This is a genomic window from Acinetobacter colistiniresistens (assembly GCF_000413935.1).
Lineage (GTDB): Bacteria > Pseudomonadota > Gammaproteobacteria > Pseudomonadales > Moraxellaceae > Acinetobacter > Acinetobacter colistiniresistens.
Genome location: NZ_KE340379.1, coordinates 141,919 through 199,589, shown reverse-complemented (window position 1 = coordinate 199,589; position 57,671 = coordinate 141,919). Strand labels below are relative to the sequence as shown.

Here is a 57,671-nt window from a genome sequence, read left to right as displayed (position 1 = left end):
TATGGCACATGAATTTGAATCCGGTTTTCCTGACCAATACGATCCAGACGACCGATACGTTGCTCCAATACATCTGGGTTTGCAGGTAGGTCAAATAAGATCAGGTCACTGGCAAACTGGAAGTTGCGACCTTCCGAACCAATTTCTGAACAGAGAAGAATCTGAGCACCATAGCTATCTTCAGCAAAGTAGGCTGCCGCTTGGTCACGTTCCAATAAGCTCATGCCTTCATGGAACATCGCGGTACGAATACCCGCATGTAAACGCAATACATTTTCAAGTGCTTCAACCACTGGCCCGCTACGCGCAATCAACAACACTTTTTTGTGTTTTAATTCTTTGCGTAACACTTCCATCAACCACGGCACACGCGGATCATTTTCCATCCATGCACCATCGAGCTGGCCTTCTTCTGGCCACATTTGCTCGCGCATTTTGCCATCAAATGACCAGTCTTCTGGTGCTGGCAAAGGCGCTGGCTGGCAATCACGACCAGGGAAGCCTTGAATCGCTTCACGGGTGTTACGGAACAGGATACGGCCTGTGCCATGACGGTCTAATAATTCATGAATTGCACGCATACGCTGTTCAGGCTGATCATCAATACGATGACCCAATAAGCCGTCCAGTGCAGCAAGATGCTCTTCTGTCAACGCTTGATCTGACATCAACACTTCCGCAATTTTAGCGGTATGTTGATATTGCTCTTCCTCATCAAGGAAACGATCTAGGCTACTGAAACGTTGCGGATCAAGTAAACGAAGACGGGCAAAATGGCTTTCAACCCCTAACTGTTCCGGCGTTGCCGTGAGCAGTAATACACCTGCTGTTTGTTCAGCCAATTCTTCGACGAGGTCATAACGATCATTACCGCCCTCTTCCTCACTCCACATCAAGTGGTGCGCTTCATCGACCACCAGCAAATCAAAACCAGCTTCCATGGCTTGCTCACGCAAGTCGTCATGGTCAACCATCAGGTCGACACTGGCAATAATGCATTGTTCAGTCAGGAATGGGTTCAGATCAGGATCATGTTCTTTGATCGAAGCAGTACGGGTTAAATCGAATAGCGAGAATTGCAAATTGAAACGGCGGCGCATTTCAATCATCCACTGATACTGCAATGAATCAGGCACTAAAATCAGGATACGCTCTGAACGTCCTGTTTTCAGTTGTTGGTGGATAATCAAACCTGCTTCAATGGTTTTGCCTAGGCCCACTTCATCTGCTAACAAAACACGTGGCGCAAAACGCTTCCCGACTTCATGCGCGATATAAAGCTGATGTGGAATCAAGCCCACACGTGCACCGAGAAAACCACGTAAAGGACTGGTGTGCATTTGCGCTTGCAACAACATCGCTTCAATACGCAGGTCATACCATTCTTTATAATCGACTTGGCTGGCCAACAGACGTTCTAAAGGTTTTGACAGCTGGATCTGTGCACCGATACGGGTTTCGTTGAGTGACTTACGCTCTTGCTCGCCATTTTCAAGCTGGCGAACCACGTCATAACGAAGCACACCATGACGGTCTTCGATCGCTTCAACAATCCACTTGCTGCCTTCTTGGTCTTGGACTTCATCGTTAACATTGAAGATAATGCGAGATAAAGGCGCATTGTTGCGTGCATAAACACGCGTTTCATCGCTTTTTGGGAATAAAATGCTGATAGAACGTTCATCTACATCAATAAGAACCCCTAAACCGAGTTCAGTTTCAGTATCTGATAACCAACGTTGACCAATAGCAAACTGCTGCAATTTTTCCACCTTTATCTCAAGTTAGCCTACATATTTTATGCCCTGACACCAATAAAAGTTAAGGCATTTTATGTAGTTTTCAACGATGTATTTTGACACAAAGCGCAATCAAATAGCGTGCATCACATCGTGTTTCATAAAAAAGTTTTCGTACTAAAACGGTACGGCACAATCAAAGTTGAGTTGTGTACCTGTCTTAGGATGAGCGAAGCTTAATTGCGTTGCATGTAAGCACAAACGCGCATAAAGCTGCTGCTGTTCGGGTGTGGCATATAAGGTATCGCCCAGAATCGGATGACCTAAATATTGCATATGCACACGAAGCTGATGTGAACGCCCTGTAATCGGAATGAGTTTCACTCGGGTTACAGCTTGTCCTTGAATTTCTAAATGTTCAATCGCTTGCCATTCGGTCAATGCAGGCTTGTGATAAGAGGCATCCACAATATGTAATGGTGGACGGCTTGGATCATAAATCACAGGAATATCGACCGTGCCCTGACCTTCTAAATGCCCTGCAACCAAAGCCTGATAAATTTTTGAGGTTTGACGATCTTGAAATTGACGCGAAATATTGCTCTGTCCAAATTTGGACAAGCCAAAGACCAGAATACCTGAGGTATCACGATCTAAACGATGAATCAGTAAAGTTTTAGGTTCTAGTTCTAATAAACGATTAATTAAACAATCTTGTAAATCCGGCGTTTTCCCCGGCACAGTGAGTAAACCTGCTGGTTTATGGATGACCATAAAATCTTCATCACGATGAATCAAATGTTCACTTAGAAAATCACTCAAGGTAGCCTTCCAACGACTGGATGAAAACAAGCGGGCAATCATAAAAAGCTTAGCGCTGAATTACAATGCATGACACGTATTTTTACTGATTTTTTTCGTGTTTCTCTCGATATTTCATCCAGAATCGAATTTAAATGATGATTTAGGCTTGTTGCTCTAGAAATTGTTGAATCGCATACTGGGCAATTTCTGCATCTTGAAAAGATTGTACCCCCGAAATCCCCACAGCACCGACGACCTGTGCTTGATACACAATGGGCTCACCACCTTCTAGCATCCCCTTTGCCGCATTCACGGTTAAAAAGCCGATTTTACCATCACGGATCATATCTTCTGATGCCTTGGTTGTTCTTCGGCTGACCGCAGCAGATTTGGCTTTTTCTTGACAAATCTCTGTCGATAGTACCGATGCGCCATCCATACGCTTCATCATCAACAATGTTCCACAATCATCGACAACCGCCACGCTGACATTAAAGCTGTGCGCTGTTGCATATTGCAATGCCGCATCAACCAGAATTTCCACATCTGCGGAAGTTAGATAATGTTTAGTTTTCATCTTTTTACTCCATTCCTATGAGTTTCTTATCAACGCTTGTCTAACATATGATATCTAGCAACGTCATCCACAGCCTGCATCAGCCAAAACGTTCACGCTTTGGTACAGCCGAAGACAAATGCAAAGATAGTGGATTATTCAACCATATTTTACCTTGTAATACAGTAAAGATTATTTATCTTTATTGCTATTCGGAGCTTAGATAGAGCCTACAAGTAAATGAGAACGCAGTGAGCGTTCATGACGATCCACCCTTATTGTTTAATCAGTTAAGGGCAACCTGTTTTGAGAACTACCGAAACCATGACCATAAAAAAAGCCCGAATAAATCGGGCTTATGTGTATATCACAGCGTTATTTCATTTCAGCAAAGGTTTCTTTTGCTGCCTGAATGGTCTCTGCAATATCTTGATCAGAATGCATTGATGAAATAAATCCAGCTTCAAATGCCGATGGTGCCAGATAGACACCACGCTTTAACATACCATGGAAGAATTTCTTGAATGCTTCAACATCACAGGCTAACATTGAATCAAAGCTGGTAATGTCCTCTTGATCGGTAAAATACAAACCAAACATACCGCCAACTTGCTGGGTTTTAAATGGAATCCCCGCTTCGTCTGCCGCAGCCTGTAAACCTGCCAGTAATTTGGCTAACTGTGCTGCAAGCTTGTCATAAAACTCAGGTTCACGAAGATGCTTGAACATCGCAATGCCTGCACGCATGGCCAATGGATTACCCGACAAAGTTCCTGCTTGGTAAACACCACCTAATGGTGCAATGCATTCCATGATTTCACGTTTACCGCCGAAAGCACCCACAGGTAAACCCGCACCAATAATTTTACCTAAAGTGGTTAAATCTGGTTTTACTTTATAGACCGATTGCGCACCGCCCAAAGCAACACGGAAACCCGTCATCACTTCATCAATAATGAAGACTGATTGATATTCATCACACACATCACGAATCGCTTGTAAGAAACCATCAATTGGCGTCACCAGATTCATATTGCCAGCAACAGGCTCAATGATTACACCAGCAATCTCATGACCAAACTTGCTAAAACATTCTTTCAAGGCTTCAATATTGTTATACGGTAGCGTTAGGGTATGTTTTGCGAAATCAGCAGGTACACCTTTTGACGTTGGCTCACCTTCGCCTAAAGTTAGCAGGCCTGAACCCGCTTTCACCAATAACGAGTCTGAATGACCATGGTAACAGCCTTCAAACTTCACAATTTTGTCACGGCCAGTATAACCACGTGCCAGACGAATCGCGGTCATGGTTGCTTCTGTACCTGAACTGGTCATACGCACCAACTCAATGGATGGCATGATTTCGCAAATCGTGTCTGCCAAAGTGGTTTCATGTACAGTTGGCGCACCAAAACTTAAACCATCTTCCGCCGCAGTTTGTACTGCTTGAATAATATCTGGATGTGCGTGACCCAAAATCATTGGGCCCCATGAACCGACATAGTCTACATAACGCTTGCCATCAACATCCCATAAGTACGCCCCTTTTGCCTTTTCAATAAAGACAGGCGTACCACCAACACCGTTAAATGCACGTACAGGTGAGTTAACACCACCTGGAATATGTTTATTTGCTTGTTTAAATAACTGTTCTTGCTTTGGAGATAAACTCATAAAAGACTCAACCTAGAATCGAGGAATAGAATGTCGAAACGATGCAAAAAATTATGCAAATAACTTTGCCCATGCATCTACACGAGCAGGAATTTCGGCTGTTGATCGGCCTAATATATCACTAATTACTGCACAAAGGCTTGCACCAGCCTCAATCACTACTTGAGAATTTTCAACGGTCAACCCGCCAATCGCACAAATTGGCACAGCAAATTTTTGTTTCGCCTGCTGAATGACTTCGATTCCTACATTGCCCGCTTCAGGTTTAGTTGAGGTGGCATAGACCGCACCAAATGCCACATAAGTCGCCCCATCCGCAATTGCCTTTTCAGCCAGTTCTAATGAGTTTAGACAAGTCCGCCCAATAATCACACTTGATGGCAAACGTGTAGCCGCATCGCTAATTTCACCATCGGACTGTCCAAGATGCACACCTAGACCAAATTGCTCCGCCAAGACCAAGTCATCATTAATCACAAAAGGAGTTTGGTGTCTTTCACACAGTGCTTTAATTTTTTCCACTTCAAGTGGCTGATCAGCCTTTGCTACTTTCTTACGACGATATTGCAGAATGGCAATCTGCCCTGTCGCTAATGCAACGTCTAATTTTTCTAATAATAGTTGGATTGGATCGTCATTGGTAATGAGATAAAGACCGCGCATGAACGTTTCACTATTCACTATAATTACATTAGCTTCAGAGTATATTTTCTTTCTTAAAATTTAAAGATAGGGAGTGTATTTACATCATTAATCGCTGTAAATCAGAACAAATAAAAAAGCTGCCAAAGCAGCTTTTGAAATATCAAATGAATGTTACGACTCAATTTTATCAAACTTACGATCAATCAGACTCAAACGACCACGTGCAACGTCTGACAACATGCGCCAATCCGAAATAAAGCTATACAGCGGTTGTTTAAAGCTGGCAGGCTTATTATGTTCAAAGAAAAAATGCCCAACCCAAGCACAGGCATAGCCTGATACCAAACCATATACCGCATATTTTGCCTGACGTTTACGGATGGCTTGACTAAAAAAATATAAACCAATCGAGCTACCTGCTGCATGCAAACGGCGACTGGCGATATTGCGATGTTCAGTTAAATAAAAATGATAAAATTCGTCATAGTTTTTAATGGGTAATGAAAATTCCACTGGCTGGGTAATATTCGCTGGTGCATTCATTTTAAGATCATCCTAATCGTGCAAGACTCTCCACACGTTAATGCATTTTCTGTACAAAATAAAGTCATTGCGTGCCATCCTTTCCCTGCTTAAAACAACTTTACAATGATTTTTGAGATCAACAAGTTATACTATTTTTATATTTATCATTCTCGGTGGTCAGGAGTCATAACTTCATGGAAATAGAGCTAAAATTTCAACTCCCTGAATCTAAGAAAAAAAGTGTATTACAGCTTTTAAACAAACAAAAAGCACAGAAAATTCACCTGCAAGCAAAATACTATGACACTGCCGACCGCTTACTGGCAAAGAATTACGTCGCCATTCGTCTGCGTCAGGAAGGTGAGCATTGGGTGCAAACCTTTAAGGCCGCCAGTAAAAACCATTTACAACGTATCGAAGAAGATATTTATTTGGGCAAATGTACGAAAGAACCCGAACTGGATTTATCTTTATATAAACATAATCAAACCGTTCAAACTGTACTGCGTGATGTTTTAGGCGATTCCCCTGCTGAGTTATTGCTACAGTTTCAAACTGATGTACAACGTACTTTTCATGTCTTCGAGTTTGCAGGTTCGCATATTGAAGTCTGCTTGGATGATGGAGAAATTCGCACCCCGACTGATCAAGCCAAAATCTGTGAAGTCGAATTTGAGCTCAAACAAGGCTCGGCACAGTCTCTGATTGATTTTGCCAAAACTTGGGTAGACAAATATCAGCTCTGGCTTGATGTACGCAGTAAAGCTGAACGGGGCAATTTACTGGCCATTGGTAAACGGGTTTCCCCTGCCACCAAAGCGAAATCACTGATTTTAGATACCGATATCCGTGCTGAACAAGCCCTTAAACTGATTATCGAAAATACGCTCAATCATATCTTGCCAAATGCAGCTGCAATCGCTGATGGTGTAGCAGAAGCAGACCATATTCACCAAGCACGTGTCGGCTTACGACGTTTGCGTTCAGCTTTAAAACATTTCTCAAACTGGTCTGCACACATTGATCCTGCTTGGGAAAGTCAGTTGGCGGATATTTTTAGAGCCTTGGGGCAATCACGTGATTACGATGCAATTCAAGATTCGGTCATTCCCTTAGTCAAAGAAGTTTGTGATTTTGATTTTCCATTCCCTGCGAAGGTTGATAGCAATATTGCGCAGCTTTTAAGTCATATTCAAACCACACAGTTATTTTTATCCTTATTCAGTTTTACATATAGTGAGCATCAGTCCAAATCTAAACTTTCTAAACAAGCAGCTAAAAGCTTAAGCAAGCTATATCAAAAAATTCTCAAAGATGCGTCTCAATTTTCGAAGCTAGAAGTCGAGCAACAACACCGTACCCGTAAACGCGTTAAACAATTACGCTATTGCATCGACTTTATTTCAGCGCTGTATCCAGAAAAGCAGGTTCAACAATTCTTAAATAAGTTACAACCGATTCAGGAATATTTAGGCTTTTATAATGATCTCTTTGTTGCTGAACAGATCTTTGAACAACAGGCTGTGAAGCATCCACAATTTTTATTTGCTTTAGGTTGGGTCAAGGCACAACAACCACATGTGGTCAAGAAAGCGAATAAAAAGCTACAGGGCTTATCTGCTAAAGATATTTTTTGGGATGAAGAGTGATAACGCCGCAAGGAGAAACCACCTTACTCTGTTATCGTGATGGCGGCATGGATGCCGCCGTTAAGCTGTGGCATCAAGGATGTGCCATCAGCTTAACAGAGGGGTTTTGTTACTTTTGCCCAGTCAAAAGTAAGGCACCACCTATACAAAAGGTATTAGGTTATTCATAATTTTTGAGGTCTTGCTCACCTTAACGGAAAATGAAAATTAGTTCTTTAGCAGGCAGATAATATCTCCATATTGAGCTTAAATCATTTAGCGATATTTCCCAAAAATCTTCCACGTACCATTATCTGCAATCGGATCACTATAACTATCATTACGCTGCTTACGTGGCTTGTCCCGTGCATCCACCAATTTAAAATGCGGTTCCACACTCAAAATCACGCCATTCATATAAAACCGGGTACGGGTATAGTCACTTTGCCCATGCTGAAATACATAGGTGCGTAAATCAATAAATTCACGATGTGCAACTAAGGCAGCGGTATCGTCACTGCCTAACCATTCTTGCATCGCAAAAATTTGATCGGTCTCAAACTGGCCACATTTTTCTAACAAAGCCGCCACGCCGCGAAAAGTTTTAGACTCTTTGGCACGGGTTTTATTGATCCGAATCCGATCCACATGAAAGAAAAAAAGCGGCAGATTTAAGTGACTGGGTAAGTGAATCGCATCCACAATTTCGTCTTCCATAAAAGGCTGACATAACTGTTGTGCTCTTTCAATCAGCGGTTGCCACTGCCGATAATACTCATCTACATCCTCTTTCAGCCCATAATAAATGGGCAAGCCTTCGACATGCTCTAAATATTGGGGTGGATAAATATGCTGACGTAATAAAGCAATATCCGTTTTTAAGCTTTGAATCGCGATTGCATCTTGCATAGTGGTTATTCTAATTGCTTAGGCTATTTTAGGTTAAGGCAAAGGTTTAGTTTCGACAAGGCTTTGTCTATAATAATGTGTCTTAACTTGTCGCTGGGAAAAACCATGTCTCAAAAAATTAATGCCACAGATGTGACGGAAGAAGAAGCTTTAAATGCCGTCTTTTTTGAGCGTGCAGATGAGTTTATTAAACTTGCCAATGATTTCTGCCGACCGCCTAAAGGTCAACAAGCCAAACCAGAAGAATTACGTGGTCAAGTTAGTGCAGCCATGTTATTCGCCACTGCCCGTTTTAATACTTGGGTCGCAGCCAATAACTTTAAAGATGGCGAAGAAATGCGTGCTGCCAAAGAGCAAGTGATGTCTTATCTGCTGCAACAATTTCAAATGATGCTGGAAGATAACTTTGACGAATACTGTGAACAGTTTGAAAACTACTTACGTTTCCGTAAGAACGAAGATTTTCATGCGCATAAACATGATCACTGATTATCTCCAATAAAAAAAGCCACCTCATCGGTGGCTTTCTTTTTATGATTTATTTCAAGTCTTGTGCTTGACCATATTGGTCAGCCATGACTTCGACAAACTGATCAAGTTTGATGTATTTCTTGATCGCCGCATTCACATCTTCTTTGGTCAGTTTCGCAAGTTCTTGATCTCGCTCAGCACGATCCAACAAAGTCTTGTTACGCTCTAACTGCCCCGTGAGCATGCCATGAATATTGCGCTCGTCCTCTAAAGCGGTCACACGTTTTTTCATGATATCGGCTTTCGCAGCTTCCACTTCCTGCTCAGTCACGCCTTTGCTCAGTAACTCATTCAATACCTTATGTACTGATTGCGAGACTTGCTCAGAGCGACCAGAAGTGTAATTGGCAGTGATACTCAAAGTACCATCATCAATATCTGGATCAAGATCTAAGCCACTACCAAAGCCATATACCAAGGCGTTCTTCTCACGTAACTCTTGTGCCAAACGCGATGAGAGTTGCGAGTTCCCCAAGATATGACTCAGGATAATCAAAGCCGGTGCATCTTTGTTATACGATCCTACAGGTAGAGCCAAGACACTTTGATAGCTACCAAATTCACGCTGTTCCGATAAAGCATGTACTTTCTGCGTCTTATACACCGTATATTGACCTGTCACTTTTGTGAACGGTTGCTTTGCTTTCCAAGAACCAAAAGCCTTTTGTAAGGTCTTCTGCATTTTCTTGGCATCAAAATCACCTGTCACAGCGATTTGGGCATGATTCGTCACAAAGAATTGGTCATAGAACTGTTTAACTTGTGGCTGAGTGACTTCACTAATCTGCTTTTTCGCCAGTTCAGGTTCAAAGTGATAACGGATATCCCCTGGTTTATAGATTTCCAGAATTTTAGATAAAGTCATCGATGACACAACCGCAGGTTCTGTATACGGACGATCCAATACCGATAAGCTCTGATTTTTTGCCAGATCAAATTCAGTTTTCGAAAATTTTGGTTGTTTAACCACATCCACAATAAAATTGAAGAAATCTTCAAACTTGTCTTTCTTCGCCTGAATCACAATGGTAAAACCATTGCCATTCGAACTGACAGACGCCCCACCACTTGCAGCAATAGCTTTATCCGTAATTTCTTGCAAAGTATGCTTTTCAGATCCACGTAACATCAAATAACTGGTTAAATCTAAGGTCACACCTTTGCCAAATAATGCTTTTTCATCACCAAAATCTAAACTAATGGTGGCATAGGTTTTATCATCACGTGTAGGCGTTGGGAATAGCGCGTAGCGAATACCATTCTTCAACTCGCCACGCTGAATTTTCTGCTCATTCTTTTGCAATTGCTGAGCAGACTGCGTCATAAACTGGCTGACTTCCTGCTGATAAACACTGGCATCCTTTAACGGTTCAGGCTTTTCCACACTTTGATCTAGCGTTTTTGGCTGATTATCAGCTTTTAGCGTCATCGCTTTCTTCTGATCTTCAGGTGTTGGCAAAATATCACCTGAAATACGATGTGATGCCACTAAAAATTCTTTTAAGTTTTGATTGGCATCTTTTAATTTTAAATCTTTAACTGATTGTAAATCTTTAAAGTACTGATCCCATTGACCATGAGATGAAACAGCATAATCACTCAGACGTGATCCTAACGCCACCGCATCATTCATAATGGTATCCGCATCATTTTGCGTGATATTTTTAATCCGTTGTAACTCAGCCTCACTAAATTCGTGACTATTCTCTACACCCGCCGTGAGTGCATCATTGACCTTTTTGGCATCATGATTCGGTGCATAAATTGCCCCCATAAACACCAAATTAAAATCTTGATCTAACCATGTGGTTGACTGCACTGCGGTACTAATCCCCGTCTCCACCATACTCTTATACAAGATGCCGCTGGGTTGCATGGTATATAATGCAGGTGCCAATGCTAAAGCAGGCTGCAGCTTGGTATTTTTACCATTCATATAGATGTGGAATTTGGCTAAATCACTGCCCTTTTGCACGGTAAATTGGCGCTGTTCAATTTTGCTTGAATCCAGAACAGGCACTTGCACTTGAGCAGGTACGGCACGTGCTGGAATTGGACTAAAATATTGATCAATCTTATTCAGCACTTCGGTCTTATCAAATTTACCCGAAATCACCATCACCGCATTATTCGGCGCATACCAAGTTTTATAAAACTGATTCAATTCATTCAGCTGAATGGACTTTAGCTCGGGTAGATCACCAATCGGCAAACGACCCAAATATTGGTTGCCATAAGCGGCTTTCCACATTTGATCCATCAATACCGCAAAAGGTTGATCCATACGGATTTCACGTTCACGTTTTACGATCTCAATTTCAGAAGGCACAAATTTTTCTTGTAGCACCAATTTGTCCATACGCTCAGATTCGAGGTACAGAATTTCATTCAGTGCATTCTTTTCAGGACGAACAATATTTAAATATTTAGTCGAGTAGTAATCGGTGCTGGCATTGGTCATCAGGGTAAATTGATCTAGGCGACGCTGGAACTCATCGCCCTTCACATTCTGCGTGCCTTTAAAAGCCAAATGTTCCAATAGATGTGCCAGACCGCCTTTACCCTTCGGGTCATTCAGTGAACCCGTAAAATAAACCGTATTTACATAGACTTTGTTTTCTTTATCATTTGGCGCAAGAATTACACGAAAACCATTATCTAATTTATATTCTTCGATATTTTTTTCACTTTTTACGAGTACTGTCTGAGACCAAGACGTCGCACTCAACCCGATCAAACAAAGAGAGAGAGTAAGCTGCTTAAACCGCATTAACATAATTTATCCAAGTAATTTTGGTGATTTAAATAAAAACGTCAAGCTATAGTAGAGAACGATTCGCATTTTTAATAGTTATGTTTTGAAAAAAGCTGTTTATTTAAACAGCTTTTATCTTTGTTTTTGCACAATTTAAGCTAAAAATCAGATTAGCAATTCAGCTTGCATATATAATTTTGCATAGCCTGAAATTTCAATACGCTGTTCAGATTCAATCACGCAGTCCAGAATCCCGCCACGTGCAGAAGCTTGAAAAGCCACCAATTGTTTCTTGTTTAATTTATCTGCCCAAAGCGGAACAATTGCTGTATGAATCGACCCCGTCACTGGATCCTCATCAATGCCAATTGCTGGTGCAAAATAACGAGAAACGCAATCAAACGTTCCTTCGCCGCGTGCGGTAATTGCAACATCAGGCTGTGAAGCAGTAATTGCTGTACGAATCTTGCCGAGTTGTTTTAATTTTTCCAGATCAGGTTGTTCATCCAATACATCCTGCACGGTTTCATATTCAACAATATAAGCTTGAGCATTACGATAGACAGCTTTAAATGGTTTCGTCAGCCCTTCACGTAGTTCCTGAGGAAAATCAGAGACTAATTCAGCTTTTCGAATTGGAAAGTTCATTTTGATTTTGCCATCAGCAGCTTGGCTGACAATAAAAATTCCGAGCTCGCGCACATGGAACTGAATGGTTGTTGCTTGAGTGAAATCTTTAAACAGTACAAAAGCACTGGCTAAAGTCGCATGCCCACAAAAAGCCACCTCATCCAGTGGAGAAAACCAGCGAATCTCATAATTACTGTCATCAAGTGTTCTGACAAATGCAGTCTCTGATAAATTATTTTCCATCGCAATATTCTGCATCAAATGGTCATCTAACCATTCATCCACAACGATAACTGCGGCTGGATTTCCTTTAAATAATTCTTGGGTAAAAGCATCAATTTGATACATCTTCATGACACAACACTCTCTCTATTTTCCAGTTATTTTGAACATCTGGTCTAGAAATGATAGATACAGATTTTTCTAAATTTACGATACACCACTGTTTTTCTAATTCAATCAGCTTAAATGTTTAAAATTTAAGCTAAAAACATGTTCCGCTTGCTAACAGATCAGGCCAAAAGTCCACTGATTTAGCATAATTCAAAATAAGCCATACAGAATATTCACAATAAAAAATTTGCAGCTCTCTATGGTATTACGCAGATTAAACAAGTGAGAAAAGCAATGCGTATCCCCGTTAATGCCATCGTCTTTGAAGATTTTGAAACCCTCGACATCATGGGCCCGGTCGAGTTGTTTGGCTTATTGCAAGCGCACTACCAAGTGCAGTTTTATAGCCTAAATGGTGGCTTGGTTTCCAATAAACATGGTGTCTGCATCCAAACCCAAGCTTTTAGTGAAATTGAAACCAATGCACAAAGTATTCTATTGATTCCGGGGGGGATCGTGACATTTGAACTGATTAATAACCAGCAGTTTCTTGATGAGCTTAAAACTTTAGCAACCCAAAGTGCACACGTACTCACGATTTGTACAGGCAGTTCATTAGTTGCAGCGACAGGTCTTTTAAATGGCCTTAAAGCAACATCAAATAAAATGGCATTCGAGTTTGTACAAAAACTCAATGACCAAGTGTTATGGCAAGCCCAAGCCCGTTGGGTAATTGATGGAAAATTCTATACTTCATCAGGTGTGAGTGCAGGTATGGATATGACCCTTGCCTTTATTCACAACACTCAAGGTGAAAAGGTTGCACAACTTTGCGCGGAAGAAGCTGAATACATCTGGAACAGTAATCCTAAAATTGACCCTTTCTGCAAAGCAAAAGTGGACTAAGACCTGCCAAATATGAAGATTTATTTATTGTCGCTGGCTGTCGGTGTATTGGTTGGCGTGCTGTATTACCTCCTTGATGTGAAAGCTCCCGCACCACCAATTGTTGCATTACTGGGTTTATTGGGTATCGTGATTGGCGAACAATTGGTACCTTTTATCCGACTCTATCTGTACTAGCCTAAAGAAAACTGATTTTATCTCCCATAAAAATGAGTGGTACACCCCACTCATTTTTATCAGCACCATTACACAGCAACTCAATCGAGCCTGACATCAAAGCCCAAATTTTCTGCAATCACCAAGGTTTGATCAAGTTGAATAATTGCATCCTTAATTTGTGACTCTTTCGGATCCAAGGCACTCAGGTCACTTCCCCTTAAATCACATGCTGTAAAATCTGCGCGGTGTAACCACGCCCCAGATAAATCACTATCTCGGATTGAACTGCCTTGGCAACGAGCTCCGGTCAAATCTGCTTCTCTTAAACGGGTTCTTAAAAATGCAGCCTTTTCTAAATCTTCACCAGGCAATCCCACAAAAGCCCAATCACTATCTTCAACTCGCATATAATGAAACTGACAATCACTGAACATACTTCCAACAAATTTACAGTCGGTAAATTTACTGTCAAAGAAATTACACGAGATAAAAGTACAGTTTAAAAATGCACTGCTTTGATGAACAGATGCATTAAACCGTGCTTGTCGAAATGTGCATTCATTAAAAATAGCCCCTGTGCTTTGTGCTTCTGACAGATCCAAATCAACAAAGAGTACCTTTTCATATTTTTGATTATTCAGCTCTTGTCCATACCAGTCCAAGCTAGAGAATGTTTCTGTCGTTTTAGGTGCAGCCTCACCATATTTTCGTTCTGCCATGCTACCCAGATTTTATTTTATAAAACCCTAACATATGCGATAGCTGCATTTTTGTATATTGTTTTAATACGACTTCGTTCACTCATTTAAAAATAAAAAGAGCGGTATAACCGCCCTTTCTCTGCAAGTGAAAATTAATCTTTCATATGTTCAATAATGGCTTGAGCAAATTGCGAACAACGCAGCAAAGTTGCATTTGACATGAGACGCTCAAAATCATAGGTTACTGTCTTGGCTGAAATCGCTCCAGAAATACCCGTAATGATGAAATCTGCTGCTTCCGTCCACCCCATGTCACGCAGCATCATTTCAGCAGACAAGATAATCGAACCCGGATTGACTTTATCTTGCCCCGCATACTTTGGTGCTGTGCCGTGAGTGGCTTCATACATGGCAATCGCGCCACCAATATTGGCACCTGGTGCGATTCCAATTCCACCCACTTCTGCCGCCAGTGCATCAGAAATATAGTCCCCGTTTAAGTTCAGGGTCGCAATCACCGAGTAGTCTGCAGGGCGCATTAAAATTTGCTGCAAGAACGCATCAGCAATGACATCTTTAATAATGATGTCTTTACCATTTTTGGGATTTTTAATTTTTACCCACGGGCCACCATCCAATAACTGACCACCAAAACGTTCTATGGCCAGTTCATAACCCCATTCTTTAAATGCACCTTCGGTGTATTTCATAATGTTGCCTTTATGCACCAAGGTCACCGAAGGCTTGTCATTATCAATTGCAAACTGAATCGCTTTACGCACTAAGCGCTGAGACCCCTCTTTAGACACTGGTTTAATCCCGATACCACAATCTTTAGGAAAACGGATTTTGGTGACGCCCATTTCTTCTTGCAGAAATTTAATTACTTTTTTCGCTTCGGGAGAATCTGCTGGCCATTCAATCCCGGCATAGATATCTTCCGAATTTTCACGGAAGATCACCATATCGGTCAGTTCAGGATGCTTCACGGGTGAAGGTACTCCTTTAAACCAACGAACAGGTCGCACACAGACATATAAATCAAGTTCTTGGCGCAATGCCACATTTAAAGAACGAATCCCACCACCAACAGGTGTGGTTAATGGCCCTTTTATTGATATAATAAACTCGCGTAAAGCATCAAAAGTTTCTTCTGGCATATAGTTGCCATAAATTTTGTCTGCTTTCTCACCGCAGTAGACTTCCATCCATTCGATAGAACGTTTGCCACCGTAAGCTTTTAGCACAGCGGCATCTACTACTGCTTTCATTGCTGGTGTAATATCCACACCAATACCATCACCTTCAATAAAAGGAATGATCGGACGATTTGGAACATTTAGCGACAGATCTGCATTTACTGTGATTTTGTCTCCATCCGTAGGAACCACGATCTTCTGATAACCCATTTTGTAGGTTCTCCCTCATGTATTTTAGCGATTATGTCTATGCCTTCTCTGGCATACTTTCGTTTTTTATTGCATGAACCAGTTTAGTTCAAAACAGGTTTTTTTGAGATTTATACGGGAAATAACAACATTTTCCCATTAAATAAAAGCCTTTATTGTTATGATGCCGCCCATAGCCAAAGTAGTATATCCATATGAAAGTTGTCGTATTTAATAAACCTTTTGACGTTTTGTCACAGTTTCGCGAAGATGAAAAACATTTAACAGTTTCAAGTTTTATCAAAGATCCTGAACTTCGTATTGCAGGACGTTTAGATTTAGACTCTGAAGGTTTAATGTTTCTTACGGATCATGGTGGTTTAAATCAATTCATCACCCATCCAGACAATAAGAAATATAAGACTTATCTTGCTCAAGTTGATGGTGATGTCACAGAAGAAGCCATTGAAAAACTGCAAAAGGGTATTGAACTTGCAGATGGTATGACCTTACCTGCCAAAGCCCGTAAAGTCGATCAACCTGAATGGCTATGGGAACGTAATCCACCTGTGCGTTACCGTGCCAATATTCCAACGACTTGGATCGAATTACAAATCTGCGAAGGTCGTAACCGTCAAGTGCGTCGTATGACCGCTGCTGTGGGTTTCCCAACTTTACGTCTGATTCGTACTCAAATTGGTACAATTGATCTGGTTAAACTAGGTTTACAGCCTGGTGAACAACTGGAAATCGAACCTTTGCTTTATCCAGATTTTAAAGATGTTCCAGCCGATAAGCCTTATGAAGGTCGTTCTTTCGCGAAAAAATCGAATAATAAACCGCACTTCTCTCGCGCCAAAGATAAAGCACGTGAAGAAAAAGGTGAAAAACCATTTAAAGGCAAGAAAAAAGCAGGTGGTGGTACAACCCGTATCTGGCAAACTGACGAAGCAGATAAACCACGTCGTAAGACCAATGGCACAACCCGTCCAAATACCAAAGCACCGCGCGGTCGTAACCGTAATGGTCGTTAATCTTTGATTATATAAAGCCCACGAAAGTGGGCTTTAATATAAACTCTCATATACAAAAAAGCCGATGCTTTCGCATCGGCTTTTTTCACGACCAACAAAATGTCAGTAATATTTTAAAACTTAAGCTGTTTCAAGTGCCGCATTCAATGTAGAACTTGGACGCATTACAGCACTGACTTTCGCAGTGTCAATGGCGTAGTAACCACCGATATCAGCAGCTTGACCTTGTACTTGCGCAAGCTCAGCCACAATCTTCTGCTCATTTTCAGCCAATGCTTTTGCAAGTGGCGCAAATTTCGCTTTTAACTCAGCATCTTCGTCTTGAGCTGCTAATGCTTCAGCCCAGTACAATGCTAAGTAGAAGTGGCTGCCACGGTTATCAAGTTCACCTGTACGGCGTGATGGAGACTTGTCGTTATCAAGAAGTTTGCCTGTTGCTTGATCAAGCGTCTTGGCAAGCAATTTCGCACGGTTATTGTCTTCTTTAATGCCAAGCTCTTCTAAAGACACTGCCAATGCAAGGAACTCACCGAGAGAATCCCAGCGTAAGTGGTTTTCTTCAACCAACTGCTGAACATGCTTCGGCGCTGAACCACCCGCACCTGTTTCGTACATGCCACCACCGGCCATTAACGGCACGATCGACAACATTTTCGCTGAAGTACCCAATTCCATGATCGGGAACAAGTCAGTTAAGTAATCACGTAAGATATTACCCGTTACTGAAATGGTATCTAAACCACGCGCAACACGTTCAAGCGTATAACGCATTGCACGTACTTGTGACATGATTTGGATATCAAGACCTGTGGTGTCATGATCTTTCAAGTATTTTTCAACTTTCTTGATCAATTCATTTTCATGTGGACGGTACGGGTCTAACCAGAAGATTGCAGGCATGCCAGAGTTACGTGCACGTGTAACTGCAAGTTTCACCCAGTCACGGATCGGTGCATCTTTCACCTGACACATACGCCAGATATCGCCTTCTTCTACATTCTGACTCATCAACACTTCGCCAGTATCTAGGTCAGTGATGTTGGCAATACCCGCCTCAGAAATTTCGAAAGTCTTGTCGTGTGAACCGTATTCTTCAGCTTTTTGCGCCATCAAACCAACGTTTGGCACAGTACCCATGGTACGTGGGTCGAAGTTACCATTCCACTTACAGAAATTGATCATTTCTTGGTAAATACGTGCGAAAGTTGACTCAGGCATAACCGCTTTACAATCATAAGGTTTGCCGTCAGCGCCCCACATTTTACCACCACCACGGATCATTGCAGGCATAGAAGCATCGACAATCACGTCATTCGGTGAATGGAAGTTGGTAATGCCTTTTGCAGAATCAACCATTGCAAGTGCAGGACGGTGTTCTTGGCAAGCATGTAAATCTTCGATAATTTCTTCACGGAGTGAAGTCGGTAAAGTTTCGATCTTTTCATAAAGACCAGCCATACCGTTGTTCACGTTAATACCGAGTTCGTCAAATAATTTACCGTGTTTTTCGAAAGCATCTTTATAGTAAATTTTCACACAGTGACCGAAAACGATCGGGTGTGATACTTTCATCATGGTTGCTTTAACGTGTAATGAGAACAGGATGCCTGCTTCACGACAGTCTTCGAGTTCTTTCTCGTAGAAATCGCATAGGGCTTTTTTGCTCATAAACATCGAGTCAATGATTTCACCGTCTTGAAGCGCAACTTTAGGCTTAAGCACAATGGTTTCACCTGACTTGGTGATGAGTTCCATTTTCACATTACGCGCACGGTCTAAAGTCATAGATTTTTCACCGTGGTAGAAGTCGCCTTCGTCCATGTGAGAAACGTGAGTTTGAGACCATTGTTTCCACTCGCTCATTGAATGCGGGTGTTTTTTTGCATAATTTTTCACAGCAGCTGGCGCACGGCGATCAGAGTTACCCTCACGCAATACTGGGTTTACTGCTGAACCAAGGCATTTACCATAACGTGCCTTGATTTCTTTTTCTTCTTCAGTTGTTGGGTTTTCTGGATAATCAGGAATTGCATAGCCCTTCGACTGGAGCTCTTTGATACAAGACACTAACTGCGCAACAGAAGCACTGATGTTTGGAAGTTTAATAATGTTTGTATCTGGATCTTGGGTAAGACGACCTAACTCAGCAAGGTTATTGTTTACCTTTTGCTCATCTTTAAGGTAATCTGAAAATTCTGCGAGTACACGTGCTGCAACAGAGATATCACTTTTTACAATCTCGATGCCAGCAGGTTTGGTAAAGGTCTCAATGATCGGTAGCAATGAATAAGTCGCTAATAACGGCGCCTCATCAGTCAGTGTGTAAATGATTTTTGACTTTCCACCAGCCATATATAGCCCCTTGTGTTGGATTGAGTTACGGAAAACTGCGCTTGTGGCCCAGTTCCTAGAACCGATTTGCTGAAACAAACTTGAGAGTATCAGCGTTCATCACATGCGAGTCAACGCAATATCCTGTGATAACGACATTTCGATAAAAAATACTACAAAATGATATAATAGTAGCATTCGTCGATGTATATATGCGGCCAAGTTTTGTCTTTTCAAATACAAACCGCTGCTCGCTTCAAATCTACATATCGAATTGATCATTTAGCAAACAAATACATAAGTTACGAAATAGCCTGTCTTATTTTGACAGACTTAGATGAAGAATTCGTTAATTCTTTAGTGGTAACGTCCGCATTGCATAAAACTTGCAATTTGATTTTCAGACTATAGGGAACACCTCGCTATTGCCCTAGCAACCTTACAATAGCAAGACAAATCTCACAGTTGCTCTTTGTAAAGGACCCAATAGATCTCTTCACATTCGAGATAATAAAATGCGTTGAGAAAATGTTGAACTCACTTGCAGACATTTTATAAAAACAGCTTTTATGATTCAATAAATTTATTTTATATTAAAAATCGTATCAAATATAAACAAGAAAGATATTCAGATGAATCTTTTATTTCAACAAGATGCTGTAATGCAGATGTTAGGTGCCACACTCATCAGCTCAGGCCATCGTTCTGCTCAAGTTCAGTTAACCGTAACAGAAAACCACACTCAAGGCCACGGTACTTGTCACGGTGCCATTATTTTTGCGATTGCTGACAGCGCCTTCGCAATCGCCTGTAACAGTGAACAACCTGCAGTCGGACAGCATTGCAATATCAGCTATATTCGGCCGGGAAAAGTCGGTGATACTCTAACAGCCACGGCCAGCTTCAAAGCACCGAGCGGACGATCTGAAATTTATGATATTAGTGTTAGTAATCAGCTCAATGAAATTATTGCTGAATTTAGAGGGATCTCGCGCTTTGTGAGCAAACCTCAATAAGGCTTTTTATTCGAGCAGCTTTTGGTTTAGATCAATTGAAAGAGGGTTTGCTCTTTCAATTGATCTACATATCAAGATGTTTTTAACCAACGATCAACTTTGTGTTGATCCTCAACATTTAACTCCACCGTGGTTAAGGTGTTTTCACCCGCTTGTAGTTCAAATTGCAATAACTCATCGCGACGGAAAGCAAATACCGTAAATACGCCGTGTTGTTTTGCATATTTAGCCAAAAGTTTTTCTGAGGCTTTGATACCATCAATTGCAATAATCACATCATTAGCAGACAAACCCGCTTGTGCCGCAGCACTATCACGACGAAGCTGTTGCACCACAACCCCTTCAGCTTTATCTACAACTTTTAGGCCAAACGGTAAAGTCTTGTCACTTTTAACGGTGTAGCTCAAACCAAATTCAGGGAACAGCTGATCGAGTGGCAATTCATCAGTCGTGTTAATTAAATGATTGATCTGCTCAATCCAGTTATCGCCCGTGAGGTCATGACACAATTCAAAAATGGTGCGATCATTCACTTGAATCCCATTCTGGGTGTTTTCATATAAACGACGCATTAAGGCATCAAGGTTTGAGCCACGTAAACGTAGTCCTAAGTCTAAACAAAGTGCCACTAAACTGCCTTTGTTATAATAACTGGTTCCAGCATTATTCGAGTTTTCATCTTGACGGTAGAATTTGATCCACGCATCAAAGCTAGACTCTGAAACCGATTGAATCATACGCCCAGGATTTTGCAGATAACGATCAATTTGTGCTTTTAACAAATCTAGATAGGATTTCTGTGAAATCACGCCACTACGCAATAAAATCAGATCATCGTAATAAGACGTAAACCCTTCAAAAACCCACAGTAAGCTGGTGTAAGCTTCTTTATGCAAATCATAATTGGCAAAATTTTCAGGACGAATAAATTTCACCAACCATGAGTGAAAATACTCATGGCTACAAAGACCTAAAAAGCGTTGATAATCTTTAGACGGTTCTTCTGCCTCATTGGCTTGGGGTAAATCATCACGCGGTGTAATTAAACTGGTGCTATTACAGTGCTCCAGACCACCATAGCTATTCCCTGTCGCCATGGTCATAAAGGTATAGTTCTGGAAGGGTGCTGAACCAAACATCTGAATTTCAGTTTGACAGATCTTTTCAATATCTGCTTGTAAACGGGTCAAATTGGTTGCGTGCTGGCCTGAAATTACAAATTCATGCGGAATGCCATGGGCTTCAAAACTAAAGCGACTCTGATCAGCCAATTCAAATGGACTATCAATCAATTGATCATAATGGTCTGCTTTTAAAGTAAAACGTCCCTTCACCAAACTTTTCGCAGCCAAGCCTGTTGCAATCTGAAAATGCTTGAGTTCATCGGGTAAAAATACTTCAACTTCACATGCTGCATGTTCCTGATCTTGCAGCCCTAAACAGACACATGCAGGATTCACATACAAACGCGTTTGATCGACATAGGCACCGCGTACTGACAGATCGTAGGCATAGACATCATATTCAACCGTAATCAGTTCATGATCGGTATTGAATAAGCGCCAACGGTTTTTCTCAGTTTTTTTAATACTCAGTAATCGCCCTGCTTCATCAGAGGCCTTTACCGATTCAATATGCTTGGAAAACTCTCGAATCAAATAACTACCAGGAATCCAAGTCGGCAACCACAACTCTTGGTTTGGATTGGCAAGAAAACGTAAGGTGACATGAATCAGGTGTTGGCGATAATCGTCGAACTCAATTTGATAGTGCAACATAATTTCTAATCATGAAAAATAGGAACAATTTCACACAGCTTAGCATTTTTTTACAAAGTCATGCGTAGATGTCGTAATTGTCAGCAAAAGTTGCTGGATTCTTCAACAAAAAAGTCATAGCATTCTCCTCTCACATTTAAGGCCACTGGATCGGCTATACAAGGTATTCACGTGAAATTTCTTCTCCCCCTCTTTACGTTGTTGAGTCTCATCTGTGCAAATCTGGCACATGCAAATTTACTTAACATTGCTCCTGAAACAGTTGAAGCACAAGCTTGGTCAGTGATTGATGCCCAGTCAGGGCAAATCATTGCAGAGCATAATAGTCATGTTCAACGTGCCCCTGCATCTCTCACCAAAATGATGGTGGCCTATATTGCCTTAAAGGAGATTGAAGCAGGTAAATTACGTAAAGAAGAAGTCCTAACCGCAACGCCTGTTGTGAGTACCGTGATGTGGGATGAATCACAAATGTACCTGAAAGCTGGTGAACAAATTTCGGTTGATCAACTTTTGGCAGGGCTGATTGTCATGTCCGCGAATGATGCAGCTGTCACGTTAGCTGAAAAAATCTCGGGCAGCGTGCCACAATTTGTTGCGCGAATGAATCAGGAAGCACAAGCGTTAGGCATGAAGGATACCCATTTCAGCAATCCTGCTGGGATTACCATGACCGATCATTATTCAACAGCAGCAGATCTCAGCTTGTTGGCAAAAGCGATTGTGAAGCAAACCCCTGAATACTTATATTATTCAAAAATGCCAAGCTTTAGCTATAACCAACATTTTCACCATGCCACCAATCTTGCCTTGAAAATGGATCCAACTGCAGATGGTTTAAAGACCGGTTTCACCAAGGCCGCGGGTTATAATCTTGCATTAACTGCAGAACGCCCGACTTTTAACCCAAATGTTGAAAAACGTCGTTTGATTGTGGTGGTGTTAGGTACACCAAGTGCAGTGAAACGTGCTGAGGTTGCACACAAATTGATGAACTTGGCTTATACCTATACCCGTGATGAAGAAGTGATCCCTAAGCAAAGATTGATTGCAGAACTGCCCGTGATTAAATCAACCTTGAAAATGTTTAAGGTCGAAACACAGCAGCCAACCATTGTGACCACCTCTTTATATGGTCAAACAACACCAATTGACTTAAATACGTTTGATTTATTGACTCAACGCATTCATTTGATTGATGCCAATCAACAAGTCACCACGGTTGAACCGCTTCAAACCACCAACACACGCATTAATGTTGAACTGAATGAACAACACTTAACTGCACCTTTAACGCAAGTCATGAACTTGGCTACCGTATCAATTTATCAAAATAACCAGTTGATCCGCAGCTTACAAATCGAGAATGATGTACAGATTGAAGAAGCCAACATTTTCCAGAAAATTATGATCTGGTTTTCTAATCTGTTCAGTTTTTTTTCAACAAATGACACTAAAAACCCAAAACTTTACCCTTTAAATCAAGGTTAAAAAAAACCTACTTTTTCTATCAAGATTACCAATACAATATTGAAAAAAGGATGGCATAATCCAGCCATCCTTTCACAAAAAAAATTAGGTTAATCATGAGTAAAACCTTACATCATATCGTGATTGTGGGCGGTGGCGCAGGTGGTTTAGAGCTTGCGACACAACTAGGTGAACGTTTTGGCAGACGTAAGAAAGCCCGAATTACCCTAGTCGACCAAAACCTCACGCATATATGGAAACCTCTCCTTCACGAAATCGCAGCTGGCTCGCTCAATCCGCACGAAGAACAAACCAATTATTTTGCCCACGCCGAAAAACATCATTTTGAGTTCGTCCTTGGTACTCTCGTTGATGTTAATAAAGATAAAAAACAAATTACACTTTCTCCCCCACAGCTTTCCAAAGAACATACTCCACTCACCCAGACGCTAAGCTACGACACGCTTGTGCTTGCTGTCGGTTCTGTGTCCAATGACTTCGGCACAGAAGGTGTACGTGAATATTGTCATTTCCTTGATAGCCGCCAACAAGCAGACATTTTCCAACAGGATTTGTTTCATCTGTATATCGAAGCACAAAACCAGCCAACTGAACGTGCCTTAAATATCGGGATTGTCGGTGCGGGTGCAACGGGAGTTGAACTGGCAGCAGAACTGATTGAAACCACCAAAAACTTCTATCGTTATGGCTTAAAGAAAATTGACCCTAAACAGGTCAAAATTACCTTGATCGAAGCTTCTGATCGTATCTTGCCTGCATTGACAGAGAAAACCGCTGCGCATAGTGCCAAACAACTGAAGAAAATGGGCATTGAAATTCTGACCCAACATAAAGTACAAAAGGTCGATGAATCAAACGTCTATTTTAGTAATGGCAGCGTCTTACACTCAGATATTACCGTCTGGGCCGCAGGTGTAAAAGCACCCAAAGTTCTAGAATCTTTCCATGATTTTAAACGTGACAAGATCAATCGTTTAATGGTCTATGCAACCTTACAAACCTACTCTGATCCAAATGTGTTTGCTTTTGGTGACTGCGCCAACTGTCAACTAGATGCACGCCAGCCACCATTAGGCCCACGTGCACAAGTGGCAAGTCAGCAAGCCACTTTCTTGGTCGAGGCGATGGCTGCACGTTTATCAGGTTCTCCGCAACCAATGTTCACGTTTAACGAGAAAGGATCTCTGGTGTCACTTAGCCATAATCAGGCTGTGGGAGAATTGTTGGGTGATGTCAGCGTACAGGGTTTTATTGCCAAAACCATGTATGTATCACTATATCGACTGCATCAAGCCAATATTCATGGTTATACTCAAGCAGGCATGCTCACCATGAAAGATTTTTTGACGCGTCGTGTCCGTCCAAAAATTAAACTGTATTGAGTTGAAATTTGATATTTCGTCTCAATATTTAACTAAATCGTTTCAAAAAGTGGAAAATAGTCAACAAAATCTATTTTTCACTTTATGATATTACAGTTTAAAACTATTGATGACATGGATTCAAAACATGACTGCTATTGCAAATAACCACGTGGTTTCATTCCACTACACTTTAACAAACGCTGAGGGTGAAACACTTGACCAGTCTCAAGGTGAACCACTTGCATATTTGCACGGCGCGGGCAACATCATTCCTGGTTTAGAAAATGCACTTACAGGTAAAACTGTTGGTGAAAAATTCACTGTAAATGTTCCAGCTGCTGAAGGTTATGGCGAATACAACCCTGACCTCGTTCAAGAAGTTCCGGCTCAAATGTTCCAAGGTGTGGACAACATCCAACCGGGTATGCAGTTCCAAGCTCAAACTGATGACGGTGTTCAAATCGTAACCGTTAAAGCAATTGAAGGTGACAACATCATCGTTGATGCGAACTTCCCGCTTGCTGGTCAAGACCTTACTTTCGAAGTTGAAATCGTTGAAATCCGTGATGCTTCTCAAGAAGAATTAGATCACGGTCACGTTCACGGTGCAGGTGGTCACCACCACTAATTCTTTTGAATTAGATGAAAAAAGCAAAGCTTCGGCTTTGCTTTTTTATTGCCAAGTACTTTTCCAAAATCAGAAAATCGCTTAAGGTCATTTTAATCACCGTCTTCGTTGTCAACTATGTCTCACTCCTACCAACTGATTTGGTTTCGCCAAGATTTAAGAATCCATGATCATGCTGCGCTTTGGCATGCAACTCAGGCTGGTTCATGTCTGGCACTGGTGATCCTTTCACCTGCACAATGGCAACAACATGATGATGCACCCATTAAAATCGAATTTTATTTACGCCAACTGCAAGAATTAAAAAAACAACTGGATAAGCTCAATATTCCTTTAATGATCCAAACCATTCCGTTATGGAAGGATATCCCTGATTTTATCAGGCAACTCACCCAACGCATGCCAATCCAAAATATTTATGCCAATATTGAGCTGGCAGTTAATGAATTAAAACGGGATCAGGCTGTACAAAAGCTTTTGAATCAGCAGCAAAAAGAATTGATACTTTTTCATGATCGAACCCTATTTCCTGTCGCTTCGATCCGCAATCAATCCAGCCAACCCTATCAAGTCTTTGGTGCATTTAAGAAAACCTGTTATCAACGTTTACAGCATGGTCTACCGCAATGCTATCCAGTACCTCCGATTCAACAACCAGTAGCACTGGACGATCCGCTTTTCCAACAGTGTGATCTTCAACAACTACAAGGCGATTATAGTCAACAGATTTCAACCAGTCGCTCTACCGCATGGCCAGTGGGTGAACAACACGCCCTCACACTACTGGATCAATTTATTGATGAACACCTGACTGACTATAAAACAGTACGAGATTTGCCTGCTCTATCGGGAACTAGTCAGCTTTCAGCCTATTTAAATATCGGCGTTATTTCCATTCGCCAATGTCTGCAAGCTCTATTTCGGCAGCAGCATGGCCATTTTGAAATTCAGTCTGAAGGTCAACAGACATGGTTAGATGAACTACTTTGGCGCGAGTTTTATCAACATGTGCTGTTTGACTTCCCTCAGGTTTCAAAACATCTGTCCTTTCAGTCTGTCACGAAAAGAATCCGCTGGCGGGATGACCCCATTGCTTTAAAAAAATGGCAACAAGGGCAAACTGGAATTCCAATTATTGATGCAGGCATGCGGCAAATGCTGGCAACAGGTTGGATGCATAATCGTGTTCGTATGATTTGTGCCATGTTCTTAAGCAAAAACTTGCTGATTGACTGGCGTAAAGGTGAACAGTGGTTTATGCAGCATTTGATTGATGGAGATTTGGCTGCCAATAATGGTGGATGGCAGTGGTGTGCCTCCACAGGAACCGATGCTGTACCCTACTTTCGCGTATTTAACCCGATCACTCAATCACAGAAATTTGATCCAGAAGGTGAGTATATTCGTCAATGGGTTCCAGAGCTGGCCCAACTTGATCACAAAACAATCCATGAACCTTATGCAAAACATCAGGCTTCATCAGTGGATTATCCTCAGCCAATCGTTGATTTAAAAATGAGTCGTCTTCGTGCAATTGAGGCATTTAAGTTGTCTTAGCAACGATTACATAAAATAAAAAAACTTGTTATTTTGAATACTTTTTGTTCCAAAGAAATACATACTATACTGTATGTTACTGTTTATAAAATTATTTTACAAAGCCAACAACAGAAAAACTGTCGTAAAAACCGTAAAATAATGCTACCTTGTTCACAAAAGACATTTATTAAAATTAAAATTATTATGCAAAAAAATCCAGCTCCTGCACTCGTCTTATGGATTATTTCAGCTCAAATCTTTATGGGCATAGTCGCATACGAATGGCTACCAGCAAGTTACCGTGGAAGTTGGGTTTTTCTACTTCTGCTCTTAATCGCTGGCGCATTCCTAAATGTCGGCATGGCATTATTGCTGGGGCTCGTCACGTTTATTGGTGTTGCAGTTTATTTCTTTCTTGATTTGGCCAATCAAACCTATGTTGAACGCCAACTTTTATTGCTGTTTGTTCTTCCAATTACTCCGATTTTTCTCAGTGCAATCCGTCATAATATTCAAAATGCACTTAAAAGTTTCCGAGCGATCCAAAGCTATGACCGCAATTATCAACACGATATTTTGCCATTAACAGCGCTAACGCATTTTCAGGTTGAACTCAGAAAGCTCTTACAATTAACACAGAAAGATCATTATAAAATTATTAGTACCCAGATCAGCAATACCGTACTTATTCGAGAAATGTTGGGTGAAGATATCTGGAAAGAAACTCAAAATAAAATTATGACAATCTTGTCTAATGAAAGAGACAGTGTGATTTACCATTTTATTAATGAAGAGCTCAGTGAAATTAAAAGTATTGTGATACATGATCCAACACTCGATGAAAATCAAAGCTACCCCTTATTTATTCAAGACCTTCAAGTACTCACTGTAGTTAAACTCAAGATCGAACAACATATCGAATATCTGGCTCCTGAAAACAGCGAGGTGCGCTAATGTCTTTACTGCTTAATATTTGCGGTGCCTTGGTCGCCACCAGCCAGTTTCCAGATACGACCCTACAGCAATTTTATCAACAGTACTATCATTGCAATATTGAACTTGCCAAAACAGACTTGAATACTCAGGTTGAAACCCCTCAAACCGTTGCGGAACTGTTCCCACAACCAGCTACATGGTGGCCAATATTTACCTCTGACCAATTAAATTCAGAAAGTTTTAAGCAATTGATTGCCAAAGGGATTAAACCTGGTGTGATTTTGCCGAATGAATACTTTAGTGCGATTAAATATTATGAAATCAAAAAAGCGGTCAATGAAGGTGCCATTCCTGTGGCTTTCTATCAAATGACCCATTCAAAATATTTTGCTGCCAAAGCCACTTTTTCAACAGCAATTGGATTACGTCCTCTCGCTGCGCTGATTGAAACAGGCTGGGATGAAAACATCATTGCTCAACCTGCTGGCAGCTATATTATTCAATCGAATAGCCCAGATGAATTACGAATCCCTGCGCGAAAAATTCAACACCATCAACACTATTTTTATCAGGCCATTACCGATCCCTCACAAAGCACGGGTTATCAAGTCGTGATTAATCCCCCGCTCGGTATGACGCTGAATAACATTGAATATCCTCAATTCGGTATCTCATGGGATTTGAATCGTACTCAATTTACCAGTACCCAAGACGGCGTAAAAACCAGCTTGTGGGGCTATATCCTGATTGCTCTGAGTACCGTCGTCATTCCGCTCGACTATATTTATTCAGCGCATTATCCAAGCCTGCTGAGTACTTTTGGAAGTTCAATTTCTTGGATTTCATTATTACTTGGTGGTGGATTGTTGCTGGTCCTGATTATTTCGATCATCCGTAGGAGAAGAATAAATGCCCGCAATTGATATTCTTTTCTTATTTGGCTTTCTTGGGATCTGGATTCCACAAGCCTTCTGGGCTTGGCTGAGTTTTCAGGCATGGAAATACTCTAAAAATGCGGCGAAAGAACTCGAGAACCTGCCTGTACCTGAACATTGGCCAGTTTTAAGTGTCTTGATTCCCGCTTATAACGAAGGAGTCGTCATTGAAGATACCTTACATGCCATTGCACAGCAGGATTATCCGGCACATGCCTATGAAGTCCTGCTGATTAATGATGGTTCTAAAGACAATACTTTAGAAATTGCCGAACGTATGGCCGCGATTTACCCCTGCATTAAAATTGTCAATGTGCCCAAAGGAATGGGAGGTAAAGGAAAATCCCGTACCCTGAATAATGGTTTACCCCATGCCAAGGGTGAACTCATTGTGGTTTATGATGCCGACAGTACCCCAGAGCCGGACTGTGTCCGTCTCTTGGCACAGACCTTAATAGCAGATAAAAAATTAGTCGCAGTGAATGGTAAAGTCCGTACCCGTAACTGGCGAGACAGTATTTTGACCCGCTTTATTGCGATTGAATTTATTTTCTTTCAATGGATTTTCCAAGGCGGCCGTTGGCAACGTTTCGAACTGTCCACCCTCATGGGCACAAACTATGTGATTTGGCGAGATGCCTTGGAAACGCTGGGGGGATTTGATGAAAAATCCTTAGTGGATGACACTGAAATGAGCTTTCGTATCTTCCTCGGTCAAAGACGAATTAAGTGGGTTCCTTATGCTGTAGGTTGGCAACAAGACCCTCCATCATTAAGTGTCTTTATCAAACAGCGTTCACGTTGGACTCAAGGAAACTTCTACGTGACCAGTAAATATCTTCCGATTGCACTTAGAAAACCTTTTCCAATTGGCATTGAAATCTTCAATAACATTATGTGCTATGTGTTGTTTGTCCCAGCGCTGATTTGGAGTCATATCACCTTAGCTTTAGGGCTACTTGGTATCGCAGGGATCACTGTTCCTGGGCCATTTACCCTGCTCTGGGGCCTATCCTTCTGTTTATATGTCGCACAAATGTGGTTCACCCTATCTTTAGAAAGAGCCAAACCTCAACTCTATTTCTTCTCAGTCTTATCTTACGTTACGTATTCACAAGTGTTCTTATTTATCGTGTTTAAAGCTGCTTATGACATGCTGAAAAATAAGATCCAAGGCAATTCATTACAATGGTATAAAACTGAGCGTAGCAAGGAGAAAAAATAAATGAAAAATAAAACCTTACATCATCCACTCTTCAAAGTCTTCGTTGCAAGTGTTGCTCTCTCCTTGCCTATCTTTGCATCGGCAGATACCTTGAATACATGGAAGTTTGATAACATCAATACATCCAATAAATACACCATTGAGCCACACTTCTTTTATGTGGGTAAAGGTTCTGAATGGCAAAATATCCGCTTTATCAGTGATTATTCTACAGAGCATTTCACCACGCTTTTGGTCAAAATTGACGATAAACTGATCTACAACACCACCTTAAATGGCGATGGTACTTTAAGCTTCAATATTCCAGTCACTCAAAGTGGTTTTCATCGTTTAGATTTTATTTTACAGCAATACTCACCAACAACATCTCCAGCTGCCGACAAAACCACATTCTGTAGTGAAGATGTTGATCAAGTCACTTATTTAAGTAATTCCAAAATTGAGTATATTCGCCACCGACCGATTTATCGCCTCAAAGATTTACCTGATGCCCTATTTAACCCTCAAGTCGTTCGTCCTGCACCTTTTGTCGGGGTGTTGAAATACAACCCCGCAAATGTCAATGAAGCTTCGATGTTAGGACGTTTAATGAGTGCTTGGGGTTCTGTCACCCCGATCCAGTGGTATGAACAAAATGCGCCCGCAGAGCAAAGTCCAAACTTTTATATTGAAATTGTCAAATCAGCAACCGCCCTACCGAAAGGAACATTAGTTCAAATCAGTAGCTCAAATGATATTCCTACATTACAAATTCAATATGATCAACCAGAAAAATTGGTCTCGGCAATCAATGGCTTACTCAATCCAGATTATTTACAACAACTAGATACCTCTGCAACGTTCCTTCCGAATAAACTTGCCGCACCAGATTGGGCTAAAATAAAGCAAATTAATACCTTGGCAGACTTAGGTATCAGTGATTTCCGTTTAAATCAGGCTGAAAAAAACCTGTTCCTGAATTTCCCCGCCGTCTGGCAACCCACAGATATTTTACAAGGGCAGATTGCGCTACGTGTCCAAAGTGGATTACTGGAAGGTTCCAACATTACTACATGGATTGATGGTGGGCTGGCAGGCAGTTTAAAAACTGCCAACTTAGATTCAGATCCAGTGAATCGACAATTCAACTATTTTGCGAAAACCATTTCAAGTAACACCACCTTTAATCTAAAGCTCGAAAATTCCGTGATCGTAAACTCACAATGTTTACCAACAGCCAAAGGTTCACTGTGGATTGATACACAAAAATCGACCGTAAAATTACCACATAAGCTTAAAAATGGGGTTGCTTCACTGTCAATGACCTTTGCAACACATCCAACTATCGCCATTGATGGCAATGCTGGAAGTCTGGAAATTGCGATGACCACTAGTCAAGTGGCAAAGAAAATGCTCATGACCAATGATCCAATTCCCTTAAATCTGGTGAAATTGGATCCGAATAAACCGGAACTTCTCAATGTTCAGGTCAATGCTAATATTTATCGCCAACAAGTTTTAATGCATCAAAATACGCTCTACCCACCTGCAACAACAAATGGCTTTTTAGTCAGTTTCCATGACCAGCGTTTTGATATTATTACCGACTCCATGCAAGGCGCGCAAAACTTCACTAAATTATGGGAGAAAATTCAACAAAATATTCCCAACAATGCCAGTAAAATATTGGTCACAGAAAGTGGACAAGTCTTTATTTTACAAAAGATTCTTGTAGGAAACCAAAAAGCGCCTCTTATTAAACAATCATCATTCTTTATCTTGGTTGTTATAATCTCTGCTATCATGATTTTGGCAATCTTGCTCTGGTACTGGCGAAAAAGACCAAATGCTAAAAATAAAGCTGAATAAATCAACAGTTTTAACTACACTCGCTTTATCAACCCTATTGTTTTTAGGAGGCTGTGCTCATATTGAAACAGATGTGCAGCCTCCACACATTGAAGGTATATTTTGGCAGCCAGATTTAGCCACGACCCCACCGAATGGTAATTGGGATTTATTAGGGGTCTCTACCTTTGTCCCCCAATGGTCTGTGGTGCAATCCAAGTCATGGTTTGACCATGATATTGGCCTGGAAAAATGGGATAAAAATATTAATCTAAAAAAGCTCCAGCAAAAAACATGGGCACAAAATATTCTGCTCGGCTTAGCTGGAGAATATGATGAAAAACAAGCGCGTTCCAATGTGCTGCAACTTGCAGAACAATCAAAAAAAATTATTCAGAATACGAATTTTATCCCACTCAAAGGTTATTATTTTCCAGTAGAGGCCGATCCCACTTGGATCTGTGTGGATGAGCTTGCCAAAGCAATTCGAACCTTACCAAAACCGATCTGGATTAGTATTTACAGCGCTGAGCAAATGCCAGAGCACTTGGATTCTTGGTTAAAAAGCTGGTTACCCAATCACACAGGCGTATTCTTTCAAGATGGTGTTGGTGTCGGCACCCGTACCCCTCAGCAGGCACGGGCGGTTTTAGATGAACTACAAAAAGAGTTTGGGAAAGATAAGATCGTGATTGTCTTAGAAGCCTTCCGTCCTGTAAAGGAAGGACAATTCCGCTCAGCTTATCCATGGGAAATCATTCAACAGCTCAAGGCCTATGAAGGACAAACCGTATATATTTTTGATGGTCCACATTATATGAACCGTTTCAGCGTCTATAGTGTTGCCTTATGGTATAAGCTTAAATATGGCTTTAGCACAAAGACAACATCATAAATTAACCTAAAGCGATTTGATCCAGAATGCGCTGTGATGCTTTGCCATCACCAAATGGATTTGGGACATTTGCCATTTTGGCATAATGAGCTTGATCCGATAATAACTTCTCTGCTTCATGAACTATCTTGTCTTGATCAGTTCCAACCAAGATTCCCGCTCCAACCTGCACAACTTCTGGGCGCTCAGTTGTTTCCCTTAAAATAAGTACCGGTTTATGGAATGAAGGACTTTCCTCTTGTAAGCCACCCGAATCTGTCAAAATAAAGCTCGCCCGATCAATGACGGCAAGCAGGCTTGGATAATCCAGTGGTTTAACTAAGTGCACTTGAGCATGTCCATCAAATCTGGCGTGGACTACATCATGCACAGCAGGATTTAAATGGACAGGCCAAACGAAATGAACATCGGGATATTTTTCTGCCAAATACGCTACAGCATTACAAATATTTTGAATCCCTACCCCAAAGTTTTCACGACGATGCGCAGTAATCAACACAACTCGTGCCTGTGCTGGAAAACTGAGTCCATGATGCTGTAATTGATTCAGTTGCGTACCCTGCTGCTGGATGAGTTCACGACCTAAATAAACAGCATCAACCACAGTGTTACCGGTTACTGTAATTCCTTCCGCAGCAATATGCTCTTGTAGTAAATTTTGCTTCGATTGTTCGGTCGGTGCAAAATGCCATTTGGTAATTCTGGATACCAGTTGGCGATTTCCCTCTTCTGGAAATGGATGCTCTAAATCATATGAACGTAAACCTGCCTCTACATGTGCCACAGGAATTTTCATAGAAAAAGCAACTAAGCCTGCTGCAAGAACTGTTGTGGTATCGCCTTGAATGACAATTGCACTGCGCTGCTGACCATCATTAAAAATACCTTCTAATTGGCTTAAACCCTGTATTAGCAATTGATTTAAACTTTGCCCCGCATTCATCATTTTCAAACGATGATCGATTTTTATTTGAAAAAATTCAATCGCATCTCGGACTAATTCATCATGTTGACCCGTAAAAATAACTTCAACCTGAAAACGGGCATCCTGTTGAGCCAATAGAATAACTGGTGCTAATTTAATCAGTTCAGGTCGTGTTCCAAAGACAATTGAGATAAGTTTTTTCATTGTTAGAAATCCTTATAAAATACAAGTTCAGTACGTGTGTTGTTATAATTTTCTGTTCCATCGGCTAAAGCATCTTTTAAATAGCGGCCATACAAACGCTCAACCCGCAATTTTACAGGAACATAGTTAAAAGGCTGCCAAGCAAGCCCTGCCCCATATTCAAATAAATTATTATAATTTTCGCCTTTAGAGTCCGCTAGGGTATGCAGTTTGCCGTAGGCTTGCACCGTACCCGCTTCACCGCGATAAACATTGAAACCAGAACGTAATCTCAAGTCAGCAATGACGTTGTAATTTTCTCGTGAATAACTGGCGACATTACCATATAAATCAGTAAAGTAATCATTCCAGATTGTGCGTTGTTCCAATGCTGGATTGGCGTACCATTCCTGATAACCTGTAACACCACCAACCACACTTTCACGGAATTTATCCCGATTACGGTCAATCAAATCATAGCTGCCACCCACTTCCAGATAAGCACGGACTGGAATGGATTGCCAAGGCTGGTAATTTGCCCCGACACCCACCGTGACAGCATTTTCATCAATAATTTCTGGACGTACCCCACCTTTGGATTTGGTGTCACGGTTCAGATTCACAAAGCCATACACTTGGGCTCGACCACCATCCAAGTTTTTCCCGTAACGCATTTTTAATGGGAAAATCAAATCGTCATAGCGTGACTCATAGGAAGGGGCAAAATAAATATCTTTAAAGGTCGATTTCACAGCTGGACCACTTAAGTTTTGTACGGCTTGTTGTGATTTTGCTGCAATCTCTGCATCTGAAGAGGTTGATAAATGCTTAAAAATGACCAAAGCCTCTTTATTTCTTTTCTGCTGATTCAATAAATAGGCTTCTTGCAGTTTTAGTTGCTCATCTTGAGGCGCTAACTGTTCAGCTTTACGTACGCTTTGAATCGCGTCTTTTTGCTTATTGAGACGAATTTGCAAATAAGTCAGGCTCTTCCATACCTTGATATCTTGCGGTGTCAATTGCCCTAATTCGATCAGAATTTTTTCAGCTTCTTCTGGCTGGCTTTGCTCAATTTTATAAAACTTATCCCAACGGTCATAAATTGGATTGCCCGGTTTATATGCTGCATCCCCTTCTTTAACAAAATCAGGCTCGGCACTCATGACCTGCATCGGTAAAATGAGACCTAAAAGTAATAGCGTATGGCTCAGCAGCTTATTTTTGGAATTGTTCATCGCAGATCTCAACTAAAAATACTCATAATATGGACAATAAAAAATCAATGTAATCCAAAGTTAAAGTGTCAAATTATTCACATATTATAACCAAATCATGGTTATGCTATCGTTAAAATAAGTTATTTTATAATAGATTAAGTTTATGAATCATCAATAGAATTTTACAAACAAATCATAAATTACCATGTAAAACCAGATTAGATTAAATCTTATTTAAAGAGCAAAATTATGTCTTTCTCTCAACATGCAGAACCTCATGTCATACAACGTTCAGGCTGGCTGCGGGCCGCTGTTTTAGGCGCCAATGATGGCATCATTTCCGTGACCAGTTTAATTATGGGAATGGCAGCCAGTGGTGCAAGCTCACATACCTTATTGATTACTTGTATTGCTGGGTTAATTTCAGGTGCAACATCAATGGCAGCTGGAGAATACATTTCCGTCAAATCACAAGAAGATATTGAAAAATCAGATCTTCGTTTTGAAGCAAGGGAACTGGAAAAAAACCCACATGCTGAACTCAAAGAACTTACACAAATTTATATTTCGCGCGGTCTAAACCCTGAACTTGCCCATGAGGTTGCCACACAACTCACTGAGCATGATGCGCTCGGCACTCATGCACGCGATGAGATCGGTATTCATGAAAATACCGCAGCCAATCCTGTACAAGCAGCGCTTTCATCTGCCGCGTCTTTTTCTTGCGGTGCCGCCTTACCCATGCTGGCAATTCTGCTCAGTCCAAGCACATGGATCGCACGTTCAGTCCTGATCACAGGCGTTATTTCATTGGCGCTGCTTGGGGCTTTATCCAGTTATTTTGCACGTACCTCGATGCTAAAAGGCAGTCTGCGGATTACAGTATGGGGCGTTTTGGCCATGGCATTCTCAAGTTGGGTCGGTTCGCTCTTTAATGTCACCCCGATTTAAATGCTTTTTAAGTTTAAAATCCTATCTATATTCAATAATTAAATAGCGATTATTATTTGCATGGTTTTTTGTTTTTACGTTAAGGTGATACAAAATGCAATGAGTCATGCTTCATGTCAATTTTAGAATTATTAGAAATCAAGCATCCAATTTTACTCGCACCAATGGCAGGTGTTTCCACGCCAGAGCTCGCAGCTGAGGTTTCCAATCAAGGCGCTTTCGGTTCTTTAGGATTAGGAGCCAACACACCAGAAAGTGCCAAAGCACAAATCTTAAAAACTCAAGAACTGACAGATCAGCCCTTTCAGGTTAACTTTTTTTGCCATCAATCGGTCTCCTTAGAGCAGGAAGTAGCTCAGCAATGGATTGATTATCTTCGCCCACAATTTGAGAAATTTGCAGCGGAAGCACCAACCCAACTCAACTGTATCTATCCCAGCTTTTTAGATAATGATGACTTCCTCAATATTGTACTGGAAACACGCCCCAAAGCAGTCAGCTTTCATTTTGGCATCCCACACCCACATCAAATACAGGCCTTGAAAGATGTAGGAATCATCACACTGGTTTCTGCAACCAATTTACTTGAAGCACAAGCGATTGAAGCCGCAGGTATTGACATTATTATTGCTCAAGGAATCGAGGCAGGCGGGCATCGTGGTATTTTCAATCAACATTTTGATGCTGCGATAAAGACTGGCGATCTGGTTCAACTCATCACCCAGCACTGTCATCTTCCGGTTATTGCAGCAGGTGGTATCATGAATGGTGACCATGCCAAAGAAATGCTAAAACTTGGTGCATCAGGCGTACAATTAGGGACCGCTTTTGTTCAATGTAAAAGTTCAAGTACCAACAACGCCTATCGTAAAGCCCTGTTCAGTCAACCATTAACCCAAGTCAGTGCCAGTCTCTCAGGTCGTCCGGCACGTGGCTTAATTGGCACATGGCATACCCAAATCGATTCACCGCATCGACCGGCTACACCACCATATCCTTATACTTATGATCTTGCCAAACAGCTCATGAGCATTGCCAATGCACAGCAGGATTTTAGTTATGGCGCCTTTTGGGCAGGCAGTAATGTGGCGCAAATCCGAGAATTAGAAGCAGCTGATCTGGTCAATCAACTGGTCTTAGAAATGAAAACCAACTAAATCTCGACAATAAAAAAACCGACCTCATCAAGGTCGGTTTTTTTTATGAACTTATTTGATTGCTTCTAGCAAAGTATGCTGTGCATTATGCGGCTCTTCACCTTCCACAGGTCGTGCACGATCCCAAACACCATCGCCTTGTAACACCCATGCTTGCTGATTATCTTTGAGATAATTCAATAAACCGAGTTGGTAGATCCGCTTCTTCAACGTAGGATCTTCAATTGGGAAACAGGCTTCAACACGGTTGAATAAGTTGCGATCCATCCAGTCCGCACTTGAACCATAAATACGTGGATTACCATTATTACTAAAATAGTAAACACGAGTATGTTCCAAGAAACGCCCGACAATCGAACGAACACGAATATTTTCCGAAAGATTTGGCAGACCAGGACGTAGACAGCAAATCGAACGAATGATCAGGTCAACCTGAACACCGGCCTGCGATGCTTCATAAAGTTTATTAATCAATTGAACTTCGGTTAAGGCATTCACTTTAATAATGATTTGTGCAGGTCGGCCTTCTTTGGCATTGACAATTTCTTCATCAATATAATTGATCAATTGTGCATGCAGAGTGAAAGGCGCATGGAGTAGCTTTTTCGGCTTCGCCATTTTCCCCATACCCGTTAATTCCTGAAAAATACGGTGTACATCTTCACACAGGTCTTTATCGGTGGTCATCAAACCATAGTCGGTATAAATACGTGCATTGGTGGCATGATAGTTCCCCGTCCCCAAATGCACATAACGTACCAGTTTATTGTTTTCACGGCGCACCACCAGAATCATTTTGGCGTGCGTTTTATACCCAACGATGCCATAAACGACCACTGCACCCGCTTCTTGCAAAACGTTGGCCACTTCGATGTTTGATTCTTCATCAAAACGGGCACGCAGTTCAATTACTGCCGTCACCTCTTTACCATTACGGGCAGCTTCTGCAAGTACCTGTACGATTTCTGAATCAGCACCGCTTCGGTAAAGGGTTTGCTTAATTGCCAATACTTGGGGATCACGGGCCGCTTCACGCAACAATTGAATCACTGGTGCAAATGATTCAAAGGGATGATGTAGCAAAATATCCTGTTTTTGCATTGCGGCAAAAATACTTTCCGACTTTTTAAATGGTTTTGGAATCACAGGGGTATGCGAGTCATAACGTAAATGCGGACGTTTAAAATTCGACAGTAACCGCGCCAAATTCACTGGCCCATCCACTCGATACAATTGCTCTTCGTTCAAATCGAACTCATCCAACAAGTATTCATAGATATGTTTCGGACAGTTATGTGTGACTTCCAGACGTACTGCACGGCCAAAACGACGCGAGCTCAACTCCCCTTTCAACGCTTTGGCAAGGTCTTCTACATCTTCGTTCAAGGCCAAATCGGCATTCCGGGTAACACGGAACTGGTAACAGCCTGTTGCTGTCATGCCAGGGAATAAATCAGAGACATGTTCATGAATAATCGCTGACAGCATCACATGATGTTCTTTACCATCAGTGAGTTCATCAGGTAAGCGTACTACACGTGGCAAAGAGCGCGGAGCTGGTACAACGGCGAGATCAATCTGACGGCCAAACGCATCTTTCCCTTCCAAAGTCACGATGAAATTTAGACTTTTGTTAACTAAGCGTGGAAATGGATGAGCTGGATCAAGGCTAATCGGCGTCAGTACAGGAGCGACTTGTTCTTGGAAATATTTCTTAATCCATGCCGATTGCGCAGGCGTTAATTCGCCACGGCGTAAGAAGCAAATATCTTCTTCACGCAACTTCGGCAATATTTCTTCATTTAAAATTCGGTATTGGCGTTCAATCGCAGCATGTGTGGTTTTTGAAATTTGTTCTAAAACCTGTTTTGGGGTTAAACCATCTGGGGTACGACTTTCATTGCCTAAGGTTAATTGCTCCATCATCCCCGCAACACGAATCTCAAAGAATTCATCGAGATTGCGTGAAAAAATCAGCAGGAAATTCATCCGCTCTAACAATGGGTGAAGTGGATCGACAGCCTGCTCAAGTACTCGAAGATGGAAATCGAGAATTGAAAGTTCACGATTAATATAACGATCGTTATAACTATATTCTATTGGCGCTGTTGTCGTCACTGCAGTATTCATACTGAACCTTGTCGCATTATCATTCATCAAGTGATGGATTAAGTATGCTGCAAAATTATGTCAATTTGGTAAAAAAGCCCAAAAAATATTGAGCTTTTTTTGAAATTCAGCAAATTATTGTGGAAGTTGTATTGCATCCATATATTTTAGAATGACACGTTTACGGTACTGCAGCTTACGATCATTGCGATTGTCTTGATAGTACTTTGGATTTGGTAGTAAAGCCGCCAAGAAAGCTGCCTGCTCCCGACTTAGACTTTTCGAACTTTTGCCATAATAAAATTGGGCTGCGGCCTCAACGCCATAGATATTTTGGCCAAATTCAACCGAGTTCATATACACTTCTAAAATACGGCGTTTTGACCACATCCGCTCCATCATCCACGTTGCAACTGCTTCTTGTCCCTTTCGGATAAATGAACGCTCATTATACAAAAACAGGTTTTTTGCAAGTTGTTGTGAAACTGTTGAACCGCCTGCAACCAGTTCACCTTTTTCACTATTTCGTTCTAATGCAAATTGAATTCCCGCCCAGTCAAAACCATGATGATGGATAAACTTGGCATCTTCGCCCGCTAAAATAGCACGCTTGAAATTATCACTAATATTATCGTAATCACGCCATTCCTGTTTAATCGGTTTAAAGTCGGTTAAATAGTCCCAACGCATAAACATCGTGGTTTCAACAGGGTGGGTACGCCACCAAAGCAAACTACTAAAAATCCACAGCTGGATCAGAAGAATGACGCCAATAACCAACATTACTAAGCGTGCTAAAAAGGCTTTCATTAAACGGCATCACTCCATCGTGCAACAAATTCATGCTAAGCTATTTTATATATCAATAACTAGCCTAAACATATGACTGAAACGACTCCACCACAAATCAATCAAAAATTGCAAATACAAACCTGGTGGTTTACTGCGCTACTGATTGCAGTCAATGTCGGATTATTTGGTTGGCAAATTCTTTCAGGGGTGAATATTACCGACCCTGCCCCAGTAGATGCAATTGCCTGGGGTGCAGATTTTACTCCACTAACCTTTACGGGTGAGCCAGAACGCTTATTCAGCAGTATGTTTTTTCATTTTGGCATGATTCATTTGATGCTGAATATGTGGGCGCTGTATATCTTTGGCAGTATTGCAGAACAACTGTTTGGACGAAGTTATTATGTTGCACTGTATTTTCTTGCAGGTTTAATGGGCAGTGTCCTATCGAGCTATTTAAGCATTCGTGATGGCTATGAACTGTTGCAGCACTTTGATCCAAATCTCTTACCACGTATCAGTGCAGGTGCATCAGGTGCAGTGATGGGTCTCGGTGCAGCACTCACCGTAGTGTCTTTATTTCCGCCTTTACCACAGCAACGTTTCTGGCTCGATAAAAAATCATTACTGATGATTATGGGGATTAACCTAGTCTTTGGTTTTACCGTTTCAGGTATTAATAACGCCGCACATATCGGTGGCATGCTGATGGGTGCTTTACTGGCAGCAACATGGTATTTCAGCCAAAAAATGCACAATAAAGCTGTATTCCAAATCATGGCTTTAATGATTGGATTTATTTTACTTGCTGCATTTTATTGGTATTGCACGGCTTTAAGCTCAGGACTCAATCCTTTATGGCATGAAATCTTGCGCCAGAACCAGTCAACATTCTAAGACTGATGGATTTCTCTTCGGCTTTGTAGAGCAGAAATTACAATGATAGATGCAGGAATTCATCACGGAATGCGCTGCGTTGAGCCCCATAAAATACATGAACACACAGTTCTTATTGACTGAATTTTCACCGCTGATTATGCTGATTGAGTCTAAAACAGATTAGGTTTGGGAAGGTTGGCCCATTCCCTCGTCAATACGAGTTCTTCCGTTATTGCATGAACGGCCCATGACGAATAATACACTTACGCTGTGTAAGTGTATCTATGAAATCAAAAGGGATATAGATATGAAACCACGAATTTCTGTTTTAACACTTGGTGTTATCGACCTAGAACAATCTCTTATTTTTTATCGTGATGGTCTTGGATTTCCAACTGAAGGCATTATTGGACGAGAGTTTGAACATGGCGCTGTCGCCTTCTTTGATCTTCAAAATGGACTCAAGCTTGCAATCTTTGCACAAGATGATCTCGCTCGGGATGCAGGATTAATCAAACATCCTATCAGTTCAACTGCCATGTCGATTGGACATAATGTTATTCACAAGAATGAAGTTGATGAGATCATGCAGCACGCAAAAGAAGCTGGGGCTACCATCATCAAAGAAGCTCAAAGTACATTTTATGGCGGTTATGCTGGACATTTTACCGATCCCAATGGGCATCTATGGGAAATTGTCTGGAATCCGCAGCTCATCCCCTTAGAGGATTAATCTTTACAGTGATCGTATGATCACTCCTCATTACACTAGCACAGGATTCGATCCGTTAAGGCATAGATCCTGTGCCAAAAGTAGTTAAGCCTCTAAGACTGATTGATTTCTCTTAGACTTTGTAAAGGTGGAATATCGCATAAATAGCTCAGGCGATAACGACCAATCAAGGTACAAATGATCATCATGCTCAGCGGTAAGATCAGCCAAATCTCAGGATGCCATTGCACTGCCATTTGCATCCTGTGACTGGCAATCGCACTAATCACTTCGGCGAATAAACACGCCACCACACCTGCCAACAGGCCAATAAAACCAATCTCCAGACTGAGCATACGTTTTAACTTATTCTTGGCAACGCCAAATGAACGTAGTAAGGCAACCTCTTTACGGCGTTCATCCATCAGCACATTCAGACATGCAATCAGTACCAATACGCCAGAGAAGCCGACTAAGGCCGCCAGTACCGTTATGATCTGTACCAGCACATTCACCAAGCGTTTAATTTCATCCAGCACCCGCCCCACATCAATAAATACTGTATTAGAAAACTGTTGAATCAATTGCACCATTTTCGGCTGGTCAGCAGGTGGCAGGTAAAAACTGCCCAAATAACTTCCTGCATTTTCATCCATGGTTTTAGGAGAGAAGATAAAGAAAAAATTCGGACTAAAGCTCTCCCATTCAACCGAACGTAAATTCACTACCGTTGCTTCTAATGTTCCTTCTGGCAAACTAAAACTGAGTTGATCCCCAATTTGAATGCCAAGCTCCTGTGCGGTTTTTTGCTCGACTGACACTTGCCCTATTTTGCTAAATTTGGCAACGCCTTGGGTAATCACATTGTCTTTAGGATAATGATCTGTTTGAGTCAAATTCAATTCACGGCGCAATGAATTGTTTTGCTTGACCAGTTCAGGTGCAAAGGCGTGACCATTTTTAGCAACCAAACGCCCACGAATATTCGGATAAAGTGGCGTTGACTGCCAACCATTTTGCTCAATTTGCTGTTTAAACTGCGGCATATCAAATGGTGGCAGACCATAAACAAATTGATTCGGCGTCCCCACTGGCAATTGTTGTTGCCATCGCTGTAATAGGTCAGTTCTTAGCACACTCAAGACTGTAATCAAGCTCAAGCCTAAAGCCAATGCTGTGACCTGCAAAGCAGTTTGATGTGGAATCCTTACATAGGCAGCAAGAGGATGTTTCAGTTGTTTAATCGCCTTGAGTAGCAGCCAAATCACCACATACATTATCGCGCAAAGCAGTAAGATTGCGCTGAGTACCAACAAACTCAACTGTAGGTTATCACTCAGCACCAAACTAAACAGAATTAAGCTGACAATACCAATTGCGAACATTGCCAGATAAGACTTACGTGAACGCTCCTGTTGGCGAATCACCCGAATCGGAGGCGTATTTAACAACTCCCAAATGCTCGGCAAAATAAAGCCAATCAGTACCATCACACTGGTAAAAATTGCAATCGGTAAAGCATAAAGCAAATCAGCCAGTGCAAAGCTCAATTGCAGCTGTGGAATCAGTTGCAACATCAATTGTAGCAAACCATAGCCCAACGCAATTCCAATCAAACTCCCCAGTACAATCGACAAGGCACTGACGATGCCAAGCAAGGCAATATACGCCCATAAAATTTGTCGCTTACTCGCACCTAAACAACGCATCAACGCAATATGATCCTGATTCTGTTGCACATAACGCTGACTGGTTAAGGCAATCGCGATACCACAAAGCAAAATGGTCAATAAATTGGCAAGCTGTAAAAAGGTATCCAAATTTTCGATCGGTTTCATCAAACGGCTATTGGATTGGCTGGCATCTCTAAGTTTCAGCGAACCCTGCTCACTCTCCAGCTGTTGATCTGCTGGCTGATCAATCTCCTGTTCAAGCTTTTGAGATTGCTGAAAAGCTTTTTTAAAGGCTTGGGTCTGCTTTGGCTCTCCAGCAAGGAGCAGTCGATACTCAATTCGACTCCCGACCTGAACAGCATTGGTTTTGGCGATATCAGCCTGATGAATAATCACTGTAGGAGAAAAACCAGAGAAACCCATTTCCTGATTGGAGTCACGCTCAATAATGCCTGTAACCTTAAACTGACCATCTGCGATCGCAAGCGGCTCACCTAGTTTGGTCTGCAAGAGATCCATCGCCCGCGGGCTTAGCCAAACCTGACCTGGCTGTATCGTTCCTGCATTGGGTTGAATCTGTAATTGGCCACGTAATGGGAAATGATCATCCACCGCTTTGACATTGACCATCACAAACTGATCTTGGTTATGTGCCATCGAACTAAATACAGTCACTGCTGCATGTTGTAACTTCAGCTTATCTGCCTGTTGCAGCCAAATGGGTTGAATGGGCTCCTTATCAGATAGAACCAAATCTGCACCCAACATTTCAGCTGCTTGTAACGCAACAGCATTTTGCACTTGGGTATTACTGAACTTAAGTGCAGTGGTTGCACTGATTGCCAAAGACAGCGCAATAATCAGGAGATATAAACCACCTGTACGAAAACTTTGCAGCAGTAAAGGTTTCAGCACTGAACTCATATCCCCTCCGGCTGCTTGACGATTTCCTGAATTTGACCATCAACCAGTTTGACATGCCGTTGGCAAAGTGCAGCCAAGTTTTGATCATGAGTGACCAGGACTAAGGTCGTCCCTAATTCCTGATTTAAATCAAATAACAGTTGCTCGACCTCTTCCGCAGTTTGTCCATCCAGATTGCCTGTCGGCTCATCAGCAAAAATGATTTTCGGCTCCGCAATCAAGGCACGTGCAATTGCAACACGTTGTTGCTCCCCCCCAGAAAGTACTTTCGGTGTTTGCTGTGCTTGTCGAATCAGGCCCACCCGTTCCAGCCATAGCAAGGCTTTTTGTTCCGCCTGCTTGAAATTAAAATCAGGCTGCAAGCGTAGTGGCAGCATCACATTTTCCAATGCGCTTAACTGGGGTAACAGTTGGAAAGACTGAAATACAAAGCCAATATTTTCTAAACGAACACGGGCCCGTTGTTCTTCCGTTAAAGTATGCACAGCCTCCCCACACACCCATAATTCGCCCAGACTTGGTCGATCCAGTGTCGCAAGAATGCCCAATAAGGTTGATTTTCCTGAACCTGATCGACCTGTAATGGCAATCTGTTCACCTTGATAAATGTCTAAATCAATGTCTTTTAAAATGCTGAGACTTTGCTGATTGATTTGAATATTTTGTGTAACTTTTTGGGCAGAGATAATCGGTTGTGGCATGATGTCACGTATCCTTTAGGACAAATTTGAAATGCGATGCAAAAATCTAAAGTTATCTGGTCAGTATCAAAAGCAATTGGGATCATCACAATTTGTTTGACCCCAACATGGGTTTCAGCAAAGACTATTTTAATTTTGGGTGATAGCCTCAGCGCAGGTTATGGCATTGATGTAAAGCAAGGCTGGGTTCAGTTATTACAACAACGCTTAGACCAACAGTATCCGAAACAGCACAAAGTGGTCAATGCAAGTGTCAGTGGTGAAACCACCAGCGGTGCATTGGCAAGACTTCCGAAACTGTTACAAACCTATAAGCCAGAAGTCGTCGTGATTGAGCTTGGAGGAAATGATGGCTTACGGGGCCAACCGCCACAAATGATTCAAAAAAACCTTGCACAATTGATACAGCTTAGCCAAAAACAGAAGGCCAATGTTTTATTGTTTGGTATGAAAATTCCGCCGAACTATGGAACTGCCTATAACACTGCTTTTGAAAATAATTACAAAGTGGTTAGCCAACAATATAAAGTAAAGCTGTTGCCCTTCTTCTTAGAAGGCATCGCTGGGCATAAGAATTTAATTCAAAATGATCAAATTCATCCCAATGCCAAAGCGCAACCCATGATGTTAAATTTAGCTTACCCTTATATTAAAGGCGCTTTATAAATCAAGCATTGATTATTAGCGCGTGTCAGCCAATGTGTTTCTTGAAATAAACCACACGTTCAGTTTCATGAAAACCAAGCGCCTGATGCATCGCATGGCTAATACGATTATCGAGGGCTGCATCCGAGGCAAATTCAATACATCCAAACGGTTTTGCCCACGCTTCTACTTGTTGAACCAGATGTGTTGCGATGCCTGAACGCCGATAATCAGGAAGGACATAAATCCCTTCAAGAAATGCAACTGGTGAAGTTTGCGTGCCATTTACATATTCATATCGAATCGATGCTTCTAGCATGGCAATCGCTTGTTGAGTATCTGAATATGCGAGTAGCTGTAAGCTTTGTGTCTGTTGAAGTAGCCGCTGCATTTCCTGTAAATGTGCCTCGTCATGATCAGGCCAGAGCAGTTTTCTCAATCCTAACCAATCTGCCATCAGGGATTCAGATACAGGCATAATATTCATTGCGAAATGCTCTTTTGGTTGAAACATCCAAATTTTATCAATGAAGGATATAAAACATTAATCATAAAATTATGGCGAGTTTCTCAACTCGCCATCTGCTTTAAAAATCGAAGAAACTAACTTCGCCCGTTTCTAGCGAATATTCAGCTCCGACCACGATCATTTTGCCTTTCTCAATTAAACTTTCTAACACAGCAGAACCGTGACGTAGTTGATTCACTGAGGCAAATACATTGGAACGAACTGCATGGGCCGAGAGTTTTTTCAAATCGTTTTTCAATTCGGTTTGCATCAAGATTTCAACCGAAGGACGCACACGATTCACGATCGACATCAAATTTGACGATGGTGGTTGCTCTGGATGCATCAAGGTATCAATGGTCGCTTGAATTGCCCCACAATGACTATGACCTAAAACCACCACAACTGCACAATCATAGCGCTCTGCCGCAAACTCAACGCTACCCACCTGTGAAGGTGCAACAATATTCCCCGCAACACGAATTACAAACAAGTCACCTAAACCTTGGTCAAACACCATTTCAGCAGGTACACGTGAGTCAGAACACCCTAAAACAATGGCAAAAGGATTTTGATCACTTGCCATTTCGGCACGTTCCTGATGAGACAATAATCTTTGTTGAACTGCCTCTCCTTTTACAAAACGGGCATTACCAGCTTTTAAACGATCTAATGCTTCTTGTGCGGTGAGCATGCGTGTATCCATTTATAATTGACCTGAGCGGACAGTTTAATGTGCACCTGTTTGAAAGTCACTGACAAAAATAAAAACTCTCAGAACACTTGCTAATCTTTTAATCAGGAAAATAACGGAAAAATGATGATTTCATTGGCAAGAATTTCCATACAGCTGTAGATTATGCAAATGACTCCTTTCGCACTTTCCCCAATAATCAATGAATGTAAAAATAGATCAAGGATAGAGCAATGAACACAAAAAACCAGTTTGCAATGCCCTTTCGCAGGACATTAACTGCGGCTTTACTGGCATGCAGTTTGACCACAATCGCGATCAGCACCACACAGGCTGCGGAAATTGAGATGAGTTTCCAAAACCTGCTCCAACAAGAACGTAGTTGGGCTGGCTTACAAAGCAAGACCTTAAAGGTAGGCGATATCACCTGGTCTTATAGTGAAGGCGGTCAAGTTGGTAAACCAATTGTCATTTTAATTCATGGCTTGGCTGGCAGTCGAGACAATTGGAATCGTGTTGCACGTGCCTTAACTGCAAACTACCATGTCGTCATCCCAGACCTACCTGCCAGCGGTGAAACACAGGTTCCCAAAGATTTTGACTACTCAGTACCTAACGTAACTGAAAAATTACGTCGTTTTGTCGAAGCAGCCAATCTGACAGGACCAGCTCATGTTGCAGGTCATTCATTAGGTGGTTCAATTGCCATGTTATATGCAGGCCAATACCCATTTGAAACCAAAAGCCTGTTCTTGATTGATGCTGCGGGGGTCTATAAATCTGCTAACACGCCTTATCTTAAAGACCCAACCCAAGTAAAAAACATGATTGTGAGTAAGAAAGGTGACTTTAACTTCTTAATGCAACAAGCCATGTTTACACCACCGTTTATTCCAAAGGAAATTGCACAAGCACAAGAGAAAATGATGATTGGTCAAGTTGAACAAACCAAGAAAATGGTCGACCAAATCATTGCTTTGAATAAGCTGTATACACCAGATTCATTTGCCTTACTGGCTCGCTCAATTGATGCGCCGACCCTGATCCTATGGGGCAAACAAGATAAGATTATTAATGTTGAAGTAGCGCCTGAGTTAAAATCCCTACTGAAGAATGCCCAAACACCAGTGATCTTGGACAATGTAGGTCATATGCCGATCTTGGAAGCAGATCAATTGGTGGTACAGCAATACCTTCCCTTTTTAAGCAAGATTCAGGTACAAAAGCCAGCAACCTCTTCTTCACCCTAAATTTACCGTAACGATTTGAGATTTTATGTCTAAACAGCCAATGATAGAACAACTGATTGATGCACAACTTGACTTTTTAGAGCATGAGTTTGCACAAGCAGAAACCATTCAACATGAGTTTAAGCAGTTCTATCATTGGTTGCGCTTACAACAGTTAGGACATCTGTGGTCATTTGAACAAATCTTTGGCCTGATTGAAAAGCAGATTTTAGCTACACCTGCCAGTTCATTCTTAGTCGAACAAATTGCTGAACATATCCGTTTTGCCTTGATTCATCCCATCAATGATCAAACTCGTATTGAAGATGTGATTCCAGTCCTCACCATTGATTCGATTGCGCAATACGTAGCCAGCAAAAGTGGACATCGCCAACGCCTGATTAAAACCGTCGTCAATAATCCTGCTTTTTCTGCGCTGATCACCCAACTGATTCAACACTCTATTCAAGACTATCTGGATAATTCCATGTCTAAACGTGTGCCGGGTGTGGGACATTTTATGAAAATGGGGAAATCAGTTTTAGAAACCGTGACCGATTCAAATCTAAATGAAGCGATCGGAAACTACTTACAAAAGAATATTCAAAAAATCAGCCAAATGAGTGAAAAGGTATTAAACCAGCACTTCAATGATGACAAGCTATATCATTTTCAGGCCAATCTCTGGCATAAAATCAAAGTGATGCCTTTATCTGTATTGAAAAATTATGTCGAAGTCCAAGACCTGCCTCAAACCGTGGGCATGGGACATGAGATTTGGGAACATATTCGTCAAACCCCTTACCTGAAGCAACAAGTCCATGATGGCGTCTATGCATGGTATGCCCGTAATCAGGAACGTAGCTTTGATCTTTTACTACGTGATCTGAATATCGACGAAGCGTTGATTGAAAATGAGCTCAGTCATTTGCTCAGCCCTGTTTTACAGCAAGTGATTAGCACGGGTTATTTAAGACAGCGTGCGCGTGCTTATTTAGAGAAATTTTATTATTCTGAACCAGTCAATCAAATTTTAAATAAACAAGGATAAGGCATTTTCTGCCCTATCCTTTTGCTGCTGCGACTTAGAAACTATATGTCACGCCAAGATTGTAACGGCGGCCATCTAGGACATAGTTGTAGGTTGCTGTATCAATTTCTTTATCAAATAGATTATAGATCCCTGCTGCAACTGCGATATTTTGTGTTGGCTTATAGTTTAACCCGACATCCACCATGGTATAGGCAGGTTTGCCTTTCGCCATTGCAGTACGGCTTAAATAATCCGAAGTTTTACTGCGGTAGTTAACACGGCCCCAACTTGAGAACTGGTCATTAATCTCCCAGTCCGCAGTCGTATTGAACATATGCTTTGGCATTTCATTTAAAGGCTTGCCTTTGTTGATACCACTTTTTTGCTCGGTATCGGTGAAGGTATAATTGGCACTCAAGTTGACATTTGGTAAGACTTGCCAGCCAAAGGTTGCTTCCGCACCACGCATATTGGCTTTATCGACATTTTCCTTCAAGCTCACAAAATCAAATTTTTCACCCAGCCAATCACAGCCAGCAGAGCCTGCACCTTTATCACAATCACGTATCTCTGTGATTTTGTCTTTAAACTCACTATTGAAAAGCGTCAAGCTAGCGTTGAGATTATCTAGATTATCCCAATTGAAAGAAACCTCATAGTTGACACTTTTTTCTGGTTTTAAGTTTGGGTTCCCTACGATCACACCATTGCTTTGACTACCACCGGTTGCTTGTCCCCATGCCGCCACAGTTTCCCGTAATGTTGGTGTTTTATACCCCGTAGAAACACCACCTTTAATCACCCAGTTATCATTGAACCCCCAAACCCCATAGACTTTCGGACTCCAGTGATCACCAAAATTTTCATCTTTATCTAAACGAAGTGATGTGGTTAAAGTAAAGTCATCCACAATGTTCCAAGCATTTTCAGCAAACAATGCCCAGCTATAACGTTCAAGATTCGAAATAGGCTTTACCCCGCCCACACTTAACTGGTTGCCTTGGTCATCTAACTCTTCTTTTAAATATGACCCACCAAAGCTAAGGCTATTACGCCCTAAATTAATTTTATTGATGGTATTAAAGGTGGTATTGGTCGCTTCCATCTTACGAGATGGATTTTCATTTTCTTCACGCTGAATATAAGAATGTGTTTCAACTGCAGCAATCTTGCCACGATGGGTTAAGCTATATTCGGTACGATAATAGTCAGTTAACGAATTTGCCGGTGGGTTTCGTCCAGTTTGTACTGGAGAAATACTTTTCCCAACTGTCGCATTTCGATTTTGGATCGAACGTTGATATTCTAGATCAAGGGTATGATCGTCATTTGGTGTCAGGCTAAATGCTGCTCCACCCGCACGAATTTTCTGCTTCTTATATCCACCATAAATTTCATCTTCATCACGTTGAGAATACAGCCCATTGGCTTTAAAAGATAAAAGATTCGCAATTAATGGACCTGCAATATATGCATTGCTCTGGTATTGATTTCCTGAATCCGAGTTTTCTTGTAATGTCGTATCGACCTTAATCGAGCCAGTCCACTCGGTCACATTCTTTTTGGTGATGATATTAATCACACCACCCATTGCATCTGAACCATATAAACCAGACATTGGTCCACGAATCACTTCAATACGCTCAATCGCCCCAATATTCGGTAACCAGCCCTGTTCAATCCCAGAGTTATCACTATTTGGTCGTACCGAGCGTGAATTTACTTTTTTACCATCCACCAGAATCACCGTATAAGCACTGCCCATACCCCGGATACTGATATCACTTGAGCTTCCCCCTCCTGTAACCACCACCCCGGGCACATCTTTCAAGGCATCTGTTACATCGCGATATGCTTTTTTGTTGATTTGTTCTTGTGTAAGTACTGAAATAGAGGCTGCCGCTTTTTTAATATCCTGCTCAAATCCACTTGCCGTTACCACGATCTTGTCTAATTGCACTGCATCTTTATTGGTTTGAGTTTCTGCTGCGTGTGCAATTGTCATCATACCACTCAGCACGGAAATGGTAAGCAATGATTGACGCACGATTGTATTGGACATATTTCCCACCCGATTCAGAAAAATCTTAAGATTTGCTTAAAAATTGATGAGGATTCTAACAAAAAATAAATAAAACTCAATACAAATGATAATTATTATTATTTATATATTCATTATTTCTACACATATCTATTTATTAAATAACGAAAAATGATCTCCATTTTGATCAAAAAATAAAAAAAGCCCTTAAACAGGCTTTTTTTATTACGGTCACTTTCAAGCAATTATTTGAAATAAGCGCCTTCGGCCTGCGTATGATCGGTTTGATCCACTACGCGTTGTAACTCAGGCACATGTTGTCTTAACGTTGTTTCCACACCTTGTTTTAAGGTGACATCAATCGCAGAACAACCTTGGCAACCCCCACCAAATTTCAGTACTGCGGTCAGGCCATGTTCTGGGCTATCCTGTACTTCAACTAAACTACAGTTACCGCCATGCCCTGCTAAACCTGGGTTAATTTCAGATTGCAGCACATAGGTAATGCGTTCTTCAATGGATGCATCTGGCCCAACACGTGGCACTTTTGAGTTCGGTGCGCGGAACGTTAATTGACCACCAAAACGGTCTTTGTTGTAGTCAATCACAGCATCAACCAAATACGGAATTGATGGCGCGTCGACATAAGCAGGAAAGTTAGGATAATCCTGTTTATAGTCTGTTGGCACCACTTCTTCAGGTGCGCTATATGCCATACAACATTCAGCACGTGGAGTACCCGGATTCTCTACAAAAACACGAACGCCAATCCCTGGTGTATTTTGCTTTGCTAATAAATCACCTAAATACTCTTGTGCAGAGGGAGTAATTAAAAGGTTTGGAATTTCTTCTGCGACAGCAGTGTTGGTGTTCTCAGTCGACATAACAATAATCCTCAAGCTGATGTCGTTATATTAACCGAAGATGGAGGGTAATTAAAAAAAATCAACCATTTTTGTAGGAATTCTATGCAAGATCATTGTTTATTAAGTTTTTAATGGCATTATTGCTTAGACACTGATCAATTTAAAAGCTATATGTTACATTTACCCTTTGGTCACACTGTGACACTGATTATTATTACTGTGGCAATTTCCTTATTGGCATTTTCCAATCAAGCAGTAATGAACCGTTTAATTTTTTGGCCACCCGCCATGCAACGTGGACAATATGATCGTTTTATCACACATGGTTTCATTCATGCCGATGGAACACATTTATTGTTCAATATGATCACGCTGTTTTTCTTTGGCAATATCATTGAAAGCTTCTACCGTCAGTTTTTCTATGACATGGGTTTTGTTTTATTTTATCTCGGTGGACTGATTGTTGCGATTCTACCCAGCTATCTAAAACATCGCCATGATGCTCGCTGGGCCAGCCTAGGGGCTTCTGGTGCTGTTTCAGCAGTGCTATTTGCCTATATCCTGTTCCAGCCGTGGAACCTGATTTTCGTTTTCTTCATTCCTGTTCCTGCCATTATTTTTGCCATTTTATATGTGGCTTATAGCATCTGGTCAGGTAAACGAGGCAATAGCAATATCAATCACAGCGCCCACTTGTGGGGAGCTGCCTATGGTGTGGTCGTGACCATTATCTTGGAACCAAGAGTAGTTCCTCATTTCCTCAATCAGCTCACCAAAATTCCATTTTAAATCATTCCAGAGCAAAGCCCCGCGCTTGGGGCTTTTCTTTTTTTAAGATTAACAATCAAATTTTAATTATTTTTATCATAAAAATCATCACTCTAAACTCGCCTTAATTCTTATAGAAAATTAAGTCGATTCTAATGTCTGGTCACAACTTACTTACTACCCTTTCTATTGCATTATTCAGCCTTTCACTTTCAGCTTGCAGCGATAATGATTCAGATCGCTCCAATAGCGTGGTTGAAACCAAGAAACAACCCAATGTGCTATTTATCATGGCGGATGATTTAGGCTATTCAGATTTAGGGGCTTTCGGTGGAGAAATCCGTACTCCAAACATTGATGCCCTGACGCGAGAAGGCCGCATTCTAACCGATTATCATACGGCACCAACCTGTTCCCCAACCCGTTCGCAATTGATTTCAGGCACAGATCATCATTTGGCTGGTATTGGTGCCATGGCTGAACTTACACCACCACACCTGAAAGGACAGCCTGGTTATGAGGGCTATTTAAATGAACGCTCACTTTCCATAGCAGAGGTTCTCAAAGACAATGGTTATCGTACCTATATCAGTGGCAAATGGCACTTGGGTTTAACCGATGCAAGCAATGCACATGCCAAAGGTTTTGACCATTCCTTTACCTTGTTACAAGGTCTAGACTTACATTTTAAACAAGCACCTTCGGCCTATAAACGTAATGCAACCTATACTGAAGATGGCAAACCCGTCCCAATTTCATCTCTGCCTGATAATTTTTTCTCAACCGATTATTACACCGATAAACTGATTAGCTATTTAGACTCAGGTAAAAACTCTGGAAAGCCCTTTTTTGCCTATGCAGCCTATACTGCTCCACATTGGCCCTTACAAGCACCTGCCGAATATCGTGACCGCTATCGTGGTGTTTATGATGTCGGCTATGAGGTCATTCGAGATGCACGGATTGCCCGCCAAAAGCAACTCGGACTGATCCCCGCCAACTTTACAGCAGCAGACCCTATTGCCACACAAAATGCACCACAAAAATACGGTAAATGGAATGAACTTTCACCCGAGCAAAAGGCCTTGGAAGCACGCAGAATGGAAATCTATGCGGGTATGGTCGAAAATCTGGATGCCAACATCGGTCGGGTCATTCAATATCTAAAACGCAATAATCTATATGACAATACTCTAATTTTCTTTGTGTCTGACAATGGCGCCGAAGGTTTTATCCGTGGTAATTATGGGGCTGAATCTGGGTTTGATAATAGCGTTGATAATGTCGGAACCTCAAGCTCTTACCATTATGTCGGGCCACGTTGGGCAGAAGTCAGTGCCGCCCCCTTTCACCTTTGGAAAGATACGGCAGGCGAAGGCGCAACGACCGCACCTGCGATTGTAAAGCTGCCTGATCAAAGCAAAGCACAAGCAACCTATCATGGCTTTGCTTCCGTTCTTGATGTTTTCCCAACGGTTCTTGACTATGCCAACATTGCCGTTCCACAAGGCCAATACAAAGGTCGCCCAATTAATACACCAAGTGGCTATTCTTGGAAAGCTGTACTTGAAAATAAGGCTCAAGCAATTCGCCCTGTGAACTTTAGTTTTGCTGATGAATTACATGGCAGTAAATATGCACGTCAAGGAGACTGGAAAATCGCCCTACAAGGAACATCTGGACTTGGGACGGGTACATGGGAGCTCTACAACCTCAAAAATGACCGGGGAGAAACTCGAAATCTTGCGCAGGAGAACCCAGCCAAGCTGCAAGAGTTGGTGGATGTTTATAATAAATACACCCAACAAAATGGCGTCAAGGAATACTTCCTTAAATGAAACTCTCGCCCATTTTAATCTCACTCTGCAGCCTGTCCCTTGTGGCAGGCTGTAGCAAAGTTGCCCCAGACGCCACAACGTCCCATCGGCAAACGGCGACTGTCACAGCTCCCCTTGGCTCATTGCCGCAATGCCAACAGTATTCTGGCTTACCCCATGCATGGCAACACAGTAAAACTGCGGGCATGGTTTGGATTCCGCAAGGAACATTTCAACTCGGTTCCAATTTAGCCTACCCTGATGAGCTGAATTTTGGCAAACCACAACGCCAAGTTGAAGGGTTCTGGATTGACCAAACGGAGGTGACAGTTGCCCAATTTGCCAGTTTTATCAAAGCAACAGGCTATATCACCGATGCGGAGAAACAAAAACAGGCAGCTGTATTTTCCCCTGATGTAAATCATCCGAATCAATGGTGGCAACTGAAAAGCGATTACTCTTGGAAAACCCCCAACGGCGCAGCAGGTCAAGCTCCTCTTCCCTCCGAACCTGTGCGTTATGTCACCAAAAATGATGCAGAACATTATGCGGTCTGGTTAGGGCGAGATTTACCTTCCGAACAAGAATGGGAGTATGCCGCCAAAGCTGGATCAACAACAGATACCCCTTTACACCAAGCACCTCAAGATGCGCATCAACATCCCCAAGCCAATTACTGGCAAGGTGAATTCCCACTCAACAATACAGCGGAAGATCACTTCGACGGTGTAGCTCCCGTGGGATGTTACCCCGCCAATGCCTTTCAATTATTCGATATGATTGGCAATGTCTGGGAATGGACGTCTTCTGTCTATCACGGCGCACATGATCAACACATGGGCAATTATGCGGAACTGCGACAACAGAACAGCACTGCAACGCAATATGTATTGAAGGGCGGTTCTTTTTTATGTGCTTCTAACTTTTGTGCTCGTTATCGAAATAGTAGTCGTTACCCACAAGAATTTGATTTAGCTGCAACCCATGTCGGGTTTAGAACCATCTTACGCACGCAATCTTGATACCTACTGCTGTTCAGCATTTTTGACGACCTATGCGTAAGAAATTCAATATCGCGTTCAAAGTGAATCAAAAAATAATGCATCAAATTTCTGGTGCATTCTCTTTTGCACTCGTTCTGTTCAAGCTGATTGTTCAGTGATGAAATTGAGCCTTTCCCACTACAAAGTAATTATGAATCCACCTTAAGTCTTTATAGGTTTAGGTCTCTTATCGCCTTTTTATTTATACCAAATAATCCACTTCATCCGATAATTGCATAATAAATCACATTTTTTCCAATTAGTAATTTCATTTATTAACAACCGATATAAACTACAAGGATATATTTTATTCTTCTGATGGAATTTTTAGATGAATCTAATCCAGCATGGCGCTGTCCTCAAAATATTGAACAAGGTTCAGCATGCTGATGATTGGATGATTTTTCTGGAACAACTGAACCATTACTTTGATCTGCAGGCATCCCAACTGCTGGCTGTCGACCTTGAGGTACAAGCGCTTTCTTTCAGTGTTCATCACGGCGTCGATTTTGATGCCAATCAACTTGAACAAGCTGCTCTTAAACAGATCCGCCTCGAATTTGATGATGATCCACGTTTAAAAAAATTATTAGCAGCCCCGATGTCAGGCTGGATGCATTGCGTCCAACATTTTGCAGAACAAGAAATTATCCAGACTCAAGTCTACCAACAAGTCTTAGCTCCCCTGAATTTACGCTTCTGCTCAGCCATTCAGGTGATTTATGACCACAAAGTTTGTGTCATTCTAGCCTTTCTCACCAGTCCTGATCGTGGTGCTTTAAACTGCACTGAGCTAGAACCGGTGTACGAGATTTTGCCAATGCTGCAGCAAAAGATTCAGCAATATCGGCATCATTTTGAATATTCCACCATGACCTTACTTGGGTCACAACTGATTCAAAAAATGAATCAGCCGATCGCAATTATTAATCTGAATGGCGATATCCTTGAAATTAATACTGAGGCAGAACAATTATTAGCATCGAATGAACAGATCCAGATTAAGCAACGCCGCTTCCTATTGAATGAAAACAAGCAACAACAATTCGATCAGAACTTGATTGAATTAGAACGTCTTTATAAAAACCATCACGATCTGGCACATGCACAACGCAGCAAAGTCATGATGCTAGATCAACATTTATTCCTAACACTGGATTTACTCAGCCCAGAAAAAACACATAAGATTTTTGGTTTACGCCCAGTCTTACTGGCAACATTCTCAGGGCTTAAGCCTAAGCCCAAATACCAGAAAGACATTTGTACGCAACTTTTTATGTTTACCCCTGTTGAGCACAAAATCTGCGAGCAACTGCTTGAAGGTAAAACCACCAAAGAAATTGCCCTTACACATGACATTCAAGCAGATACCGTAAAAAAACATTTACAATCGATTTTCAAGAAAACCAACACGCACCGACAAAGTGAATTGATTCAATTGTTGATGCAGTGGGTATAATCTCGAATACCCCTTATGCAATCTCGGCGGGAAAGGCAATCACCTGATTAATGTTGAGCTGGTTCATAACCACCATCAACAATCGATCCACACCTAAAGCAATACCTGAACATTCTGGCATGTTCGGCAAGGCCGCCAACAAATGCTGATCCGTTGGAATGACAGGTAATCCTTGCTGAGCGCGCTCTGTATTGTCTGCCTGAAAACGAGAAGCCAGAACCTCGGCATCCAAAAGTTCATCATAGGCATTGGCTAGCTCCAAGCCTTCGATATACACCTCAAAACGTGCTGCAACCAGTTCACCGTCTGCATCCTGTTTCACTTTTGCCAGCGAAGCCATTTCAGGTGGAAAATCAGTTAAAAATACAGGGGCATCAAAGCCTAAACTCGGCTCGACAAAATGAGAAAATAACAAATCCATATAGCCCAGACGGTCATCGCCCAAATCAAGATTCAGGCCAAC

Annotated in this window: 50 protein-coding genes (2 of these 50 only partly in view); 26 read left to right on the top strand and 24 right to left on the bottom strand. The window is 41.6% G+C overall.

Going from position 1 to position 57,671, the window contains the following annotated elements:
* From rapA to F907_RS12475, 6 genes are all read right to left on the bottom strand, one after another.
* Positions 1 to 1,772, bottom strand: the 5' portion of a protein-coding gene (rapA, locus tag F907_RS12450; protein ID WP_016651684.1) for an RNA polymerase-associated protein RapA. 1,066 nt of this gene lie to the left of the window's left edge; only the first 1,772 of its 2,838 coding nucleotides appear in the window; its start codon is at positions 1,770 to 1,772; its stop codon lies beyond the left edge, outside the window.
* A gap of 144 nt (positions 1,773 to 1,916) precedes the next feature.
* Positions 1,917 to 2,561, bottom strand: a complete 645-nt coding sequence (locus tag F907_RS12455) for an RluA family pseudouridine synthase (protein ID WP_171067789.1) — start codon at positions 2,559 to 2,561, stop codon at positions 1,917 to 1,919.
* Between the two features lie 142 nt (positions 2,562 to 2,703).
* Positions 2,704 to 3,120, bottom strand: a complete 417-nt coding sequence (locus F907_RS12460) for a GlcG/HbpS family heme-binding protein (protein WP_016651683.1) — start codon at positions 3,118 to 3,120, stop codon at positions 2,704 to 2,706.
* Positions 3,121 to 3,474: 354 nt separating this feature from the next.
* On the bottom strand, positions 3,475 to 4,773 hold the full coding sequence (gene hemL, locus F907_RS12465; protein WP_016651682.1) for a glutamate-1-semialdehyde 2,1-aminomutase: 1,299 nt from the start codon (positions 4,771 to 4,773) through the stop codon (positions 3,475 to 3,477).
* Positions 4,774 to 4,824: 51 nt separating this feature from the next.
* Positions 4,825 to 5,436 (bottom strand): thiamine phosphate synthase, encoded by a 612-nt coding sequence (gene thiE, locus F907_RS12470; protein ID WP_016651681.1) that lies wholly within the window; start codon positions 5,434 to 5,436, stop codon positions 4,825 to 4,827.
* A gap of 153 nt (positions 5,437 to 5,589) precedes the next feature.
* Positions 5,590 to 5,961, bottom strand: a complete 372-nt coding sequence (locus F907_RS12475; RefSeq protein ID WP_005243395.1) for an Mpo1-like protein — start codon at positions 5,959 to 5,961, stop codon at positions 5,590 to 5,592.
* A 176-nt stretch (positions 5,962 to 6,137) separates the two neighbouring features.
* Here F907_RS12475 and F907_RS12480 point away from each other — a divergent pair, with 176 nt between their 5' ends.
* Positions 6,138 to 7,592 carry a CYTH and CHAD domain-containing protein gene (locus F907_RS12480; protein ID WP_016651680.1) on the top strand — a complete coding sequence of 485 codons (1,455 nt, stop codon included), beginning with the start codon at positions 6,138 to 6,140 and terminating at the stop codon, positions 7,590 to 7,592.
* A 255-nt stretch (positions 7,593 to 7,847) separates the two neighbouring features.
* Here the strand turns inward: F907_RS12480 and F907_RS12485 are convergent, their stop codons facing one another.
* Positions 7,848 to 8,480, bottom strand: a complete 633-nt coding sequence (locus F907_RS12485; RefSeq protein ID WP_016651679.1) for a hypothetical protein — start codon at positions 8,478 to 8,480, stop codon at positions 7,848 to 7,850.
* 105 nt (positions 8,481 to 8,585) lie between these two features.
* On the opposite strand from F907_RS12485, the gene F907_RS12490 reads away from it, so the two are divergent.
* Positions 8,586 to 8,969, top strand: a complete 384-nt coding sequence (locus tag F907_RS12490; RefSeq protein WP_005269919.1) for a DUF3144 domain-containing protein — start codon at positions 8,586 to 8,588, stop codon at positions 8,967 to 8,969.
* Positions 8,970 to 9,018: 49 nt separating this feature from the next.
* On the opposite strand, the gene F907_RS12495 is transcribed toward F907_RS12490, so the two are convergent.
* On the bottom strand, positions 9,019 to 11,787 hold the full coding sequence (locus F907_RS12495) for a M16 family metallopeptidase (protein ID WP_016651678.1): 2,769 nt from the start codon (positions 11,785 to 11,787) through the stop codon (positions 9,019 to 9,021).
* Positions 11,788 to 11,931: 144 nt separating this feature from the next.
* Positions 11,932 to 12,750 (bottom strand): PhzF family phenazine biosynthesis protein, encoded by an 819-nt coding sequence (locus F907_RS12500; protein ID WP_016651677.1) that lies wholly within the window; start codon positions 12,748 to 12,750, stop codon positions 11,932 to 11,934.
* A gap of 273 nt (positions 12,751 to 13,023) precedes the next feature.
* On the opposite strand from F907_RS12500, the gene F907_RS12505 reads away from it, so the two are divergent.
* Both F907_RS12505 and F907_RS18385 read left to right on the top strand, forming a co-directional pair.
* Positions 13,024 to 13,635, top strand: a complete 612-nt coding sequence (locus F907_RS12505) for a DJ-1/PfpI family protein (RefSeq protein WP_016651676.1) — start codon at positions 13,024 to 13,026, stop codon at positions 13,633 to 13,635.
* A gap of 12 nt (positions 13,636 to 13,647) precedes the next feature.
* Positions 13,648 to 13,812: a DUF1427 family protein gene (locus F907_RS18385; protein WP_016651675.1), complete on the top strand. Its 165-nt coding sequence runs from the start codon at positions 13,648 to 13,650 to the stop codon at positions 13,810 to 13,812.
* Positions 13,813 to 13,892: 80 nt separating this feature from the next.
* Here the strand turns inward: F907_RS18385 and F907_RS12510 are convergent, their stop codons facing one another.
* A complete protein-coding gene (locus tag F907_RS12510; RefSeq protein ID WP_016651674.1) occupies positions 13,893 to 14,513 on the bottom strand; it encodes a pentapeptide repeat-containing protein in 621 nt (206 codons plus the stop codon).
* Positions 14,514 to 14,647: 134 nt separating this feature from the next.
* On the bottom strand, positions 14,648 to 15,904 hold the full coding sequence (gene icd, locus F907_RS12515) for an NADP-dependent isocitrate dehydrogenase (RefSeq protein ID WP_016651673.1): 1,257 nt from the start codon (positions 15,902 to 15,904) through the stop codon (positions 14,648 to 14,650).
* Positions 15,905 to 16,098: 194 nt separating this feature from the next.
* On the opposite strand from icd, the gene F907_RS12520 reads away from it, so the two are divergent.
* The gene (locus F907_RS12520; RefSeq protein ID WP_016651672.1) at positions 16,099 to 16,917 is read left to right on the top strand and encodes an rRNA large subunit pseudouridine synthase E; all 819 of its coding nucleotides are present in this window, start codon (positions 16,099 to 16,101) and stop codon (positions 16,915 to 16,917) included.
* 120 nt (positions 16,918 to 17,037) lie between these two features.
* Here F907_RS12520 and F907_RS12525 read toward each other — a convergent pair whose 3' ends face one another.
* Complete coding sequence (locus F907_RS12525; protein WP_016651671.1) at positions 17,038 to 19,269, bottom strand: NADP-dependent isocitrate dehydrogenase; 2,232 nt, start codon at positions 19,267 to 19,269, stop codon at positions 17,038 to 17,040.
* A gap of 611 nt (positions 19,270 to 19,880) precedes the next feature.
* Between F907_RS12525 and paaI the strand changes: the two genes are divergently transcribed.
* The gene (paaI, locus tag F907_RS12530) at positions 19,881 to 20,264 is read left to right on the top strand and encodes a hydroxyphenylacetyl-CoA thioesterase PaaI (RefSeq protein ID WP_016651670.1); all 384 of its coding nucleotides are present in this window, start codon (positions 19,881 to 19,883) and stop codon (positions 20,262 to 20,264) included.
* Positions 20,265 to 20,335: 71 nt separating this feature from the next.
* Here the strand turns inward: paaI and F907_RS12535 are convergent, their stop codons facing one another.
* A complete protein-coding gene (locus F907_RS12535; RefSeq protein ID WP_016651669.1) occupies positions 20,336 to 22,042 on the bottom strand; it encodes a M61 family metallopeptidase in 1,707 nt (568 codons plus the stop codon).
* Positions 22,043 to 22,213: 171 nt separating this feature from the next.
* Between F907_RS12535 and F907_RS12540 the strand changes: the two genes are divergently transcribed.
* The 9 genes from F907_RS12540 (at position 22,214) to F907_RS12580 (ending at position 32,882) form a co-directional block, all read left to right on the top strand.
* Positions 22,214 to 23,533 carry a D-alanyl-D-alanine carboxypeptidase PBP6B gene (locus F907_RS12540; RefSeq protein WP_016651668.1) on the top strand — a complete coding sequence of 440 codons (1,320 nt, stop codon included), beginning with the start codon at positions 22,214 to 22,216 and terminating at the stop codon, positions 23,531 to 23,533.
* Positions 23,534 to 23,628: 95 nt separating this feature from the next.
* On the top strand, positions 23,629 to 24,915 hold the full coding sequence (locus F907_RS12545) for an NAD(P)/FAD-dependent oxidoreductase (RefSeq protein WP_016651667.1): 1,287 nt from the start codon (positions 23,629 to 23,631) through the stop codon (positions 24,913 to 24,915).
* A 127-nt stretch (positions 24,916 to 25,042) separates the two neighbouring features.
* On the top strand, positions 25,043 to 25,525 hold the full coding sequence (locus tag F907_RS12550) for an FKBP-type peptidyl-prolyl cis-trans isomerase (protein WP_004652066.1): 483 nt from the start codon (positions 25,043 to 25,045) through the stop codon (positions 25,523 to 25,525).
* A gap of 117 nt (positions 25,526 to 25,642) precedes the next feature.
* On the top strand, positions 25,643 to 27,082 hold the full coding sequence (gene phrB / locus F907_RS12555) for a deoxyribodipyrimidine photo-lyase (RefSeq protein WP_016651666.1): 1,440 nt from the start codon (positions 25,643 to 25,645) through the stop codon (positions 27,080 to 27,082).
* A gap of 186 nt (positions 27,083 to 27,268) precedes the next feature.
* Positions 27,269 to 28,018, top strand: a complete 750-nt coding sequence (locus tag F907_RS12560) for a membrane protein (RefSeq protein WP_032861981.1) — start codon at positions 27,269 to 27,271, stop codon at positions 28,016 to 28,018.
* Positions 28,018 to 28,923: a hypothetical protein gene (locus F907_RS12565; RefSeq protein WP_016651664.1), complete on the top strand. Its 906-nt coding sequence runs from the start codon at positions 28,018 to 28,020 to the stop codon at positions 28,921 to 28,923. Before F907_RS12560 ends, F907_RS12565 begins: the two co-directional genes overlap by 1 nt.
* Entirely contained in the window at positions 28,910 to 30,160 is a 1,251-nt protein-coding gene (locus tag F907_RS12570) for a glycosyltransferase family 2 protein (protein WP_016651663.1), read from the top strand. Before F907_RS12565 ends, F907_RS12570 begins: the two co-directional genes overlap by 14 nt.
* Complete coding sequence (locus tag F907_RS12575) at positions 30,161 to 32,008, top strand: hypothetical protein (RefSeq protein WP_016651662.1); 1,848 nt, start codon at positions 30,161 to 30,163, stop codon at positions 32,006 to 32,008.
* Positions 31,986 to 32,882, top strand: a complete 897-nt coding sequence (locus F907_RS12580) for an alpha-amylase family protein (protein ID WP_016651661.1) — start codon at positions 31,986 to 31,988, stop codon at positions 32,880 to 32,882. The genes F907_RS12575 and F907_RS12580 overlap by 23 nt, the downstream gene beginning before the upstream one ends.
* A gap of 1 nt (position 32,883) precedes the next feature.
* On the opposite strand, the gene wecB is transcribed toward F907_RS12580, so the two are convergent.
* Together wecB and F907_RS12590 are read right to left on the bottom strand one after the other, a co-directional pair.
* Entirely contained in the window at positions 32,884 to 34,011 is a 1,128-nt protein-coding gene (gene wecB / locus F907_RS12585) for a non-hydrolyzing UDP-N-acetylglucosamine 2-epimerase (RefSeq protein WP_016651660.1), read from the bottom strand.
* Between the two features lie 2 nt (positions 34,012 to 34,013).
* Positions 34,014 to 35,225 carry a tetratricopeptide repeat protein gene (locus tag F907_RS12590; protein ID WP_016651659.1) on the bottom strand — a complete coding sequence of 404 codons (1,212 nt, stop codon included), beginning with the start codon at positions 35,223 to 35,225 and terminating at the stop codon, positions 34,014 to 34,016.
* A gap of 231 nt (positions 35,226 to 35,456) precedes the next feature.
* Here F907_RS12590 and F907_RS12595 point away from each other — a divergent pair, with 231 nt between their 5' ends.
* On the top strand, positions 35,457 to 36,158 hold the full coding sequence (locus F907_RS12595) for a VIT1/CCC1 transporter family protein (RefSeq protein ID WP_016651658.1): 702 nt from the start codon (positions 35,457 to 35,459) through the stop codon (positions 36,156 to 36,158).
* 113 nt (positions 36,159 to 36,271) lie between these two features.
* Entirely contained in the window at positions 36,272 to 37,315 is a 1,044-nt protein-coding gene (locus F907_RS12600) for an NAD(P)H-dependent flavin oxidoreductase (protein WP_016651657.1), read from the top strand.
* 51 nt (positions 37,316 to 37,366) lie between these two features.
* On the opposite strand, the gene ppk1 is transcribed toward F907_RS12600, so the two are convergent.
* Together ppk1 and mtgA are read right to left on the bottom strand one after the other, a co-directional pair.
* A complete protein-coding gene (gene ppk1 / locus F907_RS12605; RefSeq protein ID WP_005269819.1) occupies positions 37,367 to 39,445 on the bottom strand; it encodes a polyphosphate kinase 1 in 2,079 nt (692 codons plus the stop codon).
* Between the two features lie 114 nt (positions 39,446 to 39,559).
* Positions 39,560 to 40,234 (bottom strand): monofunctional biosynthetic peptidoglycan transglycosylase, encoded by a 675-nt coding sequence (gene mtgA, locus F907_RS12610; RefSeq protein ID WP_016651656.1) that lies wholly within the window; start codon positions 40,232 to 40,234, stop codon positions 39,560 to 39,562.
* 72 nt (positions 40,235 to 40,306) lie between these two features.
* Between mtgA and F907_RS12615 the strand changes: the two genes are divergently transcribed.
* Positions 40,307 to 41,113: a rhomboid family intramembrane serine protease gene (locus F907_RS12615; RefSeq protein WP_016651655.1), complete on the top strand. Its 807-nt coding sequence runs from the start codon at positions 40,307 to 40,309 to the stop codon at positions 41,111 to 41,113.
* Between the two features lie 289 nt (positions 41,114 to 41,402).
* Positions 41,403 to 41,828 (top strand): VOC family protein, encoded by a 426-nt coding sequence (locus F907_RS12620; RefSeq protein WP_016651654.1) that lies wholly within the window; start codon positions 41,403 to 41,405, stop codon positions 41,826 to 41,828.
* A 92-nt stretch (positions 41,829 to 41,920) separates the two neighbouring features.
* Here the strand turns inward: F907_RS12620 and F907_RS12625 are convergent, their stop codons facing one another.
* Both F907_RS12625 and F907_RS12630 read right to left on the bottom strand, forming a co-directional pair.
* Positions 41,921 to 44,404, bottom strand: a complete 2,484-nt coding sequence (locus F907_RS12625) for an ABC transporter permease (RefSeq protein ID WP_016651653.1) — start codon at positions 44,402 to 44,404, stop codon at positions 41,921 to 41,923.
* Positions 44,401 to 45,105: an ABC transporter ATP-binding protein gene (locus tag F907_RS12630; protein WP_016651652.1), complete on the bottom strand. Its 705-nt coding sequence runs from the start codon at positions 45,103 to 45,105 to the stop codon at positions 44,401 to 44,403. Before F907_RS12630 ends, F907_RS12625 begins: the two co-directional genes overlap by 4 nt.
* A gap of 36 nt (positions 45,106 to 45,141) precedes the next feature.
* Between F907_RS12630 and F907_RS12635 the strand changes: the two genes are divergently transcribed.
* Positions 45,142 to 45,771, top strand: coding sequence for an arylesterase (locus tag F907_RS12635; RefSeq protein WP_016651651.1), 630 nt, complete (start codon positions 45,142 to 45,144; stop codon positions 45,769 to 45,771).
* A gap of 25 nt (positions 45,772 to 45,796) precedes the next feature.
* On the opposite strand, the gene F907_RS12640 is transcribed toward F907_RS12635, so the two are convergent.
* On the bottom strand, positions 45,797 to 46,237 hold the full coding sequence (locus F907_RS12640; protein ID WP_016651650.1) for an aminoglycoside N-acetyltransferase AAC(6')-Ij: 441 nt from the start codon (positions 46,235 to 46,237) through the stop codon (positions 45,797 to 45,799).
* A 100-nt stretch (positions 46,238 to 46,337) separates the two neighbouring features.
* Positions 46,338 to 46,952 carry a carbonic anhydrase gene (locus tag F907_RS12645; RefSeq protein ID WP_032861893.1) on the bottom strand — a complete coding sequence of 205 codons (615 nt, stop codon included), beginning with the start codon at positions 46,950 to 46,952 and terminating at the stop codon, positions 46,338 to 46,340.
* Positions 46,953 to 47,185: 233 nt separating this feature from the next.
* Between F907_RS12645 and F907_RS12650 the strand changes: the two genes are divergently transcribed.
* The gene (locus F907_RS12650) at positions 47,186 to 48,202 is read left to right on the top strand and encodes an alpha/beta fold hydrolase (protein ID WP_016651649.1); all 1,017 of its coding nucleotides are present in this window, start codon (positions 47,186 to 47,188) and stop codon (positions 48,200 to 48,202) included.
* Between the two features lie 25 nt (positions 48,203 to 48,227).
* Positions 48,228 to 49,232 (top strand): hypothetical protein, encoded by a 1,005-nt coding sequence (locus F907_RS12655; protein WP_016651648.1) that lies wholly within the window; start codon positions 48,228 to 48,230, stop codon positions 49,230 to 49,232.
* A gap of 34 nt (positions 49,233 to 49,266) precedes the next feature.
* Here the strand turns inward: F907_RS12655 and F907_RS12660 are convergent, their stop codons facing one another.
* Together F907_RS12660 and nfuA are read right to left on the bottom strand one after the other, a co-directional pair.
* Entirely contained in the window at positions 49,267 to 51,276 is a 2,010-nt protein-coding gene (locus tag F907_RS12660) for a ligand-gated channel protein (protein WP_016651647.1), read from the bottom strand.
* Between the two features lie 224 nt (positions 51,277 to 51,500).
* Positions 51,501 to 52,139, bottom strand: a complete 639-nt coding sequence (gene nfuA, locus F907_RS12665) for a Fe-S biogenesis protein NfuA (RefSeq protein WP_005243499.1) — start codon at positions 52,137 to 52,139, stop codon at positions 51,501 to 51,503.
* A gap of 153 nt (positions 52,140 to 52,292) precedes the next feature.
* Here nfuA and F907_RS12670 point away from each other — a divergent pair, with 153 nt between their 5' ends.
* From F907_RS12670 to F907_RS12685, 4 genes are all read left to right on the top strand, one after another.
* Complete coding sequence (locus F907_RS12670) at positions 52,293 to 52,910, top strand: rhomboid family intramembrane serine protease (protein ID WP_005145015.1); 618 nt, start codon at positions 52,293 to 52,295, stop codon at positions 52,908 to 52,910.
* Positions 52,911 to 53,044: 134 nt separating this feature from the next.
* On the top strand, positions 53,045 to 54,727 hold the full coding sequence (locus F907_RS12675) for an arylsulfatase (RefSeq protein ID WP_016651646.1): 1,683 nt from the start codon (positions 53,045 to 53,047) through the stop codon (positions 54,725 to 54,727).
* On the top strand, positions 54,724 to 55,728 hold the full coding sequence (locus F907_RS12680) for an SUMF1/EgtB/PvdO family nonheme iron enzyme (protein WP_016651645.1): 1,005 nt from the start codon (positions 54,724 to 54,726) through the stop codon (positions 55,726 to 55,728). Before F907_RS12675 ends, F907_RS12680 begins: the two co-directional genes overlap by 4 nt.
* 352 nt (positions 55,729 to 56,080) lie before the next feature.
* Complete coding sequence (locus tag F907_RS12685) at positions 56,081 to 57,208, top strand: helix-turn-helix transcriptional regulator (protein ID WP_005269788.1); 1,128 nt, start codon at positions 56,081 to 56,083, stop codon at positions 57,206 to 57,208.
* A 13-nt stretch (positions 57,209 to 57,221) separates the two neighbouring features.
* On the opposite strand, the gene epmA is transcribed toward F907_RS12685, so the two are convergent.
* Positions 57,222 to 57,671, bottom strand: the final stretch of a protein-coding gene (epmA, locus tag F907_RS12690) for an EF-P lysine aminoacylase EpmA (protein WP_032861891.1). Its footprint extends 534 nt past the window's final position; 450 of the gene's 984 nt are visible here — the last part of the coding sequence; the start codon falls outside the window, past its right edge; its stop codon occupies positions 57,222 to 57,224.

Excerpts from the sequence above, each read along its gene's own strand:
- F907_RS12680 (WP_016651645.1), top strand. The coding sequence starts at position 54,724 with ATGAAACTCTCGCCCATTTTAATCTCACTCTGCAGCCTGTCCCTTGTG.
- F907_RS12575 (WP_016651662.1), top strand. The coding sequence starts at position 30,161 with ATGAAAAATAAAACCTTACATCATCCACTCTTCAAAGTCTTCGTTGCA.
- F907_RS12550 (WP_004652066.1), top strand. The coding sequence starts at position 25,043 with ATGACTGCTATTGCAAATAACCACGTGGTTTCATTCCACTACACTTTA.
- phrB (WP_016651666.1), top strand. The coding sequence starts at position 25,643 with ATGTCTCACTCCTACCAACTGATTTGGTTTCGCCAAGATTTAAGAATC.
- F907_RS12485 (WP_016651679.1), bottom strand. The coding sequence starts at position 8,480 with ATGCAAGATGCAATCGCGATTCAAAGCTTAAAAACGGATATTGCTTTA.
- F907_RS12480 (WP_016651680.1), top strand. The coding sequence starts at position 6,138 with ATGGAAATAGAGCTAAAATTTCAACTCCCTGAATCTAAGAAAAAAAGT.
- F907_RS12635 (WP_016651651.1), top strand. The coding sequence starts at position 45,142 with ATGCAAAAATCTAAAGTTATCTGGTCAGTATCAAAAGCAATTGGGATC.
- F907_RS12525 (WP_016651671.1), bottom strand. The coding sequence starts at position 19,269 with ATGGCTGGTGGAAAGTCAAAAATCATTTACACACTGACTGATGAGGCG.
- F907_RS12505 (WP_016651676.1), top strand. The coding sequence starts at position 13,024 with ATGCGTATCCCCGTTAATGCCATCGTCTTTGAAGATTTTGAAACCCTC.
- F907_RS18385 (WP_016651675.1), top strand. The coding sequence starts at position 13,648 with ATGAAGATTTATTTATTGTCGCTGGCTGTCGGTGTATTGGTTGGCGTG.
- F907_RS12510 (WP_016651674.1), bottom strand. The coding sequence starts at position 14,513 with ATGGCAGAACGAAAATATGGTGAGGCTGCACCTAAAACGACAGAAACA.
- F907_RS12655 (WP_016651648.1), top strand. The coding sequence starts at position 48,228 with ATGTCTAAACAGCCAATGATAGAACAACTGATTGATGCACAACTTGAC.
- hemL (WP_016651682.1), bottom strand. The coding sequence starts at position 4,773 with ATGAGTTTATCTCCAAAGCAAGAACAGTTATTTAAACAAGCAAATAAA.
- F907_RS12670 (WP_005145015.1), top strand. The coding sequence starts at position 52,293 with ATGTTACATTTACCCTTTGGTCACACTGTGACACTGATTATTATTACT.
- F907_RS12650 (WP_016651649.1), top strand. The coding sequence starts at position 47,186 with ATGAACACAAAAAACCAGTTTGCAATGCCCTTTCGCAGGACATTAACT.
- thiE (WP_016651681.1), bottom strand. The coding sequence starts at position 5,436 with ATGCGCGGTCTTTATCTCATTACCAATGACGATCCAATCCAACTATTA.
- F907_RS12645 (WP_032861893.1), bottom strand. The coding sequence starts at position 46,952 with ATGCTCACCGCACAAGAAGCATTAGATCGTTTAAAAGCTGGTAATGCC.
- F907_RS12590 (WP_016651659.1), bottom strand. The coding sequence starts at position 35,225 with ATGAACAATTCCAAAAATAAGCTGCTGAGCCATACGCTATTACTTTTA.
- F907_RS12640 (WP_016651650.1), bottom strand. The coding sequence starts at position 46,237 with ATGAATATTATGCCTGTATCTGAATCCCTGATGGCAGATTGGTTAGGA.
- F907_RS12565 (WP_016651664.1), top strand. The coding sequence starts at position 28,018 with ATGTCTTTACTGCTTAATATTTGCGGTGCCTTGGTCGCCACCAGCCAG.
- nfuA (WP_005243499.1), bottom strand. The coding sequence starts at position 52,139 with ATGTCGACTGAGAACACCAACACTGCTGTCGCAGAAGAAATTCCAAAC.
- F907_RS12545 (WP_016651667.1), top strand. The coding sequence starts at position 23,629 with ATGAGTAAAACCTTACATCATATCGTGATTGTGGGCGGTGGCGCAGGT.
- F907_RS12660 (WP_016651647.1), bottom strand. The coding sequence starts at position 51,276 with ATGTCCAATACAATCGTGCGTCAATCATTGCTTACCATTTCCGTGCTG.
- F907_RS12475 (WP_005243395.1), bottom strand. The coding sequence starts at position 5,961 with ATGAATGCACCAGCGAATATTACCCAGCCAGTGGAATTTTCATTACCC.
- F907_RS12595 (WP_016651658.1), top strand. The coding sequence starts at position 35,457 with ATGTCTTTCTCTCAACATGCAGAACCTCATGTCATACAACGTTCAGGC.
- paaI (WP_016651670.1), top strand. The coding sequence starts at position 19,881 with ATGAATCTTTTATTTCAACAAGATGCTGTAATGCAGATGTTAGGTGCC.
- F907_RS12615 (WP_016651655.1), top strand. The coding sequence starts at position 40,307 with ATGACTGAAACGACTCCACCACAAATCAATCAAAAATTGCAAATACAA.
- F907_RS12560 (WP_032861981.1), top strand. The coding sequence starts at position 27,269 with ATGCAAAAAAATCCAGCTCCTGCACTCGTCTTATGGATTATTTCAGCT.
- F907_RS12580 (WP_016651661.1), top strand. The coding sequence starts at position 31,986 with ATGCTAAAAATAAAGCTGAATAAATCAACAGTTTTAACTACACTCGCT.
- icd (WP_016651673.1), bottom strand. The coding sequence starts at position 15,904 with ATGGGTTATCAGAAGATCGTGGTTCCTACGGATGGAGACAAAATCACA.
- F907_RS12460 (WP_016651683.1), bottom strand. The coding sequence starts at position 3,120 with ATGAAAACTAAACATTATCTAACTTCCGCAGATGTGGAAATTCTGGTT.
- F907_RS12490 (WP_005269919.1), top strand. The coding sequence starts at position 8,586 with ATGTCTCAAAAAATTAATGCCACAGATGTGACGGAAGAAGAAGCTTTA.
- F907_RS12620 (WP_016651654.1), top strand. The coding sequence starts at position 41,403 with ATGAAACCACGAATTTCTGTTTTAACACTTGGTGTTATCGACCTAGAA.
- F907_RS12600 (WP_016651657.1), top strand. The coding sequence starts at position 36,272 with ATGTCAATTTTAGAATTATTAGAAATCAAGCATCCAATTTTACTCGCA.
- F907_RS12685 (WP_005269788.1), top strand. The coding sequence starts at position 56,081 with ATGAATCTAATCCAGCATGGCGCTGTCCTCAAAATATTGAACAAGGTT.
- F907_RS12535 (WP_016651669.1), bottom strand. The coding sequence starts at position 22,042 with ATGTTGCACTATCAAATTGAGTTCGACGATTATCGCCAACACCTGATT.
- ppk1 (WP_005269819.1), bottom strand. The coding sequence starts at position 39,445 with ATGAATACTGCAGTGACGACAACAGCGCCAATAGAATATAGTTATAAC.
- F907_RS12625 (WP_016651653.1), bottom strand. The coding sequence starts at position 44,404 with ATGAGTTCAGTGCTGAAACCTTTACTGCTGCAAAGTTTTCGTACAGGT.
- F907_RS12495 (WP_016651678.1), bottom strand. The coding sequence starts at position 11,787 with ATGTTAATGCGGTTTAAGCAGCTTACTCTCTCTCTTTGTTTGATCGGG.
- F907_RS12500 (WP_016651677.1), bottom strand. The coding sequence starts at position 12,750 with ATGAAGATGTATCAAATTGATGCTTTTACCCAAGAATTATTTAAAGGA.
- wecB (WP_016651660.1), bottom strand. The coding sequence starts at position 34,011 with ATGAAAAAACTTATCTCAATTGTCTTTGGAACACGACCTGAACTGATT.
- F907_RS12520 (WP_016651672.1), top strand. The coding sequence starts at position 16,099 with ATGAAAGTTGTCGTATTTAATAAACCTTTTGACGTTTTGTCACAGTTT.
- F907_RS12570 (WP_016651663.1), top strand. The coding sequence starts at position 28,910 with ATGCCCGCAATTGATATTCTTTTCTTATTTGGCTTTCTTGGGATCTGG.
- F907_RS12630 (WP_016651652.1), bottom strand. The coding sequence starts at position 45,105 with ATGCCACAACCGATTATCTCTGCCCAAAAAGTTACACAAAATATTCAA.
- F907_RS12675 (WP_016651646.1), top strand. The coding sequence starts at position 53,045 with ATGTCTGGTCACAACTTACTTACTACCCTTTCTATTGCATTATTCAGC.
- mtgA (WP_016651656.1), bottom strand. The coding sequence starts at position 40,234 with ATGAAAGCCTTTTTAGCACGCTTAGTAATGTTGGTTATTGGCGTCATT.